Raw genomic sequence first — 57,671 nt, forward strand, 5'->3', positions numbered from 1 at the left:
CATTTTTCGTCTTGCGACGTTAAGAATCCGTATCTTCGAGTGCCCACACAGATTGTCTGATAAATTGTTAAAGAGCAGTTGCGACGCGCTTTAGCGCTCTGTCGCGAGGTGGCGTATATTACGCTTTCCTCTTTCAGAGTCAACCCTCATTTTCAGGTTTTTCTCTTCAACCGAACCGGCTGTTTGTGTGAAGTGATTCACATCCGCCGTGTCGATGGAGGCGCATTATAGGGAGTCGACTCAGGAAGACAAGCGGAAAAATGCATTTTTGTTTCAACCGCTCACCTTTTACCCACAACGCTTACTTTTGCTGCTTTTTTATCGCCATTGGCAGGTCTGCCAGACTATTTATGACTAAATCTGCCGCATTTTCTGCTTCCGGCGTGACGGGTTTGCCTGTGCGCACCAATACCTTCGTGCCAACATTCGCAGCTGCCGCCGCCTGCATATCTTCAATTTTGTCGCCTACCATATAAGAAGCGGCCATATCGATGTGCAAGAAGTCTCGGGCGGAGATAAACATGCCAGGATGCGGTTTACGACAGTCGCAGACCTGACGATACTCTTCCACGGTACCCTGTGGGTGATGCGGGCAGTAGTAGATGCCATCCAGCTCAACATCGCGATCGGCCAGCGACCAGTCCATCCATTCGGTCAACGTTTCAAACTGCGCCTCAGTAAATTTACCACGCGCGATACCAGACTGGTTCGTCACAATAATGAGCGCGTAACCCATCTTTTTAAGTTCACGCATGGCATCAATAACGCCGTCGATAAACTCAAACTCGTCGATCTCATGTACATAACCGTGGTCCACATTAATGGTACCGTCACGGTCGAGAAAAATTGCGGGTACAGACTTTGCCACCTTTTATAGCTCCTGAATAAGGCATGTGGCTCTAGTATCGCATGTTTCAGCGGGCAAGAAAGTGCTCATCGCGCAAAGCCTGATTGATTTAGACGTCTGGATGCCTTAACATCCATCTTGTTGACGGCTTCGACCGTACCTGACAGACGAAAATGCCACGGCTAACTTAATTACGATAATAAATAACCAATGATTAAACTTTCGAATATCACCAAAGTGTTCCAGCAGGGGACTCGCACCATTCAGGCGTTAAATAACGTCAGCCTGCATGTTCCTGCAGGGCAGATTTATGGCGTTATTGGCGCCTCCGGTGCCGGTAAAAGTACGCTCATCCGCTGCGTTAACTTACTTGAACGCCCAACCGAAGGCAGCGTTCAGGTCGGCGGTCAGGAACTCACGACGCTTTCTGAGTCAGAGCTGACCAAAGCTCGCCGTCAAATCGGCATGATTTTCCAACACTTTAACCTGCTCTCTTCCCGCACCGTGTTTGGCAACGTCGCGCTGCCGCTGGAACTGGATAACACGCCAAAAGAAGAGATCAAACGCCGTGTAACAGAACTGTTGGATTTGGTTGGTCTTGGTGACAAGCACGATAGCTACCCGGCCAATCTTTCCGGGGGACAAAAACAGCGTGTGGCGATCGCCCGTGCGCTGGCAAGCAATCCCAAAGTGTTGCTGTGCGATGAAGCCACCAGCGCACTCGATCCGGCAACGACCCGCTCGATTCTTGAATTATTGAAAGACATTAACCGTCGTCTGGGACTTACCATTCTGCTGATAACCCATGAGATGGACGTTGTAAAACGCATTTGTGACTGCGTGGCGGTCATCAGTGATGGTGAACTGATCGAACAGGACACCGTTAGCGAAGTGTTCTCACACCCGAAAACGCCGCTGGCACAGAAATTTATTCAGTCCACGCTGCACCTGGATATCCCGGAAGATTACCTGGAACGGTTAAAAGCCGAGCCAGAAGCAGACAGTGTGCCGATGTTGCGTATGGAATTCACCGGTCATTCGGTCGATGCACCGCTACTTTCTGAGACGGCCCGTCGCTTTAACGTTAATAACAACATTATTAGCGCGCAGATGGATTACGCCGGCGGTGTGAAATTCGGCATCATGCTGACTGAAATGCACGGCACACAGGAAGATACACAAGCAGCCATCAACTGGTTGCAGGAACACCATGTAAAAGTAGAGGTACTGGGTTATGTCTGAGCCGATGATGTGGCTGCTGGTTCGCGGCGTATGGGAAACGCTGGCAATGACCTTTGTGTCCGGTTTTTTTGGTTTTGTGATCGGTCTGCCGGTTGGCGTGTTGCTGTACGTAACGCGTCCGGGGCAAATCATTGAGAACGCGAAGCTCTACCGTACGCTCTCTGCGCTGGTGAACATTTTCCGTTCCATCCCGTTCATCATCTTATTAGTTTGGATGATTCCGTTCACCCGCATGATCGTAGGCACCTCTATCGGACTGCAGGCCGCTATCGTCCCGCTGACCGTCGGCGCCGCACCGTTTATCGCCCGCATGGTGGAAAACGCGCTGCTCGAAATCCCGACCGGGCTGATAGAAGCCTCTCGTGCGATGGGCGCCACGCCGCTGCAAATTGTACGTAAGGTATTACTGCCAGAAGCGCTGCCAGGACTGGTCAATGCGGCCACCATCACTCTTATCACGCTGGTTGGTTACTCCGCGATGGGCGGTGCCGTCGGTGCCGGTGGTCTTGGACAGATTGGTTATCAGTACGGCTATATTGGTTACAACGCTACAGTAATGAATACAGTACTGGTATTGCTCGTCGTTCTGGTTTATTTAATTCAGTTATCCGGCGATCGCATCGTCCGGGCTGTCACGCACAAATAACGTTGCACACAACACTAAAAACTCATTAAGAAAAGGAAATAAGCATGGCGTTCAAATTCAAAACCTTTGCGGCAGTTGGAGCCCTGATCGGTTCTCTGGCACTTGTGGGTTGCGGTCAGGATGAAAAAGATCCTAATCACATCAAAGTGGGCGTTATTGTTGGCGCAGAGCAGCAGGTTGCAGAAGTCGCGCAGAAAGTAGCTAAAGAAAAATACGGTCTGGACGTTGAGCTGGTCACGTTTAACGATTACGTTCTGCCTAACGAAGCGCTGAGCAAAGGCGATATCGATGCTAACGCCTTCCAGCACAAACCGTACCTGGATCAGCAGATCAAAGATCGCGGTTACAAGCTGGTTGCTGTAGGCAATACTTTTGTTTACCCGATTGCGGGCTATTCCAAAAAAATCAAATCACTGGATGAGCTGCAGGACGGTTCACAGGTCGCGATTCCAAACGACCCGACTAACCTTGGCCGTTCCTTGCTGCTGCTGCAAAAAGTGGGCTTAATCAAGCTGAAAGACGGTGTTGGCCTGCTGCCGACCGCGCTGGACGTGATTGAAAACCCGAAAAACCTGAAGCTGGTTGAACTGGAAGCGCCGCAGCTGCCGCGTTCTCTGGACGATGCTCAAATCGCACTGGCGGTCATCAACACCACCTACGCCAGCCAGATCGGCCTGACCCCGGCAAAAGACGGTATCTTTGTTGAAGATAAAGATTCTCCGTACGTAAACCTGATCGTGACTCGTGAAGACAACAAAGATGCTGAGAACGTGAAGAAATTCGTTCAGGCATACCAGTCTGATGAAGTGTACGAAGCAGCAAACAAAGTCTTCAACGGCGGTGCTGTTAAGGGCTGGTAATTTTAGGCTGTTTACAGAATATGTAATATCATCAGGACGGGCGCTTGCCCGTCTTGTCATTTATGCAAGCACCTGATTCAATATCTGACGTTTAGATCATTCATTGAGGAAATATTATGCGTGCTTTACCGATCTGTTTAGTAGCACTCTTGCTGAGCGGCTGTTCTATGTTAAGCAGATCCCCTGTTGAACCCGTTCAAAGCACCGCAACCCCGCCGAAAGCGGAGCCGGAAAAACCGAAAGCACCGCGCGCGACGCCGGTAAGAATCATTACTAACGCTGAAGATTTAGTAGGCAAGCCGTTCCGCGATCTTGGCGAAGTTAGCGGTGAATCCTGCCAGGCATCCAACCAGGATTCCCCTCCGAGCATTCCAACCGCGCGCAAACGCATGCAGATTAACGCATCAAAAATGAAAGCTAATGCGGTATTGCTGCACAGTTGCGAAGTGACCAGCGGAACACCGGGTTGCTATCGTCAGGCGGTTTGCATCGGTTCTGCACTGAACATTTCGGCGAAATGAGCCATTTTCAGTTCGAGCAAATAGGCGTTATCCGCTCACCATATAAAGAAAAGTTCGCCGTTCCACGCCAGCCAGGTCTGGTGAAGAGCGCCTGCGGTGAACTGCATTTGCTCGCACCTTATAACCAGGCCGATGCCGTTCGCGGCCTGGAAGCCTTCAGTCATTTGTGGGTGATTTTTGTTTTTCACCAGACAATCGAAGGTGGATGGCGTCCGACCGTGCGCCCTCCCCGTCTTGGTGGCAACGCCAGAATGGGTGTCTTTGCCACACGTTCAACGTTTCGTCCTAACCCTGTTGGCATGTCGTTGGTAGAGCTGCGGGGCATCCGCTGCCATAAAGAGCACGTAATCCTCGAACTCGGTGGACTGGACCTTGTTGACGGAACGCCAGTAGTGGATATTAAGCCGTATCTGCCGTTTGCCGAATCGCTGCCTGATGCTCGCGCCAGCTATGCCCAGGACGCACCTCAGGCCAGCGTCGAGGTGACGTTCAGTGAAGATCTCGCGGAGCAGCTACCAAAGCTCGAACAACGTTACCCGCGTCTTCGTCAGTTTATTACCGAAGTGCTGGCGCAGGATCCGCGTCCTGCCTACCGTAAAAATGAGGAAGAAGGCAAAACCTACGCCGTCTGGCTGCTGGACTTTAACGTCCGCTGGCGCGTCACACCGTCAGGATTTGAGGTCTTTGCTCTGGAAGCCCGCTAATTTGCGTCGCGTACTCTTTTGACATCCCTTTCTCGCTGGTAAACTAAACCACTTTTGTTTTGTGCCAGGCTCGTTTTGAGCCTGTTCGATCGTTCAACTGGAACCGTAACAACATGCGTACTAGCCAATATCTGCTCTCCACTCTGAAGGAGACACCTGCCGACGCCGAAGTCATCAGCCACCAGCTGATGCTGCGCGCCGGGATGATCCGCAAGCTGGCCTCCGGGTTATATACCTGGCTGCCGACCGGCGTGCGCGTCCTGAAAAAAGTCGAAAATATCGTGCGTGAAGAGATGAACAACGCCGGTGCGATCGAGGTGTTGATGCCGGTCGTTCAGCCTTCTGAACTGTGGGAAGAGAGCGGCCGTTGGGAACAATACGGCCCGGAACTGCTGCGTATTGCTGACCGTGGCGATCGTTCGTTCGTCCTCGGCCCAACGCATGAAGAAGTGATCACCGACCTGATCCGTAACGAGCTGAGCTCTTACAAACAGCTGCCGCTGAACTTCTATCAGATCCAGACCAAATTCCGTGACGAAGTCCGTCCGCGCTTCGGCGTGATGCGTTCCCGCGAATTCCTGATGAAAGATGCCTACTCTTTCCACACCTCTCAGGAATCCCTGCAGGAAACCTACGATGCGATGTACGCTGCGTACAGCAAAATTTTCAGCCGTATGGGGCTGGATTTCCGTGCAGTACAAGCGGATACCGGTTCTATTGGCGGCAGCGCCTCTCACGAATTCCAGGTGCTGGCACAGAGCGGCGAAGACGATGTGATCTTCTCCGACTCCTCCGATTATGCGGCGAACATCGAATTCGCCGAAGCCGTTGCGCCGAAAGAGCCGCGCGCAGCAGCAACTCAGGAAATGACGCTGGTTGATACTCCGAACGCCAAAACCATCGCCGAACTAGTTGAGCAGTTCAACCTGCCTATCGAAAAAACCGTGAAAACCCTGCTGGTGAAAGCGGTTGAAGGCAGCAGCTACCCGCTGGTCGCCCTGCTGGTTCGTGGCGATCACGAGCTGAACGAAGTCAAAGCGGAAAAACTGCCGCAGGTTGCCAGCCCGCTGACCTTTGCCACCGAAGAAGAAATTCGTGCGTTGGTAAAAGCAGGTCCAGGCTCGCTCGGTCCGGTGGATATGCCGATTCCGGTGGTTATCGACCGTACCGTTGCAGTAATGAGCGATTTCGCTGCCGGTGCCAACATCGACGGTAAACACTATTTCGGTATCAACTGGGATCGCGACGTAGTCACCCCGGAAGTTGCAGACATCCGTAACGTGGTCGCCGGCGACCCGAGCCCGGACGGCAAAGGTACGCTGATGATCAAACGCGGTATCGAAGTCGGCCACATCTTCCAGTTGGGTACCAAGTACTCTGAAGCGATGAAAGCCGCCGTACAGGGCGAAGATGGTCGTAACCAGATCCTGACCATGGGTTGCTACGGTATCGGGGTCACTCGCGTGGTTGCTGCTGCTATCGAACAGAACTATGACGATCGCGGCATCGTATGGCCAGACGCCATTGCCCCGTTCCAGGTCGCGATTTTGCCGATGAACATGCACAAGTCCTACCGCGTGCAGGAACTGGCTGAAAAACTGTACGCTGAGCTGCGCGCTCAGGGCATTGAAGTGCTGATGGACGACCGTAAAGAGCGTCCGGGCGTGATGTTTGCCGATATGGAACTGATCGGTATTCCGCACACTATCGTGCTGGGCGACCGTAACCTCGACAACGACGATATCGAATACAAATACCGTCGTAACGGCGAGAAAGAGCTGATTAAAACCGGCGACATCGTCGACTTCCTGGTCAAAGCCATTAAAGGCTAATACCAACAAAAAGGCCCTGATTATCAGGGCCTTTTTTCTATCGATTAATTACACGCTTTACCGGGGATAAATTTCGCGTCTTTATCCGCCATCAACGTTTTCACTTTCTCACCCGTATCCGGGTTTGACTCCAGCGTGAAATGCGCCTCAAGCGTCAGCAATACGGACTGTCCGTTTTCTGCACGCGCAGCTAAATAGTCACGTTCAAGCTGAGCATTATTCGCCACCGGCATCCGTTTACCCGTTGCGCAGTCGGTAAAGATTGCCGCGTCAGCCATATAGAAATACATGCCTCGCATCGGCATTGGCGTCACCGGTAAGCTGGCGGAAACTGGCTGGAGCGTGTAGTTAAACTGTGACTCAATCGGGTTACCTTCACGATCGAGCATTTCCAGCGCCTCGCCTTTAGCCCGGTAGTACGACTTTTCACCTTTGCTGTCGGTCAGCACCAGCTTGTCGGCAGTGCGCGCCCATGTGCCATAAGAGGCAAACGAAGACGGTTCATCCCGCACGCCCTGATAACGTTCGTTCATCACCCATGTACCGTCTTTTTCCAGAAACAGAGAGGTTTCAATCCCTTCACAGTCCGCGCAAGGTAAGATGCCACGCCAGCTTTGCTGCATCGGTTTTAATTCTGCCGCCCGCGTCGGCTGTAGTACTTCAACTTCAGTACGGTTATTACAGCCGATCAAGGAAAAAAGCGTGCATGCAGCGACTACGGACAATATTGCTGTTTTCACTATCAATTCCTTATAAATTTTTATTCCCGCTCGTCAGTCTTGCGTTCGACGAACTCTCCCACGCAGTGCTTTCACTGTGGATTTTTGCGCCTTCGATGACAACCTGCGCTCTTTCGAGGCGCGTGTAGGGCGAGTTGCCTGTCGGCTTTTTTGCACTGCGGTTAATTCTTTTATCACCGCTACCAGCCGGGAGATTGCCGCTTCCCGATTAAGTTCCTGGCTACGGTATTCCTGCGCCTTAATGATAATAACGCCATCACCGCTAATCAGATGATGGCTGGCGGCAAGCAAACGTTCCTTGTAATACTCTGGCAGGCCAGAGGCCCGAATGTCAAAGCGCAAATGGATAGCCGTCGAGGTCTTGTTAACGTGCTGACCGCCCGCGCCCTGCGCCCGAATCGCCGTGATTTCCAGCTCATTATCAGGGATAGAGACGTTTCGGGAGATAACAATCATGAACGCGGCTGCCACGCGGTCAGATGAATTTCCAGATTGTTCTGAGAGTCAGACAGCCAGATAGCACCGTCCTGGATAGTTGCCTGCAGCGCCATTGTACGACCTGCAAAATCACTCAGTTGCGCCAGTTGTTCATCATCCAGATACCACACGGTCAGATTTTTAAACTGCGCGCACTTGTTCTGATTTTGCTGCCACCAGATCTGAGCCGCACGGCTGTTGTAAGCAAACAGGGCAACCTCTCCAGACTGGGTACAGGCTTTTTTAATACGGCGCTCATCCGGCAGACCCAGCTCAATCCAGAGATCGATACCCAGATGGTCGTTACGCAGCCATGCTTCAGGCTCGTCTTCCGCACTCAGACCACGCGTGAACTGCAGCCGTTCATCGGCATATTTGATCCAGGCCAGCAGGCGCAACATCATGCGCTCCTGGGTTTCAGAGGGGTGACGCGCCAGCGTCAAGGCCGCGTCAAGGAACTGGTTGCGGTCAAGATCCGCTACGTTGACGACGGCTTTATAAATTGTCGCTTTAAGCGCCATGAGAGAACTCCTTTCGAATCAGGCGCACATTGTAGCGAAAACTGCGGCAAAAGGCTGCTAACTGCTCCACTATCAAGGCGCTGATATTGCTTGAATGAGTATGGTATAGTCACCTTGCTAAACAGAGTTTATCTTCGTAGGCTTAGACTTGCATCCACGGTTAAGTCAGAGTGCTGACAGGAGGGCATGTGGAAAAATATTGTGAGTTAATACGCAAGCGGTACGCGGAAATCGCCAGCGGAGACTTAGGGTATATCCCGGATGCGCTGGGTTGCGTATTGAAGGTGCTTAATGAAGTGGCGGCAGACAGCGCCCTTCCAGAGTCGGTCAGGGAAAAAGCGGCGTATGCTGCCGCGAACTTACTGGTGAGCGATTATGTCAATGAATGAAACGTATCAACCCATCAACTGCGATGATTACGACAATCTTGAACTCGCCTGCCAGCACCATTTGTTACTGACGCTGGCGCTAAAAGATGGCGAAGTTTTGCAGGCGAAAGCGAACGACCTGGTTTCACGTAAAAACGTGGAGTATCTGGTCGCAGATGTCGCAGGTGAAACCCGGGAGCTTCGTCTCGACAAAATTGCCAGCTTCAGCCACCCGCAGATCGGTACCGTGGTGGTCAGCGAATCTTAACTTTTTTCGCCTTATCCGGCCTACTTTCCATGTGAAACGTAGGCCTGATAAGCGCAGCGCCATCAGGCATGCCATACCAGACTTACGCCTTCTTCACCTTCTGCCGTCCCCTCACGCGTCACGAAAACACCCGCAGCCGAAATCAACGTTTCGCCGTAAAACAGCAGCGGTGTGGTATCTCGTCGCCAGGGCGGGATCCCCTGCTCCTGCCAGATTTTCTTTAATTTCCGTCCGCCGTTACGCCCGACAATATGCAATAACCCTGGCGCTTTAAAACGGATACTGACGACTTCGTCCGCTTGTGGCAAGCGCAAATCACCCGCAGAGATTAACTGAACCGAACCCAATCCGGCAGGCAGCGTCAACGGTGTTTTCCACTCTAACCACGGGATAATAGTTTCGCTTTGCCCATCGACTGACTTCACCCACCACAGCTGTGACTGATAACGACGGACCTCGTACTCCCCGAGGCGAAAACTTGGTGACGCATCTTCCCGCGCCAGCGCCACTTCCTGCCAGATACGTTCCAGCCCATCACGGGAAGGCATCGGCGCATTTAACCCCGCCAGCCAGCGACGAAGCAGCGCGGCACGACGCACGCCACTCATCATCATTAATGGCGTCAGTAACAGTGTTCCACGGGATGTGATGCAATCGGCTAAATCGCTGGCCAGCAGTTCATCCAGTAAACTCTCCTGCTCAGCGCACAGCGCAGCGCTGCGGGCAACGGCTTGCGCGAAGTGCGGCCAGCGCTGTTGGAGCAATGGGGTAACGCGCAATCTGAGGAAATTGCGATCGTAGGTATCATCCTGATTACTTTCATCTTCAATCCAGCATAATTCATGCTGCCGTGCCCATGCTTCAAGCGCCTCTCGCGTTTGAGCCAGCAGCGGTCGAATCAGTTGGGTTCCGGCAAACGGAGAGCTTTCCCCCATGGCGGAAAGTCCGGCAGGACCACTGCCGCGTTTAAGCGCCAGCAGAAAGGTTTCACACTGGTCATCGAGATGCTGTGCGGTCATCAGCACCTCGCCCGGTAGTAAGGTCTGCGCAAACGCCTGATAGCGCGCGCGTCGCGCCTGGGCTTCGATGCCCAGACCATCATCCTCAAGGTATACCCGCTCAACCACCAGCGGCACTTGCCACTGCGCGCATACCGACTCACAGTGCTGTACCCAACTGTCTGCGTGTGGGCTTAATCCGTGATGAATGTGGATTGCGCGTAAAGCAACATCAGGATGCAGCGCTCGCCACTGCACCAACTGATGCAGCAATACGGTGGAATCCAGCCCGCCGCTAAAGGCGACCAGAATCGATTGAGAATTCAGCAGCGAAGTGTTCAGCGTGAGTGTCGTCATGATGGTTACTTACAATGGCATTGCCCGGCACGTTACCGGGCTAACGCCACAATGACAAGCCCTACAGCTCGTACAGTTCGAGGGGTAATCCGTCCGGATCGTTAAAAAACGTAAAACGTTTGCCGGTAAACGGATCGATTCGTACCGGCTCGCATTTCACATCATGGCTTTCCAGATGAATTATCGCCTTTTCCACATCATCTACGCTGAACGCCAGATGACGCAAACCGCAGGCTTCCGGTCGGCTCGGACGGCAAGGTGGAAACGGGAAAGAAAAAAGCTCAATCACATACTGGCCGTTCAATGCCAGATCGCCTTTCCACGAGTCTCTCTCTTCCCGATAGGCTTCGCTCATCAGTGTAAAGCCAAGCACATCGCAGTAAAATGCCTTACTCGCCGCGTAGTCAGTCGCAATAATGGCAATATGGTGAACCTGTTTTAATCCCAGCATAGCGTCATCGCCTCTTTCATTTTTCTGTCAGAACGTTACTCGAACGTCTTGGGGTGAGGCAAGTCGTTATGCCATTTTTAAGACTCTCACGCGATACAGGCCATCCTCACCCAGTTTAGCGCCATGGATATCGGTTTCAAATCCAGGGTAACGCTGCCCTACCGAGCACAGCATCAGAAGAAAATCGAGGACAGCCCGGCTTTTGGCAGTGATCATTTCCCCGGGCATCAAAAGCGGCACGCCGGGGGGATAAGGCAGGATCATATTGGCAGAAACGCGCCCCACCAGTTGATCAAGTGCTACCGTTTCGACTTCACCTTTGATCTGCCGCTGCCAGGCCTGGTGCGGCGTCATTTTCATTTCCGGTAAGGTATCAAATGCCCGCAGCATCAACCCGGAGAGATCATGCTGGCGGATCAACTGATGGATCCCCTGCGCCAGATCCTGAATACGCATATTGCGATAGAAATCGGGATCTTCAGCATATAGATCCGGCAGCATATTTTTCACACGTAAATTCAGATCGTACGAGCGCTTAAATTCCGTCAGGCCACGTAGCAGCCCCATCGCCCGGGTTTTATCAATACCAATGCTGAACAGGAACAACAGGTTATACGGTCCCGTCTTCTCGACTACGACACCGCGTTCATCAAGGAATTTCGCCACCAGCGCCGCGGGGATCCCCTCTTCGCTCATATTTCCCTGTTCATCCATTCCCGGCGTCAAAATCGTGACCTTCACCGGGTCAAGGAACATGTGGTCGGCATCAGCATCAACAAATCCGTGCCAGTCTTCACCTGGCGCTACCGGCCAACATTCTGCTTCATCTACCTTTTCCGGCTGCCAGATATCAAAGAACCAGCCATCCGACTCTTCACGCAGACGTTGCACTTCTTTACGGAAATGCAGCGCCCGTTCCACCGAACGATTGATTAACCGCTTGCCTGAATTGCCACGCAGCATTGCCGCCGCCGTTTCTATCGACGCCACTATCGGATAGCTCGGAGACGTAGAGGTGTGCATCATAAAGGCTTCGTTGAACGTGTCTTCATCATAGTCGCCCTTAATGTGGATCAGCGAAGCCTGTGACAACGCCGCCAGCATCTTGTGGGTGGACTGGGTTTCAAAAATCACTTTTCCCGGTACCCGTTCGCCGCTCATCCCGCTTTTCCCCTGATAGATCGGATGAAAATGGGTATACGGCACCCAGGCTGAATCAAAATGGATGGAGGGCACATCCAGCGTTTGTTTGATCCAGTTGGTGTTATACAACAGGCCATCATAGGTGGAGTTGGTGATCACCGCGTGGACCGGCCATTGCGCCTGATTGGTTTCCTCAACTTTGCGTTCAATGCTTGCGTGGGTAAATTCCCGACGGGGTATACCGCCGAGGATCCCCAGCGCGTTACGCGTAGGCTTCAGCCAGATTGGCACCATATCACTCATCATCAGCAAATGCGCCAGTGACTTATGGCAGTTGCGGTCAATCAGGAGCGTACTGCCTGCAGGTGCAGCATACATACCGACAATCTTGTTCGATGTCGAGGTGCCGTTGGTCACCATATAGCTCTGCTCGGCACCAAAAGTACGCGCGATATACTCCTCCGCTTCCAGGTGCGGACCGGTATGATCAAGCAATGAGCCCAGTTCGGTTACGGAAATGGACACGTCGGCTTTCAGCGTATTACCGCCAAAGAAATCATAGAACAGGCAGCCGACCGGACTTTTCTGGTACGCCGTTCCCGCCATGTGCCCAGGCGTGCAGAAGGTATACTTCCCTTCCTTCACATAGGTAAACAGCGCTTTGGTGAAAGGAGGCGTGATGTTATCGAGGTATTCGCTGGTGTACTGGCGGATGCGGGTGGCAATGTCTTCAGACTGACCCAGCGCATACTCAAAAAACCACAGCGCCATGCGCAGGTCGTGCGCACTGACATCCATCGTCGAATGGGTATTAATAAAGGCGTAGAGCGGGAGATACTCGTTGAGCTGGTTGATGTCGCTGCACAGCTCCAGACTGTATTCATCCCAGTCAAAAATGACGCCGCAAATTCGCGGGTTATGTTCGATAAACTTCAGCAGGTCGACGCTATTCTGCGGCCAGATAATCTGAAACCCCTGCTGCTGCAGCGCACATTCAAGTTCCTTGATGGGCTCATCTTTATAAAAGACGCCATGCGGTCCCATGATGGCAATGATATTCATGCGTTCCTCCTGGAAAAACCTTAGTTAATCATAGCCTGGCCAAACCACAGGTAAAAAAAAGGGCCACAGCATTGTGGCCCTTTTCAGAATTAATGCAGTTTACGCGTAACCGTAGCTCATCAGACGCTGGTAACGACGGTTTTTCAGATCATCTTTGCTTAACACGTCGAGATCGGCGAGATCGGCCAGCAGCTGTGCCTTCAGGGACGCAGCCATTACTTCAGGGTTGCGGTGCGCGCCGCCCAGCGGTTCCGGGATGATAGAGTCAATCAGCTTCAGCTCTTTCAGACGCGGCGCGATAATTCCCATTGCTTCTGCGGCCAGCGGCGCTTTGTCGGCGCTTTTCCACAGAATGGAAGCACAACCTTCCGGGGAGATAACGGAATAGGTGCTGTACTGCAGCATATTCACTTTATCGCCCACACCGATAGCCAGCGCGCCGCCGGAACCACCTTCACCAATAACGGTGCAGATTACCGGCACGCTCAGACGTGACATTTCGCGCAGGTTGCGCGCAATCGCTTCTGACTGACCACGTTCTTCCGCCCCCACGCCCGGGTAAGCCCCTGGGGTGTCGATGAAGGTAATGATCGGCATGTTGAAGCGCTCGGCCATTTCCATCAGGCGCAGCGCTTTGCGATAGCCTTCCGGCGCTGGCATGCCGAAATTACGGCGAATCTTTTCTTTGGTCTCACGGCCTTTCTGATGACCAATGATCATCACCGGACGGCCATCCAGACGCGCGATACCGCCGACAATAGCTTTATCATCCGCATAGGCTCGATCGCCCGCCAGCTCATCAAATTCATCAAACGCCAGGCGGACATAATCCAGGGTGTACGGACGCTGTGGATGGCGCGCCAGTTGGGCTACCTGCCATGCGCCAAGATCGGCGAAGATTTTACGCGTCAGTTCTACGCTTTTTTCACGCAGACGATGCACTTCTTCATCGATGTTAATATCCAGTTTCTCATCCTGACGGCTAACCGCAGTCAAAGAATCGATTTTTGCTTCCAGCTCTGCAATCGGCTGTTCAAAATCAAGGAAATTCAGACTCATAGTATTCCTGTTTAGTCAAACTCCAGTTCCACCTGCTCCGAACCAATAAGGCCACGGAGATCGTTTAGCAAACGATCGCTCGGAGAGACACGCCACGTCGCGCCAAAACGCAACCGCGCACGTGCATCCGCCCTCTGATAGTAGAGATGTACTGGAATTGTCCCCGAGCGGTGGGGTTCCAGAGACTGACGGAGTCGGTTTAAAAGCTGGTCATCAATTTGCCTGTCCGTCAGCGAGATAGCAAGCCCGCGAGCATATTTTTCCCGGGCTTCGTCAATATCCATGACTTCACGGGCCATCATTTTAAGCCCGCCACTGAAGTCATCAAAGCTGACCTGTCCGCTGACGATAAGTATGCGGTCTTTTTCCAGCAATTGCTGGTATTTATCCAGAGCATCGGTAAACAACATAACCTCCAGACGTCCGGAACGGTCATCCAGTGTACAGATGCCGATACGATTGCCGCGCTTGGTGACCATTACCCGCGCAGCAATGACGAGCCCCGCAGCCGTGGTGACTTTACCACGTTCTGTCGGATGCATGTCTTTCAGCCTGTAGCCTCCGACATAGCGCTCAATTTCTTTTAAATACTGGTTGATGGGGTGTCCCGTCAGGTAAAGCCCCAACGTTTCACGCTCACCGTCTAATACCACCTGCTCCGGCCACGGTTGGCAGCTGGCATAGGATTGTTCAATTTGCTCCGGTTCTTCCGCCAGCACGCCAAACATATCGGCCTGACCAATAGCTTCGGCTTTTGCATGCTGATCGGCGGCTTTTAGTGCGTCGTTGAGCGAATTCATCAACGCCGCACGATGCGGGCCAAGGCGATCAAACGCCCCGGACATGATTAGCTTTTCCAGCACCCGGCGGTTAAGTTTTTTGATATCCGTGCGCGCGCAGAGATCAAACAGCTCACGGAAGTAGCCGCCTTCGTTACGCGCCTCAATAATAGCTTCAATTGGCCCTTCACCCACGCCTTTTATCGCGCCGATGCCATAAACAATCTCGCCATCATCATTCACGTGAAAATGGTAAAGCCCGGAGTTGATATCCGGCGGCAGGATTTTGAGCCCCATGCGCCAGCATTCATCCACCAGTCCGACGACTTTCTCGGTGTTATCCATATCGGCGGTCATTACCGCCGCCATAAACTCGGCAGGATAATGCGCCTTCAGCCACAGAGTCTGGTAAGAAACCAGCGCATAGGCAGCGGAGTGCGATTTGTTAAATCCGTAACCGGCGAATTTCTCCACCAGGTCAAAGATTTTCATCGCCAGTTCGCCGTCTACGCCGCGCTTTTTCGCCCCTTCTTCAAAGGTGCCGCGCTGCTTGGCCATCTCTTCCGGCTTTTTCTTACCCATCGCACGACGCAGCATATCCGCGCCGCCAAGGGTGTACCCGGACAACTCCTGGGCAATCTGCATAACCTGTTCCTGATACAGGATAATGCCGTAGGTCGGCTCCAGTACCGGTTTCAGACACTCATGCTGCCATTGTACATCCGGATAGGAAATCTCTTCGCGACCATGCTTACGGTCGATAAAGTTATCTACCATCCCCGACTGTAGCGGGCCAGGGCGGAACAGAGCCACCAGTGCGATCATATCTTCGAAGCAGTCAGGCTGCAGACGTTTGATCAGGTCTTTCATGCCGCGGGATTCAAGCTGGAATACCGCCGTGGTCTCCGAGCGTTGCAGCATATCGAAGCTTTTCTTGTCATCCAGCGGGATAGCCGCAATATCCAGCGGTGGCTCACCGTTCTTTTCACGGCGCGCGTTGATCATTTCCAGCGCCCAGTTGATGATGGTGAGCGTACGCAGACCGAGGAAGTCGAACTTCACAAGACCGGCATATTCCACATCGTTCTTATCAAACTGAGTAACCGGGTGCAGCCCCTGTTCATCGCAGTACAGCGGAGCAAAATCAGTAATTTTGGTCGGTGCGATAACCACACCACCGGCGTGCTTACCGGCGTTACGCGTGACGCCTTCCAGCTTACGCGCCATATCGATCAGCGCTTTAACCTCTTCATCTGCCTCATAGATTTCCGGCAGTTGGGGTTCGGCTTCAAAGGCTTTTGCCAGCGTCATGCCCGGATCGGGCGGCACCAGCTTCGAAATACGGTCAACGAAGCCGTACGGATGCCCCAGTACGCGGCCCACGTCGCGGATAACCGCTTTTGCTGCCATCGTACCGAAGGTAATAATCTGCGAAACCGCATCACGACCGTACATTTCCGCCACGTGCTCGATGACCTGGTCGCGTTTCTCCATACAGAAGTCAACGTCGAAGTCGGGCATTGAGACACGTTCCGGGTTAAGGAAACGTTCGAACAGCAGGTCAAATTCCAGCGGGTCGAGATCGGTAATTTTCAGCGCATAGGCAACAAGTGAGCCAGCACCTGAACCACGTCCCGGGCCTACCGGTACGCCGTTATCTTTCGACCACTGGATAAATTCCATAACGATCAGGAAGTAGCCCGGGAATCCCATCTGGTTGATAACTTTAAGTTCAACTTCCAGACGTTCATCGTAAGGTGGGCGCTTCTGCGCACGAACTTCAGGGTCAGGGAACAAAAATTCGAGACGTTCTTCCAGCCCTTCGCGTGATTTCGCCACAAGGAAATCTTCGGTGGTCATATCGCCGGTCGGGAACTGCGGCAGGAAATACTCGCCCAGACGCACCGTCACGTTGCAGCGTTTAGCTATCTCGACGGTGTTTTGCAGTGCTTCCGGAATATCGGAGAACAGCTCGCACATCTCATCTTCGCTGCGCATGTACTGCTGCGGCGAATAGTTACGCGGGCGTTTCGGATCATCAAGGGTAAAGCCGTCGTGGATCGCTACGCGGATTTCATGCGCATCGAAATCTCCGGTTTCAAGGAAGCGGACATCGTTAGTCGCCACCACCGGTAGACCACGCGTTTCGGCCAGTGCTACGGCTGCGTGCAGATAATTTTCTTCATCTTGCCTGCCGGTGCGAATCAGTTCGAGGAAATAGCAATTGGGAAAATGTTCTTCGTAAAACGCCACGCACTCGTCAACCAGTGCGTTATTGCCGCGCAGCAGACTTCGTCCGACATCACCCATGCGACCGCCGGAGAGCAAAATCAAACCTTCTTTTAACTCGACCAACCAGTCCCGGTCGATAACCGGTCCTTCTGCGCCATAGCCGCGCTGATAGGCTTTCGAAATCAACAACGTCAGGTTCTGATAGCCGGTATTATTTGCGGCCAGCACGGTAAGCTGCGTGAGTTCATCGCCCAACAGCTCACTGCGGACATGAAAATCTGCGCCAACTATCGGCTTGATACCCGCGCCATGGCCCGCTCCGTAAAACTTCACCAGACCACACAGGTTGGTAAAATCGGTGATCGCCAGCGCAGGCATGCCTAACGCGGCCGCCTTTTTTACCAGCGGTCCGGTTTTCGCCAGCCCATCGATCATGGAGTAGTCGCTGTGCACCCGTAGGTGGACGAAACGTGGTTCAGACATCTTCAGATTCCTTCGACACAAGAATCAGGACGAGAGTCCCAGTGCGCGTTTGACGGGGCCAAAGCTGCGGCGATGGTGCTCAGTCGCACCATGCAGTGCCAATTTTTCCAGATGAAATGCGGTTGGATAACCTTTGTGCTGTGCAAAACCATACTGTGGAAAAACCGTATCCAGCGCCGCCATTTCAGCGTCACGGGTCACTTTTGCCAGAATCGATGCGGCGCTAATCTCCGCCACGCGGCTATCACCTTTGACCACCGCCATCGACGGTACCGGTAATGCCGGGCAACGATTGCCGTCAATCAGCACGTATTCGGGCACAATATGCAGACCCGCAACCGCACGCTGCATGGCCAGCATGGTAGCATGCAAAATGTTCAGTTCGTCGATTTCATGCGGTTCTGCCCGACCCAGGCTCCAGCTTAACGCCTTTTCTTTAATTTCATCAAACAGCGCCAGGCGACGTTTTTCTGACAGTTTTTTTGAGTCGTTAAGACCGATAATAGGGCGAGCCGGATCCAGAATGACGGCAGCAGTGACGACCGCGCCGACCAAAGGGCCGCGTCCGACTTCATCCACACCCGCCACTAAATGCGTATGCGGATACACAAATTCAATCATTGCGCTAACTCCAGGACCGCATCCGCTGCCTGCTCATCAGCATTGCAACGGATCTGCTGGTGCAGTTCACGGAATGTGTCGTGCATCGCATGGCTGGTTTTACCCTTCGCCAGCAACGGCAACAGCGCTTGCGACAGCGCCTGCGGTTCACACTCTTCCTGCAACAGCTCTTTAACCAGTTCTCTTCCCGCCAACAGGTTAGGTAGCGAAACGTAATCAGTCTTCACCAGACGCTTCGCCAGCCAGAAGGTGAAGGGTTTCATACGGTAGCCAACCACCATCGGGCATTTTGCCAGCATACATTCCAGCGCGGCGGTACCTGAAGCCAGCAGTGCGGCGTCGCTGGCCACCATTGCTTCACGTCCCATACCATTGAGCAGATGTACGGAAAGCTCCGGTGCAACTTCCGCTTTAATGCGTTCAAACTGCTCGCGACGTTTGGCATTCACCAACGGCACCACCACTTCGAGATCCGGATAATGCTGGCGTAATAGCTGCGCCGTTTTCAGAAAATCGGCGCTGAGCATCTCCACTTCTGCACCACGGCTTCCTGGCAGTAGCGCCAGGCAGTGAGCGTCATGAGGAATGCCCAGAATATCACGTGCCGCGTTTTTATCCGGGTCCAACGGCATGGCATCCGCCATGGTATGACCTATAAAGCGGCACGGGACGTTAAATTTGTCATAAAACGCTTTTTCGAAAGGCAGAAAGGCCAGCACCATGTTGGTGGATCTGCCTATTTTGAAAACGCGTTTCTGTCGCCACGCCCAGACGGACGGACTGACATAATGAATGGTTTTAATGCCCTGTTTTTTCAAGTTCCCTTCGAGGGTAATGTTGAAATCAGGTGCATCAATGCCAACGAAAACATCCGGCTTTAAGTCGGTGAATCGGCGAGTGAGGTCGGCACGAATATGCAGTAAACGGCGCAGACGTCCGAGCACTTCAACAATGCCCATGACCGCCAGCTCTTCCATTTCGTACCAGGCTTCACAGCCTTCGGCCTGCATCAGCGGACCCGCCACACCAACAAAACGCGCATTGGGAACGCGAGCCTTGAGTGCACGGATTAACCCTGCACCAAGAATATCGCCGGAGGTTTCTCCGGCGACGAGGGCAATCGTTAAAGGACGCTGTTCAGTCATTAACGAATCAAGCCACGCGTTGAGCGCTCAAAGAAGTCGCTGAAAGCCTGAACTTCGGGGTACTGTTTCGCCAGTTCCGCGATTTCTGGTTTCACTTCTTCCAGCGTTTTACCACTACGGTACAACGCTTTGTAGGCGTTACGAATCGCGGTAATCGCTTCGCGGGTGAATCCACGACGCTTCAGACCTTCGATATTGACGCCAAACGGCGTCGCGTGGTTGCCCTGGGCGATAACGTACGGAGGCACGTCCTGGGCTACACCAGAACAGCCACCAACCATCACATGAGCACCGATGATGCAGAACTGATGCACCGCAGTCATGCCGCCGATGATAACAAAATCATCCAGCGAAACATGTCCGGCAAGCGTGGCGTTATTCGCCAGAATACAGCGGTTTCCTACCGTACAATCATGCGCGACGTGCGCATTAATCATCAGTAAGTTATCGCTGCCCACCTTCGTCACTCCACCGCCCTGCACTGTGCCACGATGAATGGTGACGCTTTCGCGGATGCGGTTGCGATCGCCAATTTCCACACGGGTCGGTTCGCCAGCATATTTAAGATCCTGGTTAACTTCACCGATGGAGGCAAACTGATAGATCTCGTTATCGCGACCAATTTTTGTATGGCCATTCACGACAACGTGAGACTTCAGTACGGTACCCTCACCAATTTCAACATGGGGTCCAACAATACAAAATGGGCCAATGTGAGCATTGGCACCAATGCTGGCGCCCTCTTCTACAATGGCGGTCGGGTGAATAAAGGCGGATTTATCAATCACGTATCAGGCCTCCCGGCTACGGGCACACATCATCGTTGCTTCGCACACAACTTTACCGTCGACCAGCGCAACCCCTTTAAAACGGGTCAGGCCACGGCGCGTTTTCTCGAAAGTCACTTCCATGATCATCTGATCGCCAGGCACGACAGGACGCTTAAAGCGTGCTTCGTCAATACCCGCGAAATAATACAGTTCGCCTGGTTCCAGTTTTCCTACGCTTTTAAACGCAAGGATACCGGTAGCCTGTGCCATCGCTTCCAGAATCAATACGCCAGGGAAAATAGGTTTACCCGGGAAGTGGCCCTGAAAGAAAGGCTCGTTAACGGATACATTTTTCACTGCGCGCAGAAAACGACCTTCTTCAAAATCCAGCACGCGATCAACCAGCAGAAACGGAAAACGGTGCGGCAGAAGTTCTAAAATCTCTTCAATATGCAGAGTATGAGTGTTAGTAGTCAAAATACTCTTCCTGTCAAAATATACTAAAAGGCAATAATAACACGGCCTGTCGCAATCGTATGAATGGGACAGGCCGAAAAGTCAGACATGCAAAAACGGTGCTTTAGTCTTGTTGATTAACCTTGCGCTCAATCGCTTTGAGGCGCTTGCTCATATCATCAATATTCATCACCAGTGCAGCTGTTTTACGCCATACCTTATTGGGTTGTAGCGGAATGCCTGAGGAATAGACGCCAGGTTCGGTGATAGGACGCATCACCATACCCATGCCAGTCACCGTGACTTTGTCGCATATTTCCATATGCCCATTGATCACGCTGGCGCCGCCAATCATGCAGTAACGGCCAATCTTCAGGCTACCCGCCATAATGACGCCACCGGCTACTGCCGTATTGTCGCCAATCACAACGTTATGCGCAATCTGGCACTGGTTATCAATGATAACACCATTACCGATCACAGTATCGTCCAGAGCACCACGGTCAATGGTGGTACAAGCGCCGATCTCGACGCGATCGCCGATAATCACGCGACCAAGCTGCGGGATCTTTACCCAGTTACCGCGATCGTTCGCGTAACCAAATCCATCAGATCCAACGACAGTGCTTGACTGGATCAGGCAATTCTCACCGATCTGAATGTCGTGGTAAATCGTCACATTCGCCCACAAGCGTGAACCTGCACCGATTTTAGTATTTTTTCCGACGAAGCAGCCTGCGCCGATAACGACGTTATCACCCAGTTCTACGCCAGACTCAATGACCGCATTTGCGCCCACAGAGACATTATTACCCAGCTTCGCCGTTGCATCGATCACTGCACTCGGTGCAATGTTCTGTGCAGGCTGAGGCGTGGTATCTAAAATTTGCGCCATACGTGCATAGGTCAGGTAGGGATTCTTCACTACCAACGCGGCACTTTTAGCAAAAGGAAGATCGTCCTGCGTCATTACTACGGCAGAAGCCTGGCATACGCCTAAGTGTTCACGGTACTTAGGATTCACCATGAACGTGATATTGCCAGTTTGCGCAGATTGCATGGACGCTACGCCGGTGATGACGATATCGCCATCACCGTGTAATTCTGCATCCAACTGCTCTGCTAAATCAGCCAGTCGAATTGAAGGCATTACTTATTTAACCTGTTTCAGTACGTCAGCGGTGATGTCTTTTACATCGCTGCTGTTGTATGCAACGGTGTTTGCGTCAACGACCAGATCGATGCTCTGGCTGCTGGCAACAGATTTCACAGCAGTCTGGATACGAGTAACCAGTTTGCCACGTTCTTCGTTGGAGCGACGCGCACGATCCTGCTCAAAAGCCTGAGCTTTCTGAGAGAAAGTCTGGCGCTGAGCCATAACGTCTTTTTCCAGCTTGGTACGATCGCTACCTGCTTTCATTGATTGCAGACGCTGCATCTTAGATTGCAGATCGGATTCCATACGCTGCAGTTCGCTGGCACGGCCTTTGAACTCGTTTTCCAGCGTAGCAGAAACACCTGTCTTCTGTGCAACCTGTTGGAACAGGCTACCCATGTTGACGATTGCAATTTTGTCAGCCGCTTGTGCGGACGTTGCCATCGCTAAACCGAGACCTGCAGCTAATAACCACTTTTTCACAATTAACTCCTTACCATCCCATTTGCACCCGAAGGTGCAGTTCTTTGCGTGGCCAGGCGATCCCATGCAAGATCGCCTAAAGTCATCGCTACACTACCACTACATTCCTTTGCGAAGAACAATTACCAGGTTTTACCAATGTTAAACTGGAACTGTTCCGCTTTGTCTCCATCGTACTTCTTGAACGGCTGGGCGTAGGAGAAAACCAACGGCCCCAATGGGGACATCCATTGTAAAGCGATACCCGCTGACATACGGATATTACTTGGATCACTGTAGTCCGGCACACCTATAGCACGTGTTTGAGCGCTATCCTGCCAGTTAGTATCCCAAACAGTACCCATATCCCAGAAGAACGAGGTACGAACCGAGTTGGCATACTTGTCGCTAATGAACGGCGTTGGGGTAATAAACTCCAGGCTGGCGACAGCCATGGCGTTACCGCCCACTGCGTCATCCGATTTACAGTCCTTACCGTCCGCGTTGGAACACTCTTCGTAGTCACTATTATCAGAACCACTGGCGTAAGCACCGTTTTTGTAGACTGCTTTTGGACCGATAGTATTCGACTGGAAGCCACGCACGGTGCTGGAACCACCTGCATAGAAGTTCTCATAGAACGGCATTTCTTTGCTGCCAATGCCGTCGCCATAGCCTACCTTCGTACGTCCTAAAACCACCCACTTGTGATCGTCATCGATCGGCACATAGGTCGCGGTATCCATCGACACTTTGTAGTATTCGTTATCAGAACCCGGAATGGTCACTTTACCGTTCAGGTTGACGCGTGTACCGTCCGTTGGGAAATACCCACGGTCCAGTTTGTTGTACGTCCAACCGTAGTTAAAGGTGAAGTCATCTGCGGCAAAGCTGTTGGTATTGGTCTCGCCCATTGACTCAAGATAACGATCCATCGCAACCTGCGGCTGCATGTTGGACAGTTTGTTATGTACATAACCCAGGCCGGCACGCAACGTGTTGTATTCGTTTACCGGGAAGCCAAGCGTTACGTCTGTACCATAACTTTTGTTGGTATAGTCGGACAGATCCGCATCATTCGCTTCAAAGTCGTTATAGAAGACACGGCCACCCAGGCTCACACCATCAACGGTGAAGTACGGGTTAGTCACAGACAACTCAGTATAGGTCTGGTAGTCGTTTTTGGTGCCGTTGATGCCAACAGAATAACCGGTACCTAACCAGTTATCTTGCTGAACGCCAGCCTGGAAGCTCACGCCGCTCTCGGTACCGTAACCGACGCCGAAGTTAAAGCTACCGGTGTTACGCTCTTTGACCTTGTAGACTACATCAACCTGATCCGGTCTGCCCGGAACACGCTGAGTATCGGTATCAACTGTTTCAAAGTAACCCAGACGGTTCAGACGCTCTTTACCCTGGTCGACCAGATCGCTGCCCAACCATGCACCTTCCATCTGACGCATTTCGCGACGCAGAACGGAATCTTTAGAGGTGTCGTTACCTTCAAAGCGAATCTTACGCACATAGAAACGGTTACCCGCATCCACGTTTACGCGTAATTTAACGGTTTTGTCAGCGTCGTTGATTTCAGGCTGCGACTGTACGCGCGGATAGGCATAGCCATAGCGACCCAGGAGCTTCTTGATATCATCTTCCATTTTGGTCACTTTGGTGCCGTTATAGAGTTCACCTGGCTCGATCTTCGTTAGGGTCTCAATTTCGGCGGAGTGCCCGGCCAGGTTACCGCTCACCTGAACACCAGAAAGCTTGTACTGCTCGCCTTCTGTGATGTTAACGGTGATGTAGATACCTTTTTTATCCGGCGTCAGGCTGACCTGAGTGGAATCGATATTGAAGCGGGCATAACCGCGATCCAGATAGTAACTGCGCAGGGTTTCAAGGTCGCCCGCCAGTTTCTGTTTCTGGTATTTGCGATCGCCCACCACGTTCCACCACGGTACTTCATCACGCAACTGGAAGTGAGAGATAAGTTCGTCAGTCGTGAAGGCATGGTTGCCGACGATATTGATCTGTTGGATCTTCGCCGAAACACCTTCCTGGAAGACCAGCTTGAGGTCAACGCGGTTACGCGGCAACGGCGTCACCACCGCTTTCACACTGGCGCTGTACTTACCGACGCTATAGTAGAAATCTTCCAGGCCTTTTTCGATATCGGCAAGCGTGGTGCGATCCAGAGACTCGCCAACACGCACACCAGACGCCTCGAGGTTTTGCTTGAGCATGTCATCTTTCACCGATTTATTACCGGAGAAAGTGATGCTGGCAATCGTCGGACGCTCTTTTACCTGAACCAGAAGGGTATCACCATCGCGCAGGACGCGGACATCCTCAAAGTTACCGGTGGCGAACAGAGCACGAATGGTATTACTGATGTCTTCATCATTAACCGTGTCGCCTGTGCGCACCGGCATACTGAGGAGAGCCGCACCAACGGCGACTCGCTGTAGGCCTTCGAAATGAATGTCCTTCACTACGAACCCTTCAGCACCGTATACGGTGGCGCTGCTAAACAGCAGCGACGCTATGAGCAACTTTTTCATCGCCATCGTTATTATGCGTTCTTCCTAACACTCTCTTACAACCGAGAGAAATCATTGAAAAGTGCAAGCCCCATTAACAACACCAGCAAGATAGAGCCAATGCGATAACTAAAGTCTTGAACCCGCTCGGATACCGGACCGCCCTTCAGCTTTTCTATCGCCAGGAACAGCAGATGCCCCCCGTCTAGAACGGGCAACGGAAACAGGTTAATTATCCCTAAGTTCACGCTGATAAGCGCAAGGAACATCAGGTAATAAATAATCCCGAATTCCGCTGACATCCCAGCCCCCTGGGCAATAGAAATCGGCCCACTGAGGTTGTTCAGTTTTACATCACCGGTAATCAATTTTCCCAGCATACTGACCGTCAGCTTCATCAACTGCCACGTTTTACCCGAGGCTTCGAGGATGGCGCTGAATGGCCCATACTGGCGTACAGTCTTATACTCATCAGGCAGAGGAATAACTTTAGGCACCACGCCCGCAAAACCTTCTGCCTTCCCGTTAACCTGTTTTGAATCTGGGGTTAACGTTAAAGACAAGGAACTTCCTTGTCTTTCAATATCTAGCGCTAACGGCTTATCCGGATTATCGCGCACCAGCGTCACAAACGTCATCCATTGCGTCAGCGGCTGACCATTGACTTTAACGATCCTGTCGCCTGCTTGCAAACCTGCCTTACTTGCAGCGGAGTTAACCTGCACTTCTGACAGCACCGGTTCAATCTGCGGACCGCGCGGACGAATCCCTAAACTGGAGACGGGATCCTCTTTGTCTGGCTCAAATGCCCACTGGCGTAAATCCAGCGTTTTGTCCTGACGCTGGTTACTGCCAAACTGCGCTACGCTGAGAGTCGTATGCTCATCGCCAATTTTGGCTACCAGTTGCAATCTCACGGCATCCCAATCAGGGGTTTCGATACCATCAACCGCTTTTAGTTCCGTACCCGGCTGAATTTGCGCCTGCGCGGCAATCGAGTTGGGTGTTATTTCACCAACAACCGGACGAACGCCAGGGACACCGATGATAAACACCAGCCAGTAAGCGAAAATAGCAAAAAGGAAGTTTGCAATCGGACCTGCGGCGATGATGGCTGCGCGTTGTCCAACCGTTTTATTGTTGAAAGCGTAATGGCGCAGCTCCGGTGCGACTGGTTCAGCGCGCTCATCCAGCATTTTGACGTAACCGCCGAGGGGAATCAGGGCGATAACGTATTCCGTACCTAATTTATCGGTACGCCGCCAAAGCGCTTTTCCAAAACCAATGGAAAAGCGTTCGACGCGGACTCCGCAGCGCCGCGCAACCCAGAAATGACCAAATTCATGCACGGTGATAAGCACACCAAGTGCGACAATGAATGCAGCCAGATTCCAGAGAATACTCAGCATAAGACCATCCGTTAGAGCGTCCTGAATACCAGTAACAACAGGCAGGCAAAGACCGGTACCGCAGCCGTCAGGCTATCAATACGGTCCAGAATACCACCGTGTCCTGGAATTAAGTGACCACTATCCTTAATACCTGCTTCACGCTTAAACATACTCTCGGTCAGGTCACCCAGCACGGAGGCCAGGGCTGCAACGATGGAGCAAATGAGCAAGGTGACAGGCGCAACTTCAAGATTCGCCCACATGCCATAACCCCATGAGATCACGGCCGCAGTGGCGAGTCCGCCAATAAAACCCTGCCAGGTTTTACCAGGAGAAACCTTCGGTGCCAGCTTATGTTTGCCAAACAGCTTACCAAACATATACGCACCAGAGTCCGCTCCCCAAACGAGGATCATGACATACAGCAGCCATAGCGCGCCACTATAATGATTCTCATCATAGTGCCATGCACGTAGCGCCAGCATTCCCCAAAAAAACGGAACAATGGTTAACACGCCGAAAATTATGCGTAATGTTTTGGAATTACGCCAGACCGACGCAGAGCCGGGATAAAACAATACCAGCAACAGCGCCACGACCCACCAGCCCAGCGACGCCCACAGCGATACTTCAACCAGCGGCTGATGAATATTGCGATGGTATTCCGGCAGTAAGAACAGCATTAGCGCCAGCAATAGCCCGCACAAAACCGCCAGCCAGACTCGCTGTGTACGCGTGGTAAAACCGCTTAACTGTCCCCATTCCCAGGCGGCCAGCATACAAACGACCAGCGTGACAATGGCGAACCCCACCGGCGGCAGCAAAAACAGCGCCGCGATGACAACGGGTATTAAAACAAAAGCAGAAATCAGGCGATACTTCAGCAAAAGCGACCCCCATCAGGCTTTTTCATCACCGGGCTCGGTGCCGCCGAAACGACGCTCACGATTAGCAAAGGCATGCAGCGCACCTTCAAAGTCTTGTTCATCGAAATCGGGCCAGAGAACATCCGTAAAGTAAAGTTCGGCATAGGCAATTTGCCACAACAGAAAATTACTAATTCGATGCTCTCCCCCAGTCCTTATCACTAAATCCACAGGAGCCAGTTCATGCATACAAATTTGCTGCCCAAGCATCTCTTCATCGATTTGCTCTGGACGCAGCAGACCATCCTGCACCTGTTGTGCCAGTTGCCTGACCCCCTGGACTATATCCCACCGTCCACCGTAATTCGCTGCAATATTCAGCGTCAACCCGGTATTCTGGGCAGTAATCGCTTCTGATTTGCGAATCCGTTCTTGCAAACGAGAGTTAAATCGACTGATATCCCCGATAATACGCAGACGTACGTTATGGCGGTGCAGGTTTTTCACTTCACTATCAAGTGCCCACACAAACAGTTCCATTAACGCGCTCACTTCCTGCGCAGGTCGGTTCCAGTTCTCACTGCTAAAGGCATACAGCGTTAACGCATCAATACCGTTATTGGCAGCAAAAGAGACAGCCCGGCGGACGGATTTTGCTCCGGCCTTATGCCCAAAGGCGCGAATCTTCCCTTGCTTTTTCGCCCAGCGGCCATTGCCATCCATGATAATTGCGACATGGCGACAACCATGTGCTGGCAAATTTTCGCTTAATGGTTTAGTTGCAGACAACATAACGCGTTATTAGTCCCTGAAAGGATTTACGGTACTCAGGAATACTGAAGCCCATCCACAAAAAAGCCGTGTCAAACCACGGCTTACCCGACCGAAAAAAAGCAAATACCCGCGATCGGGTGGCGCAGACTATATCACTGAAGCCCAACGCTAACAAATAGCACGATTCTCCGTAGAGGGATTATCATCAGCTTGAGAGTCGCATCACTTCTTTTCTGGCGACGTCCCGCGCGATGGCATCAACCTTCAGCACGTCATCAACGCTCTGCGGCTCCTGCAAATCCATCTTATCCAGCACGGATAAATTCAGGTCAGCAATATCGGTAAATCGGATCTGCTGCGCCAGAAACGCGGCAACGGTAATTTCATTCGCGGCATTAAGTGCAGTCGTCGCCGCCTGCCCTTGCTCAAACGCGTCCATCGCCAGCTTCAGGCACGGATAACGCTGGTAATCAGGTGCTGAAAACGTCAGCGCACTGAGTTTGCAAAAATCGACAGGCTTAACACCGGACGTCACTCGTTCTGGCCATGCCATGGTATGGGCAATAGGTGTACGCATGTCCGGTTCACCCAACTGCGCCAGAACACTACCATCCTGATAACGGACCATCGAATGAATAACCGACTGCGGGTGAATCAGCACTTCCATCTGGCTTGCACTGGCATTAAATAACCAACGCGCTTCAATGTATTCCAGACCTTTGTTCATCATGGTGGCGGAATCGACAGAGATTTTTCGTCCCATCGACCAATTCGGATGACGACATGCCTGATCGGGGGTCATAGAGACCAGATCGCGCAATGGCGTTTCACGGAATGGGCCACCAGACCCGGTAAGCAGAACTGACATGACGCCGTTTTGCTCAAGGTCAGCGTATCCCAGATTGTGTTGGATAGGTTGCGGTAAACTCTGAAAAATCGCGTTATGCTCGCTATCTACCGGCAAAAGCTGCGCTTTGTGACGTTTCACGTCGTCCATAAACAGACGACCGCAGGTCACCAGAGACTCTTTGTTCGCCAGTAAAATACTTTTGCTCGCACGAATTGCCGCCAGCGTTGGCAATAAGCCCGCTGCGCCGACAATTGCAGCCATGACCTGATCAACATCATCCAGCGCAGCCATATCACAGGCAGCCTGCTGACCGCTCATGACCTCTGTGCGACTGCCCTGCTCCAGCAGAGCTGCTTTTACCAACGCAGCGCTTTTTTCATCGTCCATTACCGCATAGCGAGGAGAAAACTCCAGGCATTGCTCTACCATGCGGGCGACATTTTTACCCGCCACCAACGCAGTAACACGAAATTTTTCCGGGTTATGGCGTACTACATCCAGCGTACTGCAACCAATGGAACCGGTTGATCCCAGGATGGTTAATTGCTTCATGAGACATCCAGAAGAATTTTACCCTTTAAGGTATATAGACAGAAAAAAGCAAAACGCCGCCATCCAGCCTTCTCAGGCCTTCTAAGCGGCGTTTTTAGCGTACAGGCGAATCAGAACTGCATCAGTTCCGCTTCTTTCTCTGCCAGCGCCGCATCAACTTTCTTGATTGCAGCGTCAGTCAGTTTCTGTACGTCGTCCTGAGAACGGCGATCGTCATCTTCGCTGATCTCTTTTTCTTTCAACAACGCTTTCACTTTGTCGTTTGCATCGCGGCGTACATTACGTACCGCAACACGCGCGCCTTCAGCTTCGCCACGCACGATCTTGGTCAGATCTTTACGACGTTCTTCAGTCAGCGGCGGCAGCGGAACGCGGATGTCGGAACCCGCAGAGCTTGGATTCAGACCGAGGTCGGAAGCCATGATGGCTTTCTCAACGGCTGGCCCCATAGAACGGTCAAACACGTTGATTTTCAGGGTACGGGAATCTTCAACCGTTACGCTTGCCAGTTGGCGCAGCGGAGTCGGTGTGCCGTAATATTCCACGACAATACCATCCAGCAGGCTAGGAGAAGCACGACCCGTGCGAATTTTGCTGATTTGGTTTTTGAACGCTTCGACGCATTTGTCCATGCGTACTTCAGCATCTTTTCTGATATCGTTGATCACGTTACGAATCCTTGAAAGCTTGTTTCAGTCAGACCATACCCGCCGCGCAAGATGTGACAAGTATAGTCTTGATTAATTTTGAGGGACGTATCCCGCGACATTAAAGCGGAATATTACCTGCATTTAGCCGCAACGGGAATTATTCCGTGATTAACGTGCCTTCTTTTTCACCCATAACAACACGGCGCAGTGCACCTGGTTTGTTCATGTTAAAGACACGAATCGGTAATTTGTGGTCACGAGCCAGCGTGAACGCAGCCAGATCCATGACTTTCAGCTCTTTATCCAGTACTTCAGTGTAGGTCAACTGTTCGTACATGGTCGCCGTTGGATCTTTAGCCGGGTCGGCAGTAAATACGCCATCGACTTTAGTGGCTTTCAGTACCACATCCGCTTCAATTTCAATACCACGCAGGCAGGCTGCTGAATCGGTGGTGAAGAACGGATTGCCGGTACCTGCAGACAAAATAACAACGCGGTTGTTACGCAGCAGGCTAATAGCTTCAGCCCAACTGTAGTTATCACACACGCCGTTCAGAGGAATTGCGGACATCAAGCGAGCGTTCACATAGGCGCGGTGAAGCGCATCGCGCATCGCCAGACCGTTCATTACGGTGGCTAACATGCCCATGTGGTCGCCCACAACGCGGTTCATCCCTGCTTTCGCCAGACCAGCGCCACGGAACAGGTTACCACCACCAATCACTACGCCAACCTGAATACCCAGCTCAACCAGCTCTTTGATTTCCTGAGCCATACGGTCAAGGATGCTTGCATCAATACCGAAGCCTTCTGAACCTTGCAGAGCTTCGCCACTTAACTTAAGCAGAATACGTTTGTAGACGGGTTTTGCATTGGTAGCCATGTTTCTTTCCTGAGACTGTCAACGAATGAGATGAGTTAATTCCGGCGACATTGTATGTCGCTTTTCAGCAGGACCACTATAGCGGTTCGCTGAATTTACAAGCCAGACACAAAAAGAAGCCGCCCTCAGGCGGCTCCTTTCAAAATTAAGACTGCTTGGACATCGCAGCAACTTCTGCTGCAAAGTCAGTCTCAACTTTCTCGATGCCTTCACCCACTTCAAAGCGGATGAAGCCTGTTACGTCAGCGTTATGCTCTTTCAGCAGCTGACCAACAGATTTGCTCGGTTCCATGACGAAAGGCTGACCGGTCAGAGAAACTTCGCCGGTGAATTTCTTCATGCGGCCTTCAACCATTTTCTCTGCGATTTCTTTCGGCTTGCCAGACTGCATAGCGATGTCCAGCTGAACCTGGTATTCTTTTTCTACCACTTCAGCGGAAACGTCTTCCGGCTTAACGAATTCTGGTTTGCTTGCAGCAACGTGCATTGCCAGCTGTTTAACCAGTTCTTCGTCAGCGCCAGTTGCAGCAACCAGAACACCGATACGAGCACCATGCTGGTAGTTACCCAGAACTTCGCCTTCCAGGGAAGCAACGCGACGGATGTTGATGTTCTCACCGATTTTAGCAACCAGAGCAACACGTTCTTCTTCGAACTGTGCTTTCAGAACTTCAACGTCAGTGATTTTGCCAGCAACGGCAGCGTCCAGTACTTTGTCAGCAAATGCCTGGAAACCAGCATCTTTAGCAACGAAGTCAGTCTGGCAGTTAACTTCCAGAATGAAAGCGATGTTGCCGTCGATTTTGGTTTTGATTACGCCGTCAGCAGCAACGTTGCCTGCTTTTTTCGCCGCTTTGATTGCACCGGACTTACGCATGTTTTCGATTGCCAGCTCGATGTCGCCATTAGCTTCAGTCAGTGCTTTTTTGCAATCCATCATGCCTGCGCCAGTACGCTCACGCAGCTCTTTTACCAGGGATGCGGTAATTTCAGCCATTCTAAAATCCTCGGAAGATTTGATCTGCCCGGCATGAAACCGCACAGATTTAAAAGTGAAAAAGGGGGCCATATACAGGCCCCCTAACCAAACGTGATACTACCTGGTCTATAAGGGCTCTAACGAGCGTGCCTTATTATTCAGCTTCTACGAAGCTTTCTTCCGCCTGGGAAGCCAGATCCTGAGAACGGCCTTCACGAACGGTAGTAGCTACAGCGCCCAGGTACAGGGTCACAGCACGGATTGCGTCGTCGTTACCCGGGATAACGAAGTCAACACCGTCCGGATCAGAGTTGGTATCAACGATTGCAAATACTGGGATACCCAGGTTGTTTGCTTCTTTGATAGCAATGTGCTCGTGGTCAGCATCGATTACGAACAGAGCGTCCGGCAGACCGCCCATGTCTTTGATACCGCCCAGGCTGTTTTCCAGTTTCTCAAGCTCACGAGTACGCATCAGCGCTTCTTTCTTGGTCAGCTTTTCGAAAGTACCGTCCTGAGACTGAGTTTCCAGATCTTTCAGACGTTTGATGGACTGACGAACGGTTTTCCAGTTAGTCAGCATACCGCCCAGCCAGCGATGGTTCACGAAGAACTGGTCGCAGCTGTTAGCAGCTTCTTTCACCGCTTCGCTTGCAGCGCGTTTAGTACCAACGAAAAGGATTTTACCTTTACGAGCAGAGATCTTGTTCAGTTCAGCCAGAGCTTCGTTGAACATCGGTACAGTTTTCTCAAGGTTGATGATGTGAACTTTGTTACGCGCACCGAAGATGAACGGCTTCATTTTCGGGTTCCAGTAACGGGTCTGGTGACCGAAGTGAACACCAGCCTTGAGCATGTCGCGCATGGAAACAGTTGCCATGATTAAAACCTCTATATATAAAAGTTGGGGTTAAGCCTCCACGCATCCCATATTACCGACCCCAAAGGGCACCCCGGAATATGTGCCGATACGTGTGTGTTGTTACACAAAGTGAGATTTGTCGCTCCCGTCCATCGTGTGTAGTCTTCGAATGGATCGGAAGTCCGGCGCGCTTTATACCACAAATACGCCATAGACACCAATAATTGTTGGCACTGTGTGCTGTTAATGATTCTCAATTTGGCAGCACGTATGCGGGACTGATACCATTGGCAGCACTTAAACAATTATTGCCGATATCATCGGCACTGATGGACAGAATTCATGGCTATCTCAATCAAGACCCCTGAAGAAATCGAAAAAATGCGCGTCGCTGGCCGCCTGGCCGCTGATGTACTGGAAATGATCGAACCGTTTGTTAAACCGGGCGTCAGCACCGGCGAGCTGGATCGTATCTGTAATGACTATATCGTGAATGAGCAGCAGGCCATTTCCGCCTGCCTGGGTTACCACGGCTATCCGAAGTCCGTGTGTATCTCTATTAATGAAGTGGTGTGCCACGGGATCCCGGACGACGCCAAACTTCTGAAAGACGGCGATATCGTCAACATCGATGTGACTGTGATTAAAGACGAGTACCACGGCGACACCTCGAAAATGTTTATCGTCGGCAAACCTACTATTCTGGGCGAGCGTCTGTGCCGCGTCACGCAGGAAAGCCTGTATCTGGCGCTGCGGATGGTGAAACCGGGCATTCGCCTGCGCACGCTGGGCGCTGCAATTCAGAAATACGCGGAAGGTGAAGGTTTCTCTGTCGTTCGTGAATACTGCGGTCACGGTATCGGTCGCGGCTTCCATGAAGAGCCGCAGGTTCTGCACTACGATGCAGACGACGGCGGTGTGGTACTGCAGCCGGGCATGACGTTCACCGTAGAACCGATGCTGAATGCCGGTGATTACCGCATCCGCACCATGAAAGACGGCTGGACGGTGAAAACCAAAGACCGGAGCTTGTCTGCACAGTACGAGCATACTATTGTAGTGACGGAAAACGGCTGTGAGATTCTGACGTTACGCAAGGATGACACCATCCCGGCGATCATCACACACGGCGAATAATGTTTTGCCTGATGGCGATGCATTCGCATCTTATCAGGCCTACAAATTGTACTACTTAGTAGGCCGGGTAAGGCGTTCACGCCATCATCCGGCTTTTTAATGGGTGGCGCATAATGAATACTCTTCCTGAACAGCACGCAAATACTGCCCTCCCCACCCTGCCTGGCCAGCCACAAAACCCAGGGACATGGCCACAACACGACCTCAACTGCACCGGTATTAAAGCGCATATCGACACCTTCCAGAGCTGGTTAGGCGAAGCGTTTGACAGTGGAATTTCCGCAGAACAGCTCATTGAGGCCCGCACCGAATTTATTGATCAGTTGCTTCAGCGCCTGTGGATTGAAGCCGGTTTCGGTCAAATTGCCGACCTGGCGCTGGTTGCCGTTGGCGGCTACGGGCGCGGCGAACTGCATCCGCTCTCCGATATTGACCTGCTAATCCTCAGTCGTAAAAAGCTACCTGATTCGCAGGCAGAAAAAGTCGGTGAGCTGTTAACGCTGCTATGGGACGTGAGGCTGGAGGTTGGGCACAGCGTGCGTACGCTGGAAGAGTGTCTGCTGGAAGGATTATCAGATTTAACCGTCGCCACTAACCTGATTGAAACACGCCTGCTTATCGGCGATGTGGCGTTATTTCTTGAGCTGCAAAAGCATATTTTTAGCGAAGGTTTCTGGCCGTCCGATAAATTTTACGCCGCCAAAGTGGAAGAGCAAAATCAGCGCCACCAGCGTTATCACGGCACCAGCTACAACCTGGAGCCGGATATCAAAAGCAGTCCCGGCGGCCTGCGCGATATCCATACTCTGCAATGGGTGGCCCGTCGCCATTTTGGCGCCACCTCGCTGGACGAAATGGTCGGCTTCGGCTTTTTGACGCTAGCAGAACGCGCCGAACTGAATGAATGTTTGCATATCCTGTGGCGGATTCGCTTCGCCCTGCATCTGGTCGTTAGTCGTTACGACAACCGCCTGCTGTTTGACCGCCAACTCAGCGTGGCGCAACGGCTAAACTACGGCGGCGAAGGCAACGAGCCGATCGAGCGGATGATGAAAGACTATTTCCGGGTCACGCGACGGGTCAGCGAACTGAACCATATGCTGTTGCAACTGTTCGACGAAGCGATCCTCGCCCTGCCAGCCGATGAAAAACCGCGCCCGATTGATGACGACTTTCAACTGCGCGGCACATTGATCGATCTGCGCAACGACGACCTGTTTATCCGTAAACCCGAAGCGATATTGCGGATGTTCTACATCATGGTACGTAACAGCGCGATCAGCGGGATTTACTCCACCACGCTGCGCCATTTGCGTCATGCCCGCCGTCATTTAACCCAGCCACTCTGCTACATTCCGGAAGCGCGTTCGCTGTTTCTCAGTATGTTGCGCCATCCGGGCGCGGTGAGTCGCGGCCTGCTGCCGATGCATCGGCACAGCGTTTTGTGGGCCTATATGCCGCAATGGTCGCACATTGTCGGCCAAATGCAGTTTGACCTGTTTCATGCCTATACGGTGGATGAGCACACTATCCGTGTGATGCTCAAGCTGGAGAGTTTTGCTAACGAAGAGACCCGTCCGCGCCATCCGCTGTGCGTGGATCTGTGGCCGCGCTTGCGACAGCCGGAGCTAATTCTGATTGCCGCGCTGTTCCACGATATCGCCAAAGGTCGCGGCGGCGATCACTCGGTTCTCGGCGCCCAGGACGTGCTCAAATTCGCCGAACTGCACGGTCTGAACTCACGTGAAACGCAGCTGATCGTCTGGCTGGTGCGTCAGCATTTGCTGATGTCGGTGACCGCTCAGCGCCGTGATATTCAGGATCCGGAAGTGATCAAGCAATTCGCTGAAGAAGTACAAACGGAACATCGTCTGCGCTTTTTAGTGTGCCTGACCGTCGCGGATATTTGCGCTACTAACGAAACGCTGTGGAATAGCTGGAAGCAAAGTCTGCTGCGCGAGCTGTACTTTGCGACGGAAAAACAACTACGTCGTGGGATGCAAAACACGCCAGATATGCGCGAACGCGTTCGCCATCATCAGCTTCAGGCACTGGCGCTACTGCGTATGGACAACATTGATGAAGAAGCGCTGCACCACATCTGGTCGCGCTGTCGCGCCAACTATTTCGTGCGCCACAGCCCAAATCAACTGGCCTGGCATGCGCGTCATCTGCTGCAGCACGATCTCAGTAAGCCGCTAATCCTGCTCAGCCCGCAGGCCACGCGCGGCGGAACGGAAATTTTTATCTGGAGCCCCGATCGCCCTTACCTGTTTGCCGCCGTCTGCGCCGAACTGGACAGGCGCAATCTAAGCGTCCACGATGCGCAGATTTTCACTACCCGCGATGGGATGGCGATGGATACGTTCATCGTGCTGGAACCGGACGGCAGCCCGCTGTCTTCAGACCGACACGAAGCGATCCGTTTTGGACTGGAACAGGCGATCACGCAGCGCAGCTGGCAGCCACCGCAACCACGTCGTCAGCCGGCAAAATTACGCCACTTTACCGTCGATACCGAGGTTACTTTCCTGCCGACCCACACCGACCGAAAATCATTCCTTGAGCTTATCGCTCTCGACCAGCCTGGACTGCTGGCGCGGGTCGGGCAGATTTTTGCCGATCTGGGAATTTCGCTGCATGGCGCCCGAATTACAACCATTGGCGAGCGAGTAGAAGATTTATTCATAATCGCCACCGCCGACCGGCGCGCCCTTAATAATGAGCTGCAGCAGGAAGTGCATCAACGGTTGACAGAGGCCCTCAATCCAAACGATAAAGGGTGATGTTTTTATTTATTATGGAAAGAGTTTAACAATGCAGCAGTTACAGAACGTTATTGAGTCCGCTTTCGAGCGCCGTGCCGACATTACTCCGGCAAATGTAGATACCGTAACCCGCGAAGCGGTGAATCAGGTTATTGCTTTACTGGATTCCGGTGCACTGCGCGTCGCAGAAAAGATTGAGGGTCAGTGGGTCACGCATCAGTGGCTGAAAAAGGCGGTCCTGCTCTCTTTCCGTATTAACGATAATCAGGTTATCGAGGGTGCGGAAAGTCGTTACTTCGATAAAGTGCCGATGAAATTCGCCAACTACGACGAAGCACGCTTCCAGAAAGAAGGTTTCCGCGTGGTTCCGCCAGCGGCCGTACGCCAGGGTGCGTTTATCGCCCGTAACACCGTGCTGATGCCGTCTTACGTGAACATCGGCGCTTATGTGGATGAAGGTACGATGGTTGATACCTGGGCGACCGTGGGTTCCTGCGCGCAAATTGGTAAAAACGTTCACCTGTCCGGCGGCGTTGGCATCGGTGGCGTACTGGAGCCGTTACAGGCTAACCCGACCATCATCGAAGACAACTGCTTCATCGGCGCACGTTCTGAGGTGGTTGAAGGCGTGATCGTCGAAGAAGGCTCTGTTATCTCTATGGGCGTGTACATTGGTCAGAGCACCCGTATTTACGATCGTGAAACCGGCGAAGTGCATTATGGTCGCGTTCCGGCGGGCTCTGTGGTTGTCTCCGGCAACCTGCCGTCGAAAGATGGCAAATACAGCCTGTACTGCGCGGTGATTGTGAAGAAAGTCGATGCCAAAACGCGTGGCAAAGTAGGAATCAACGAACTGTTACGCACCATCGACTAACAGTGATTTGAAAAAGCGGGCTTAGCCCGCTTTTTTTACATCTGCGAGTGGCATAAACAAGGCTTTTCGTTAATTATTCAATGGTTATGGTGAGCTTAAGGGTACCGCTATGTATGACAATCTGAAAAGTCTGGGCATTACTAATCCTGAAGAAATCGATCGTTACAGCCTGCGGCAAGAAGCCAACAACGATATCCTGAAAATCTATTTCCAGAAGGATAAAGGCGAGTTTTTTGCCAAGAGCGTGAAGTTCAAATATCCCCGTCAGCGTAAAACGGTTGTCGCCGATGGCGTCGGCCAGGGTTACAAAGAAGTGCAGGAGATCAGTCCCAACCTGCGCTATGTGATCGACGAACTGGATCAGATCTGCCAGCGCGATCGCAGCGAAGTCGATCTTAAACGCAAGATCCTTGATGATTTACGTCATCTGGAAAGCGTCGTGACCAACAAGATCAGCGAAATTGAAGCCGATCTGGAAAAACTAACGCGTAAATAACCGCGAGTGAATGTGTTCGTAGGCCGGGTAAGGCGAAGTCGCCCCCCGGCATTTTACCTGATAAGCGTAGCGCCAACAGACAAGGAATTAATGCTGCTCATCCAGTTGTAGCGCGACATACAGCAGCAGTCGGTCGTCAAAATTCCCTAAATCCAGCCCGGTCAGCTCTGAAATTCGGTTCAGGCGATATTCCAGCGTATTACGGTGGATAAATAACGCTTTTGAGGTCGCCAGCGGCTGAACGTTATGCCGAAACCACGCCGCTAATGTTCGACGCAGTAAGCCGTTGTTATCCATTGCTTTCAGCCGTACCAGCGGACGCGCCAGCTCGTTGGCCTGCCAGCCGCCGCGCAGGCTGTCCAGCAGAACTGGCAGCATCAAATCCTGGTAGAAATAGCTACGGCTTTCCGGCATCCGTTGCTTGCCGACCATCATGGTCGTGCGCGCCGTACGATACGAACGGGCAATACTGCCTGGCCCGGTAAAATAGTTGCCCAGCGACACGCGAAAACGCAGCTGTCCGTTCTCTTTCATGCGAGCAATGAGCTGCTCAACACGCTTGCGGTGATCTTCCGCGTCCCAGCGACCAAACTGATTGAGCGCCGGTTTCAGCACCACCATCTCGGTCAGGGAAACAATCGCAATCAGATTATTACGTTCAGGCGTAGTCAACGCGTTCTGCAATTGCTGTAGCTCCGCCATCGCGCTGTCAACGCCAAGCTGGCCACTATCAACCTCTACCACTGCCACCACGCGCGGCTGGTTCAAATCAATGCCTAAACGTTGCGCCCACTCCATCAGCGCCGGGGTATTCTCTTCCGCCTGAATCAGATTCATCACCAGCTCTTCACGCAGGCGGCTATCCTGCGCTAACAGATGCATCAGGCGCGACTGCTCCAGCATCATTTCGGCTGTCATGCACACCAGCTCGCCGTATTTACGTAGATGTTCCGGTTCACCGGTAAGCCCGATAACGCCAACGATTTCGCCTTCCAGACGCAACGGCAGGTTTATCCCCTGACGCACGCCGTGCAAATGCCTCGCCACTGCATCGTCAATGTCCACCACCCGGCCCTGCGAAAGCACCAGCAGCGCACCTTCGTGCAATTCACCAATGCGTTCGCGATCGCCACTGCCAATGATCCGCCCACGGGCATCCATTACGTTGATATTGGTATCAATGATGCGCATGGTTCGCGCCACGATATCCTGCGCCATTTTGGTATCAAGATGCCAGCCAGCCATAAACCCCTCCTGTGAGCAGAGCTCAAGCATAGGGAAGATAATAAGCGGCGACATTGTGCAAATGCACAAAGCGGAAGGGAGAAATATGGAGTTGTGGGAGGTATCACAAAAAGAACCCCTTCCTGTACAGGAAGGGGTTGAGGGAGATTACTGCATCAACAGATAGATGGAGCTGTCGCCACGCTGAATGTTCAGCGCCAGCACAGCGGGTTTGCTGTCGAGGATTTTGCGCAATTCGGCGATGTTTTTCACCGGCTGCTGATTCGCACCGATAATCACATCCCCTTTCTTCAGGCCGATCTGTGCAGCCGGAGAATTCGGTTTCACGTCGCTTACCACGACACCTTTATCCTGGCCTTTGTTGCTCATATCGGCACCTTCAATGCCTTTGAAGATAGAGCTGGAATCAACCTGAGTCTGGCTGCTCTGCTGCAATTCCAGGTTCACGGTGACCGGCTTACCGTCACGCAGCAGACCCAGGGTGATTTTGCTGCCGACCGGCATCGTCCCCACCTGCGCACGCAGAGCGGCGAAGCTGCTGATTGGTTTGCCGTTCAGGGAGGTAATCACATCCCCGGCTTTAATACCGGCTTTCGCTGCGGAAGAGTTCGGCATTACCTGGCTGACGAATGCGCCACGCTGAGCGTCAACTTTCATCGCTTTCGCCAGCTCAGAGCTCAGTTCGGTCCCCATAATACCCAGCTCACCACGTTTAACCTGACCAAACTCAACCATCTGCGAAGTCAGGTTTTTCACCATGTTGCTTGGGATTGCAAAACCGATACCGATGTTACCGCCGTCCGGCGCGAGGATCGCGGTGTTAATGCCGATCAGCTCACCGTTCAGATTGACCAGCGCGCCACCGGAGTTACCCCGGTTGATCGCAGCATCCGTCTGAATAAAGTTTTCATAGTTCTCCGCATTCAGGCCGCTACGGCCCAGAGCAGAAACGATGCCGGAGGTCACGGTCTCACCGAGGCCAAACGGGTTACCGATTGCTACGGTGTAATCCCCCACGCGCAGCGCGTCGGAGTCTGCCAGCTTAATCGCCGTCAGGTTTTTCGGATCCTGAATTTGGATCAGCGCGATATCGGAGCGTGGATCTTTGCCCACGATCTTCGCGTCAAATTTACGGCCATCGCTCAACTGAACCTTAATTACCGTAGCGTTATCCACCACGTGGTTGTTGGTCACGACATACCCTTTCGCAGCATCAATAATTACGCCGGAACCCAGCGCCATAAATTTCTGCTGCTGGCCGCCGCCGTTACCAGCGCCCGGTGCGCCGCCCTGGCAGAACGGTGAACTCTGGAACGGAGATCCGTCCTGGCAGAACGGTGAATTATCACCAAAGAACTGCTGGAAATTACGCGGCATACGCGGCGTATTCACCGTCGTGCTCCCCTCGACGTTAATACTTACCACCGATGGCATCACTTTTTCGAGCATCGGGGCCAGGCTTGGCATCTGTTGGGCGGTCATTGCTGAAGACGACGTCTCAGCCGCAGTTGCAGACAGGGGGGACAACGCCAAACCTAAACTCAGAGCCAGTGCACTCATTGCTAATGTGGTTTTTTTCATGTGTTTCGTTCTCGATTAACAGGTAACGCAAAATTGCTGTATACGTCAGAGTCGTTTTATAACGCTAAGTTCCAGAATTGAGTTTAAGGAAAAAGTAAAATTTTATTGGCCGTCTTTACAAATGAGTATTTATTGTTCTACGGCCATCAAGCGACGATATTCATCCCAGGCATACAAATCTGTCATCCCGCTGATATAATCCTGGATCAACCGGCAGCGATAATAATATTCCAGAACCGAATACTCAGCGCACTCCGTCGATATTTTACTAACCGCCTCAACATACGCAAGACGATGGCGGGTAGACAACTTCTGAAATAAACGCGACTCGATAGGAAAACGTTTTACTCTTTCATTGTCGACCAGTTCAGTAAAATCTGACTGAGACATTTTCAATAACGGTTGATAGATCTCCAGCAACCCGCTGATCACCCGATAGCCCTGTAATTCCAGTTGCTCAACATCCGGATGGCTAAACACATGTTTTACCGCCACATTCTTATAAACGCCCAGTAACTGGCTGAAGCTACTGGCATCTTCTAACAGCGCATGATTAAAGCTGCCTTCATAAATCTGCGGCAAATTATCAATAAACCGCTGGGCCGCATACGGAACCAGTTTATTCAGCGTATTGACGCGTAAATACATAAAGAACTGATCTTCGGTGCTGCGGCTTAATGTATTTGAACGTGATTTTTCCCAGGCGTTCTCAACAACCTGACTAAACAGAGAGCCTTTTTCGTGATGCCCCCACGCTTCATGCAGATGATGGTAAAGTTGCTCGACGCTAAAGATTCTTTTCTCAACGGCATCTTCCAGGTCGGCCACGCAATATGAGATATCATCGGCAGCTTCCATAATCCAGGTTAATGGAAAACGACTGTAAGGTGCTAATGATAATTCTTTACGTAACCGCTCAATATACGGTTCCTCGGAAAGGTAATAACCAGGCTTCTTCATTAAATAGTTGTGCGTCTCGGGTGCACTGCCGCGCCACCATGCCGGACGGGTATATTTTAAAATACCGCCAACCTGCGCCCAGGTAAGGTTCATACGCATCAAAGTATGCACCAGACGAATACCCTGCGCATTGCCTTCAAAATGACACAAGTCCTGGCGTACCTTGCGGCGAATATCATTCAGCGACTCTTCACCTTCACGCAAACGTAATGCCGTCACCTGGCAGCGGTCATCACTCAGAGGCTGACTTTCCGCGTCGGCGGGATACAACCGCTGGCGAAACCAGTCATTAATCGCCGCTTCGCCAAAATGACCAAACGGCGGATTACCGATGTCATGCATCAGGCACGACATTTCGACAATACTCTCAAACGGTCCCGTCAGTTCATCCAGACCATACTGCTCCAGCAGCTTTAGCTCTTTCAGTCGGCTGAGGATCTCTTTCGCGATATAGCGCCCAACCTGCTGCACTTCCATCGAGTGCGTCAGACGCGTACGCACCGCTGCATTACGCTCCAGCGGAAAGACCTGGGTTTTTTGTTGCAGCCGGCGAATAGCCGGAGAATTGATAATACGTCCACGATCGCTTTCAAAAATTCGCAGGATCTCATGCTCCGTCTTCACGCCCTGCGGCGAACGGTAACGGCGATGCCAGTTTATTTTTTTTCGGAAATCGATCTGTACCATATCCTCTCCCGCCTGAGAAATGCGCTACCCCTTAAGCGCATGATAGACTATGCCCTCAAATCTGGCTTATCGCGAGTAAATCTATGAAAATCGGCATCATTGGTGCAATGGAAGAAGAAGTTACGCTGCTGCGTGACAAAATCGAAAACCGTCAGACCATCACGCTCGGCGGTTGTGAAATTTACACCGGCCAACTGAACGGTACTGAGGTTGCGCTTCTGAAATCAGGTATCGGTAAAGTGGCTGCGGCGCTCGGCGCTACGCTGCTGCTTGAACGCTGCAAGCCGGACGCCATCATTAATACCGGTTCCGCGGGCGGCCTGGCCTCTACGCTGAAAGTCGGCGATATCGTAGTTTCTGATGAAGCGCGCTATCACGACGCCGACGTCACTGCCTTTGGTTATGAATTTGGTCAGCTACCGGGTTGCCCGGCTGGTTTTAAAGCCGATCCTGCGTTGATTGCAGCCGCAGAATCTTGCATCGCCGAACTCAATCTGAACGCTGTTCGCGGACTTATCGTCAGCGGCGATGCATTCATTAATGGTTCCGTGGGGCTGGCTAAAATTAAGCATAACTTCCCGCAGGCGATTGCCGTTGAGATGGAAGCGACCGCAATTGCGCACGTTTGCCACAACTTTAAGGTGCCATTTGTCGTGGTTCGCGCTATCTCTGACGTTGCCGATCAGCAGTCCCATCTCAGCTTTGACGAATTCCTGGTGGTTGCCGCGAAGCAGTCAAGCCTGATGGTTGAAACGCTGGTGCAGAAACTGGCGCATGGCTAAATTATTCTCCAGGGCGCTGGTCGCCCTGCTTTTCACTCTCCCGGCGTTCCTTTACGCCGCACCGCGTGTTGTAACGCTTTCTCCTGCCAATACCGAACTCGCTTTTGCCGCAGGCATTACCCCAGTTGGCGTCAGCAGCTACTCAAACTACCCGCCAGAAGCCAAAAATATTGAAGAGGTCTCAACATGGCAAGGTATGAATCTTGAGCGTATTGTGGCGCTGAAGCCTGATTTGGTCATCGCCTGGCGCGGGGGAAATGCTGAGCGGCAGGTGAATCAACTGACCTCCCTGGGAATTAAGGTCATCTGGGTGGACGCCGTTACCATTGAGCAGGTTGCCGATGCGCTACGCCAGTTGGCTGCGTGGAGCCCCAAGCCTGAACAAGCTAAACAGGCGGCGCAAACCATGCTTGATGACTATGCTTTACTTAAATCTCAGTATGCCAACAAACCGAAAAAACGCGTGTTTCTCCAGTTTGGTGCCAATCCTCTGTTTACCAGTGGAAAAGGTTCTATTCAGCACGAAGTTCTTGAGGTATGCGGCGGAGAAAACATCTTTGCCGGTAGCCGGGTTCCCTGGCCGCAGGTTAGCCGTGAGCAGGTCCTGGCACGAGCCCCCCAGGCTATTGTTGCAACCGGCGGTCCGGGCGAAACTCTGAAAATTGAGCAATACTGGGGAAACCAGCTAAAAATACCCGTTATTACACTTAATAGTGACTGGTTCGAACGCGCGAGCCCGCGTATTATCCTCGCCGCAAAACAACTCTGTAATGCGCTTTCACAGATAAATTAGCGCCTGCCCCCACCAGGTCTGTTGTGAGGATTTAAAAATGCTCGTCTATTGGCTTGATATTGTCGGCACCGCGGTATTTGCAATCTCTGGCGTATTACTGGCCGGAAAATTACGTATGGATCCGTTTGGCGTCCTGGTCCTCGGCGTGGTTACCGCCGTCGGTGGTGGTACGATCCGCGATATGGCGCTGGATAATGGACCGGTTTTTTGGGTTAAAGATCCAACAGATCTGGTCGTGGCGATGATCACCAGCATGCTGACGATCCTGTTGGTACGGCAGCCAAGACGCCTGCCGAAATGGATCCTTCCGGTGCTTGATGCCGTTGGCCTGGCGGTGTTCGTGGGTATTGGCGTCAACAAGGCCTTTCTCGCAGGAACAGGCCCCTTGGTGGCGATTTGTATGGGGGTGATTACCGGCGTCGGCGGTGGGATCATTCGCGATGTATTAGCACGTGAAGTCCCGATGATTTTGCGTACCGAGATCTACGCCACAGCCTGTATTATCGGCGGGATCGTGCATGCGACGGCGTTTTATACCTTTGATGTTTCATTGGAAAACGCCAGTATGATGGGGATGATTGTCACCCTGCTGATTCGGCTTGCCGCCATTCGCTGGCATTTGAAATTGCCGACGTTTGCGCTGGATGATAACGGACGTTAACATGATGATGCAGAATATGTAGGCCGGATAAGGCGTTTACGCCGCCATCCGGCACATTGCCCGGTGGCGCTACGCTTACCGGGCCTACACCATCAGACCACTGGTATTACAGACAGCAATCAGATGCTGAAAGAAGAACCACACCCGCAGGTGCTTTTCGCATTCGGGTTAGTCACAACGAAGCGGGAACCTTCCAGACCTTCGGTATAGTCAACCGCGCCGCCCACCAGATATTGCAGGCTCATCGGGTCAACCACCAGACCAACACCTTGTTTCTCAATGGTCATATCACCATCGTTCACCTGATCGTCAAAGGTGAAACCGTACTGGAAACCGCTGCAACCACCGCCGGTGATATACACACGTAATTTCAGATTCGGGTTATCTTCGTCAGCGATCAGGCTTTTTACTTTATTGGCTGCTGCTTCAGTAAATTGCAGTGGCAGCGCTACGTCATCACTCATATTTTGCTCCAAACGACATTGGCAATTGGGCAAATTATAACCCAATGGTTAAGGCCATTATCTAATACCCTGGTATTTCGTTCAAGTATTCTCGCCAGCGGCTGTACCCTGGCTTTTAGCCGCCTGCTCCGCTTCCTGTTTTGCCAGCGTACGGGCAAGGATAGTCGAGTATAGCGGCTTTCCGCCCATAAATTGGGCTAATAGTGTTGCGCCAAGACAGGTAATAATCATTGGCAAAATGAGCTGATAGTTATCGGTCATCTCCAGCACCAGCACAATACCGGTGAGCGGCGCTCTTACCGACGCCGCCAACAATGCTCCCATTCCGGCGATGGCGAAGGTCCCGGCCTCCAGATGATAATGCGGAAAAGAGGCCGCTGCCGCCATACCGAACGCGGTGCCAAGCAACGTGCCTAATGCCAGCATCGGGGCAAATATCCCGCCGGGCGCGCCGGACGAGAAGCACAGCAGCGTGGTAATGACGCGGGCAATAAAGATAAACAGCAGTAAACCAACGCTGAAATTCCCTGCCGCAGCGATAGGTATCAGGTTAAACCCGCCTCCAGCCGCTTCAGGTGTAATTAAGCCAAGGATCCCGCACAGACCGCCGATCGCACCGCCCATCAGCACCCATTTTTTGAGATCGCCTCCGTGGAAACGCTGGAACATATCCTGAGTCCGCAACACCATGGTGTTGAACAACGGTCCGACACAGCCAAAAATAACCCCCAGGACCAGATACAACCACAGCGTGTTCACCGGCGCATTGGAGAGCTTCCCAACTTCAATAAGCGGTGCCTCGCCGTTGAAAACACGAAACACAATGCTCGACATGATGACGCCGGTAAACACGGCTTTGATCGAGACAAGGTTATAGCGAAACTGCGGGCGCATCTCTTCAATAATGAACAGGATCCCCGCCAGAGGGGCGTTAAACGCCGCCGAAAGGCCCGCTGCCGCACCGGTCGCCAATAAGGTATGTCGCGCTTCTGCGCTACGCATGCGGAAAATATCCAGCACCATGCGCCCGAGGTTACCACCGATCTGCACGGTCGGTCCTTCTCGCCCGAGCACCATACCGGCACCCAGCGTGCCCATACCGCCGAAAAATTTCACCGGCAGTACGCGCCACCAGCGCACAGGCCGCAGCTCTTCCAGCGCGCCTTCAATCTCTGGGATCCCCGAACCACCGGCTTCCGGCGCAAATTTACGCACCAGAAAGTAGCCAACCATCGCCAGCAACGCAGAGAGAATAAATGCCAGCGGCCACAGCAGAATGGCATGGTCCGCAACCTGAGCCAGCGCGCCAATGCGCTGATTCTGCACCCAGGTCACCGCTTTCTCAAATGCCACGCCAACAAGCCCTGTCACTGTACCCACTACGGCAGCCATCAACAGGATCGCCAACGGCGTTTTGTCTCGTTCCAGGAGTCGACGGATTTGATCCCTGCGGCGTAAACGCACAATTTGTTGTGCTTCAAAAGAGGGAGTGTCTGTCTTCATCAGATGATCATTAATTGGTAATACAAATACGGAATCGGCATTCTACTCGCACATTTCACGAAAATCCCCTGCAAATCGTATTGTTTCAAATGCGTAAAACTTTCATAACCTTCTCTGAATAACTAGAATAGCGGGCATTTACTTTTTCTACGAACCAGGACCCCATCCATGAGTAAGTCTGAAAATCTCTACAGCGCAGCACGCGAACTTATCCCAGGCGGCGTTAACTCCCCCGTTCGCGCCTTTACTGGCGTGGGTGGTACTCCGCTGTTTATCGAAAAAGCCGACGGCGCGTATCTGTACGATGTCGATGGTAAAGCCTATGTTGACTACGTCGGTTCCTGGGGACCGATGGTGCTGGGCCATAATCACCCGGCAATCCGTAATGCGGTGATTGAAGCTGCGGAGCGCGGTTTAAGCTTTGGCGCACCGACCGAAATGGAAGTGAAAATGGCGGAGCTGGTCACTGAACTCGTGCCGACCATGGACATGGTGCGCATGGTGAACTCCGGCACGGAAGCGACGATGAGCGCAATCCGTCTGGCGCGCGGTTTCACCGGTCGCGATAAGATCATCAAATTTGAAGGCTGCTACCACGGTCATGCTGACTGTCTGCTGGTCAAAGCGGGTTCCGGCGCGTTAACGCTGGGTCAGCCGAACTCCCCGGGCGTTCCGGCTGATTTCGCGAAACACACCCTGACCTGCACCTATAACGATCTCGCTTCAGTACGTGCGGCATTTGAACAATATCCGCAGGAGATCGCCTGCATCATTGTTGAGCCGGTCGCAGGCAACATGAACTGCATCCCACCGCTGCCGGAATTCCTGCCGGGCCTGCGTGCGCTATGCGATGAGTTTGGCGCGCTGTTGATCATCGATGAAGTGATGACCGGCTTCCGCGTGGCGCTGGCCGGTGCACAGGATTATTACGGCGTCGTGCCGGATCTGACTTGTCTTGGCAAAATCATCGGTGGCGGAATGCCCGTTGGCGCATTCGGTGGGCGTCGCGATGTGATGGACGCACTGGCGCCGACTGGACCGGTTTACCAGGCGGGGACGCTTTCCGGTAACCCAATCGCGATGGCGGCAGGTTATGCCTGTCTGACCGAAGTCGCCCAGCCGGGTATTCATGAAACGCTGAACGAACTGACGACGCGTCTGGCGGAAGGTCTGCTGGAAGCTGCTGAAGAAGCGAATATTCCGCTGGTAGTTAATCATGTAGGCGGGATGTTCGGGATTTTCTTCACCGATGCAGAAACCGTAACCTGCTATCAGGATGTGATGGCATGCGACGTTGAACGCTTCAAGCGTTTCTTCCACATGATGCTGGATGAAGGAATTTATCTGGCGCCGTCCGCGTTCGAAGCAGGCTTTATGTCCGTGGCGCACAGTGAAGAAGATATCAATAACACCATCGACGCCGCGCGCCGGGTGTTTGCGAAACTGTAAAGGAGAACGTCCAGAAGCAACGTAGGCCGGGTAAGGCGAAGCCGCCACCCGGCTTTTTTATTGCCGGATGGCGACGCAAAGCGTCTTATCCGGCCTACATGAAAAGAATCAGCCTCAGCGGCTCTGCTTTCTCAACAAATAGATAAAGTACGGCGCGCCAATAAACGTCGACAGTAATCCCGCCGGGATCTGATACGGAAACAACACCATCCTGCCGCACCAGTCAGCAAAAACCAGCAACACGCCACCCGCCAGCGCCGAAATCAGCATATGCGGCATCGCCCGACGAAAACCCATCATCCGGGCAATATGCGGCGCCATCAGCCCGACAAAGCTCAACGGCCCAATGGTCATGGTGGCTGTCGCCGTCAGCCCTGCCGCCAGCAGCAGTAACCCCACGCGTGATGGCGTAATAGCCATACCGACAGCCCGCGCCGTATCGCCGCCAAGCGGTAAAATTGTCAGCCAACGGCGGCACAGCGGCGTCATCGCCAGCAGGATGACCATTACAATCCCGGTGCGCAGGACCTGTTCGCCACTCGCGTTATAAGTTGAGCCGGAGATCCAGGTTAGCACCCCCGCCATACGCGGATCGCCGCTGGCCTGCAGCATCATCAGCAGCATTGTAAACGCCGTGCTGAGCGCCATCCCTGCCAGCAACATGCGGTGCGGTGAAAAGCCCCCGCGCCCGGCGGCAATCATAATGATAAGCAAGGTGGCTGCCGCACCGAGGCTCCCGGCCGGCAGCAGCCAGCCAAAGGCATTGCCGGGGACCAGAAATAACATTAGCACCACGCCAAATGCCGCCCCGGAGCTAATTCCTAATACTTCCGGACTGGCCATTGGATTTCCGGTCAGACGCTGAATAATACAGCCAGCTACCGCTAACATTACCCCGGCAATCAGCGCTGCCAGAACACGCGGCCAGCGCCAGGGCATGAGCTCATCCAGCATCGCGCCGCTGGCCCATGTCCAGCCGTGCGCATCGCGGCCAAACGCGAGCGCCACAGTAACGGTAAGCAGCAATATCGCCCCGCCCGCCAGGGCAAACATCAGTACATTCTGCCGCTCAGCAGCGATGCGGTTACTGGCATTCATATCCGGCGCGCTCATACTTCTAAGGCGCGGCAACAGCCACAGCAGCAATGGCGCGCCAATCAGCGCCGTCACCGAACCAGTGGAAACTTCCATCCATACGCGGGTCAGCCACAGAATGATTTGGTCGGAGAGCCAGAGGATCAACGCACCAATCAGCGGGGCCAGCATCAGACGCGCCAGCAGACGACGCGCGCCGAGCATTTTCGCCAGCAGCGGTGCAAACAGGCCAATAAAGCCGATAATCCCAACCGCGTTAACCAGTAAGGCGCTGATAACAATGGCCAGCGATAACGCCGTCAGACGTGCCAGCGACAGCGCCAGACCGAGGTTACGCGCCACGCCGTCATCCAGTCCCATCAGCGTCATTGGGCGTAATAACAACAGCGTCAGCATCACACCGCCCAGCAGTTGCGGCCACAGACGCTGTACGCCGCTCCAGTCGGTCTGCGTCAGCGTACCGCTGCTCCATAAAAACATGCTTTGCAGTTGATCGTGATGGAAGATAACCATCAACTGGTTAATTGCCCCGCAGTACAGGCTGACCACCAGCCCGGCAAGGATTAACGTCACCGGAGAAAGACGTTTGCCCCAGGCAACGCCAAACACCAGAGCCCCAACAACACATGCTCCCGCCAGCGCCGCAAATTGCGTGGTCAGCGCACCGGGAATAGCCCACAGCGTGGTAACCGTAATGCCCAACTGCGCCCCGGTTGCGACACCTAACGTAGTGGGTTCTGCCAGTGGGTTACGCAGCACCTGCTGAAACAAGACACCGACCAGCCCCAGCCCGGCACCGACCAACAGCGAAATCGCCAGCCTCGGCAGCAGACTGTAGTGGAAAACCATCTGCTCAATAGCATTGATATCCGGTGACCAGATAGCCTGTTGCCACTGACTGCGCGGTAGTGCAACAGAGAAGTTTACCCAGGTCAGCCAACAGGCAGCGACAAACAGAACCGCCAGAAGAAGGGTCGGGAATAGCGCAATTCGTTTACTCACGCTTTGCCTCCCAGCGCATTATCCAGAATGCGGGCAAAATGCATCGCCGAGAGCGTGGCGCCATAGAACCAGACGGCAGGCACACGCTGAAAACGTCCGCTGCGGACAAACGGCATCGCCTGCCACAACGGCGTAGACATCAGCGCAGCCATCTCTTTATCGTTGCCGTGGTCAAAACACAGCACATCGACATCCTTATAAGCAGCCAGACGGTCAATACTCACGGCAGTGCTGCCCCAAAAGTTTGTCTCGCCCTGCCAGGCGTTGGGGATCCCATAATCATCCAGCACGTCCTGAAACAGGCTGTTTGGGCCAAACACCAACATATGTCGCGAATCAAGCAGGGAAGTGAGAAGTACAGGGCGCGCGCCGCGTTGAATGAAGCGCGGTTTCAGGCTGGCGATAAAACGATCGTACTCGGTCAGATGGCGTTCAGCAGAGGCTTGCAGATTGAACAATTGCGCCATTTCCTGCAGCGATTGTCGCGCAACGGCCAGCGGCTTTTTACCGTCACTGAAGTTAAATCCCCGGCCAGGCGCAATCCGCGCCAGCTTTTCAGGGGAAGGACCATAGCCTGCCGACCACAGCAAAAACGAGGGTTTCATTTCGGTCAACAGTTCGAGATTGGGCTCCGTACGTAGCCCGACATCAATCACAGAATCCGGCAACGGGGGCTCACTGACCCACAGCTTGTAGTTAGGGATATCGGCAATGCCATACGGCGTAATACCCAGCGCCAGCAATAGCTCTACCGGTAGCCATTCCAGCGCCACAATGCGCTGCGTATCAACCGCCGCAGCGTGTGCCGTATTCATCCGCCACAGCAGCGGCGACAGCGCCATCGCCGCAAGCAGCCGCCGACGGGTAATATGATGTAATTCAATCATTAATAGACAAAACTCACGGGTGCGGCACCGGCCGGATGCGGCAAAATGCCCATCGGGATACCGTAAATCTGTTCCAGAGTTTCACTGCGCATCAGTTCAGCAGGCGTCCCTTGTGCAATCATTTCACCACCGCGCAGCGCAACTAAGTAATCACAGTAGCGGGCCGCCATGTTGATATCATGCAGCACCGCAATCACCGTCAGCCCGCGCTGCTGACTTAAGCGATGCACCAGTGCCAGTACGTCAACCTGATGAGCGATATCCAGCGCGGAAGTCGGTTCATCAAGCAGCAGACAGCGGCTGTCCTGCGCTACCAGCATGGCAATCCACGCGCGCTGGCGTTCTCCGCCGGACAGACTATCAACCAAACGGTGCGCCAGCGGTTTTAAGCCAACCAGCGAAATCGCCTCTTCTACTTTCTCTCTGTCGGCAACGCCAAAACGTCCCAGCGCTCCGTGCCACGGATAGCGGCCAATCGCCACCAGTTCGCGCACAGTCATCCCTTCGGCCTGCGGCAACTGCTGCGGCAGATAGGCGACCTTGCGGGCAAACGCTTTACTGCTCCAGTTCTCCAGCGGCTGTTCGTCGAGCAGGATTTCACCTTCTGACGGCGGCTGATGACGTCCCAGCATTTTCAATAACGTCGATTTTCCGGAACCGTTGTGGCCGATAAGGCCGGTCACTTTACCCACAGGAAAAGTTAATGAGAGAGGATGCAAAAGCGTGCGGCCAGGCACACGAAAGGAGACATTACGCAACGCAAAAGTAGTGTCGGGATGGGATCTGTTTTCCTGCATAGCAGCCAACTTGTAAAACGGGCACGCAAAGCGTGCCCAATAGAAATTAGAAACGGAAGGTTGCGGTTGCAACGACCTGACGTTCTGCGCCCCAGAAGCAGCCATAGGTATTGAAGCAGCTGGCGACGTATTCACGGTCAAACAGGTTGTTCACATGCAGCGCCACGTTGGAGCCCGCCATGCCGACGCGCGCCAGATCGTAACGTACTAACGCATCCACCAGCGTATAGCTCCCCACTTTAAAGGAGTTTGCCGGATCGCCATAACTGGAACCCGTATAACGAACGCCAGTACCCAACGTCAGCCCAGAAAGCGCGCCGTCATAAAGGGTGTAATCGCCCCACAATGATGCCATGTGTTTTGGCACCTGCGCAGGCGTATTGCCCTTGTAGTTGGTGTCGGTGGTGTATTCCGCGTCGGTGTAGGTATAAGAACCCACTACGTTGACGCTGGCAGACAGCGCCGCTTTCGCTTCAATTTCCACTCCGCGAGAACGAATTTCACCGCCTTCAACTGACCAGAACGATCCGTTCGGATCGGCCATCAGATTGTTGGTTTTGGTCAACTGATAGACAGCACCGGTGATCACGATTGGACGATCGTTCGGCACGTACTTCACGCCAGCTTCGTACTGCTTACCTTTAGATGGCGCAAAGATATTACCGCTTGCCCCCGTCTGGGAAGCCGGTTCAAACGACTCGCTGTAGCTGAAATATGGGGTTACGCCGTTGTCGAACAGATAGTTAACCCCACCGCGCCAGGTGAATTGCTTATCATCGCGGGAATCCGTTACGCCAGAAACACGGTTCAGAGAGTCCTGTTTAGCCCAGTCGTAACGACCGCCCAGAGTAACCAGCACCTTATCCCATTGCGCCTGATCCTGAACATACAAGCCAGTCTGCTTCTGTTTGTTCAGCACTTTGTAAGGACCTGAAGGGCCTGGGTGTGAGCCAAAATCGAAGTCGCTGCGGTCGAGGTTATAGATATCGGACGGCGCAACAGAACCCGCATAGCCAAACCAGGAGTTGATATCGTTCCGCATACGCATAAAGTCAACACCAGTCAGCAGCGTGTGATCTACGTCGGCTGTCGCGAACTTGCTTTGCAGCTGAGTATCGACGGAGAAGTTCTGCAATTTCTCATTATCGATAACATACTGACGCGTCAGCGTATGATCCCAGTCGGCCTGAGGAACGCTGGCACAAGGGCTGTTAGCCGGATCCTTGGTATAGAGCGGATCGGAGCACATACCGTAGCCATACACGCTGTTCTGCGAGACTTTATTTTGCGCGTAACGCAGGTTCTGACGCACGGTAAAGGTGTCGTTAAATTCGTGATCGAAGCTGTAGCCCACCATCTTCTCGTTACGAGAATAGGTATTGTTGTTCGCCCCTTCGTTGAAATCGGTAGGCAGACGCTTGCCATTCGGCAACTCAGTCACCGTCCCTTCTTTCGGCAACCAGCCGTAATAACCGGTTTCCGGCTCGTTCTGGAAGTAGGAGAGGAAGGTGAAGTTTGTCTTATCGTCCGGACGCCATGAGAAAGATGGCGCAATGGCATAGCGTTGTTCTTCTGCGCCCTGCTGCTGCGCATTCGCGGAACGCGCCAGGCCAGTTAAGCGGTAAGAGTATACACCGTCATCATCCAGCGCATCGCTGAAATCAAAACCTGTCTGGAACAGGCTGTCAGTGCCCATCTTGAACTGAATTTCTTTTAACGGCTCTGTGGTCGGGCGTTTGCTGACCATATTCAACAACCCACCCGGGTTGCTCTTTCCGTACAGAACGGAAACCGGACCGCGCATCACTTCGGCACGCTCCAGCATATAAGGGTCTATGACCGCATCATTGTAGAAGTTGCCCTGCATCTTCAGGCCATTCAGATAGTTATTCTGACTTTGGCCGTCGGCGGCAAATCCGCGAATAATCAAGTAGTCATAGGTATTGGACGCACCACGCGTACCCACGGCAACGCCCGGGGTGTAGCTAAGCGCCTCTTTGACCGATTTTGGCTGATGCAACGCCATCTCTTCGGCGGTGACCACAGAAATAGACTGAGGAACTTTTTGAATTGGAGTGTCGGTTTTGGTCGCCGTAGCAGACTGTCGTGCGGCGATGGTTGCCGCAGGCCCCCATGCGCTTTCCTGCGGAGCAGGAGCTGCAGTTACGGTGATGGTTTCTTCTTTCGGGTCAACCGCCGCCTGTGCATAGACAGACATGCCGCTAACCGCTGTGGCTACCACTACTGCGATTTTACGCAGTGATGAACTTGGCTGAGCAGTTTTAAGACGCGCCATTGGTATTTCTCTGATGAAAGTGAATGATAACGTAAACGAGAATTATTATTATAACGGCAGCATAATATTCGAAACTCTGGCGAGATAGCAAGCAATACGCGCCCCTACTAAAACTGAGGGGTTAAGAAATAACCAGATGAAAAGAAAGGGTTAATAAATTAGGCTGGAATGTTAGAGCGCTGACAACCCGCCGCAGCGGGTCGCAAGGCGTTAGCGGTAAAAGACCTCAAAAGTCGCGACGGCGTCCACTTTCCCGGCTTTGACATTGCCGGTTTTGGCATAGCGTGCCTTCAGCGGAATTTCTGCCACTTCGTTAGCGCTGGTGCTGCTCACAGCGGTATAGGTTTGATCAAAACTCAGCACATTATTGTTCGTGTCCAGAATCTGGATACCGACACCGCTGGCAGAGCTGTCTCCACTGGCGATAGCCAAAATATTGCCATCCGTAACACCTGTCGAACCAGCACTGTTGAACTTATAATCGATTTGGGTACCTGCCCGACAATCAGAAATCTCGATTTTGAAACTGTTATCGGTGAGTACTTCTGAAAATTGACTGTCAAAGTTATCGACATTAATCGTCTTCAGCGGCACGTAGATATTTTTATCCTCCAGGTTACAGGTATTAGTCTGGATATGAATGCTGGTGGGAGATACCAATATCTGAGCTATCACATCATTACCCCACTTCTCTTGCGCTGTCAGCCGGGAGGTATCAAGATAACCATCCTCGACGTCGCCCGTCACAACCAACTGCATTGACGCATGGTACTTTGTATGAATACTGTTCCATCCGCTTGCTCCATAGCTATAAAAATGCATGGGTGTGACGATATCCTCAGAGGTAAAGGTAGGTGTTCGTTCTTCCGCTTCAGCCATGCGGATACCTATACCTGGAACGCTAGTCTGATAAACGCCTTCCAGCACTCCATTGCGGGCATCGGCATCCGTTAACACTGCGTAACCTTTGTATTTGTTGCCAGTATCCTGGCAATCCATATCGATTTGGCCGCTCTCAATGCTTCCCTCATAAATAACCGTACCAACTGATACGTCAGGCTCCACAGTGATGCTTGCCGGTAGCTGAAAGGTCATTGCGCCATTTTCCGGGTAATTTCCGGTACATGTGGCGGCATAAACAGGTGCCGCAGATCCAGCTAAAATCAATATGATCAACATAGCCCTGAAAATGTTTATGTTCCTTTTACTCATATCTGACAATTTCCGTATTCATAAGCCATCTTCCATTATTGGCAATTAACCGTAGCTGAGAGAATTCCCGTACCCATGTTCTCAGGCACGCTTACGCTACCCGTACATTTCGTCTGTGCGGTATTTCCCCATTGCACCTCAATGCGCTGTGTTCCTTTTAGCCCAGTGACATACACTTCACCGTCGTCACCCACGATCGATGTCGTACCGTCCATACTTAACAGAGCACCAAAAGGAACCACGCTCTGATCATGTTTTAAGGTAAGTAATGCACGCTTACCTGAACGCGCCGTGAAGTCAGCCTTCAGGACGGCCCCTTTTGTCGGAACCACATCCAGAGAAGCATCCTGAATATCAATATCATCACGTCCCTGAGTATTCACAGTAATAGTATTACGGCGATAATTGGTTAAAGTTGGCACAATGGCATTGCCCCAATAATCGGTGTAAACCCCCCGGGAATTTTGTATTTTTACATTATCGCCATCGGTAATGTGCACAATGGCAAAAGCATCCTGAATGGATTGTCCAAGCGTTATTCCCTGCGAATGCGCAACAACGGAACCCTGGGCGCCATAGCCCCACTGTTTACTGTCTTTTTGATAACTGTAATTGGCGTTGAACTCGCCAACCGATGTCCGATACCGGGAAGAGAGATAGGCACCATAACCGACATCGTTATCGGTGTAGGTTTGCTGAAGGTTATAATTTAAATTGTTATCTTCCAGTAGCGTTCCACTGACGCCAACCTGATGTGCACTATTACCATTTTTTGAACTTGTCAGAGTATATGTTCCCCAGGCATTCGCCAGCCAACGCGAAAGAGGGACATTCATTGAGATAGAAAACTGCTGATCGTTAGTGGTTGATGGCGTTTTTGTCATGCTGTAATTCAGCGACCAGTTAACGCCCTGCCAACTGCTGCTGTAACCGAGACTCACGCTTCGTTCATGGCCTTCCATTCCCCAGTAATCTTGCTGATAAGCGTTGGCGTATACAGATCCCCAGCTCTGTAACGACTGAGAAAGATTAAGTTGCAGGCGGCTGCGACGGTTATAGCTATCGCGATAGCTATAGATGCTGTCATCGTCGTAGCTGTTATTACGCTGATCGAGAGCCTCCTGAAAGGTATAAAACCCGGAGGTGGAATAACGATAGCTGGCCAGCGTGACCGTGGTATTGGTTAACGGAAAATCTTTTGCGTACTGCGCGCGCCACGACTGGCCATTCGCATCCGCGCGTTCGTCGTCAAACGCGGTTCTCGCCGCCGTCAGATCCATCGACAGCGAACCAAAATCGCGTAAATCAGCTCCGATGCCGACCAGTCCGGCGCGATACATCGACGCGCCCTGCAGACCGCCGTAAGCGGTAATTCCGAAAGGTAAGCCATAAATTGCCGTAGCCTGGCTGAATTCCGGCTCCTCACCGTTATCAACATCGCGATATTTCCCGGCTGCCAGGCTGTACTTCAGCGCGCCTTCACGTTGCATAATCGGCACCGAGGAGCTGGCCTGAATAAAGCTGCGCTCTGTACCGTCGGCCTCCGTCACGGTGACTTCCAGATCCGCTCCTGCCGTCACCTGCGTTAAATCACGAATTTCAAACGGGCCAGGCGAGACGTTGGTCTGGTAGATGGTGTAACCGTTTTGCTTAATGGTGACTTTGGCATCGCTATTAGCAATCCCACGAACGACCGGGGCAAAGCCCTGTAATCCACTGGGCTGCATACTGGTATCTGTCTCCAGCTTAACGCCCGTCATCTGCACGCTATCGAACAGTTCGCCGTTAGTGTAGGTTTGCCCTATCTGAAGCTGGCTACGCAATGCTTTGACATCGCGTCCAAGCGTCGTATTAATAGATTGCCAACCATTATCACTCCCCCAATTGCTGGTGTTACGCAAACGCCAGGGGCCGATATTCATCCCTGAATTCAAACTTGCCCAGTTCGAAGCATTATTTTGACCTCCGGATTGTTGGTGCGATCCCGAAATATAGTAACTGGTCCACAGAGCCGGAATGCCGTCATCCCAGAAAGTGGGATTGCTTTCGCCCGAAATTTTGCGGTCGCGGTAGATCTGCGGAATACGTAATTGCAGCACCTGTGTTTCCGGATTGAAGTCATAGCGTCCATCCGCGATATATTCGCTAATATCACCCAGCAACGTATCTTCGTTAACATTATTTAATGCCGGAACCGTATCAACTTTAACGCCCAGTTCGCGCAGCTCCGCTTTGGTAAATTGCGGAATCAGTTTGCTGTTATCTTTTGAAAGGAGGTAATTTAAATTTCGTTTATCAATGCGATCCTGATCCCAAACAATCGACGTTAAATAACGTCCGGGGGATAAACCATTATGCTGTAAAAAAGCTTCAAGCGCCCCGGTATTCTCAAGTGGGGTTCCCGTTTCAAGTACACTGAGATTGAAATAATCATC

The 57,671-nt window shown here is 52.6% G+C and carries 51 protein-coding genes and 1 pseudogene (1 of these 52 running past the window's edge); 16 read left to right on the forward strand and 36 right to left on the reverse strand.

Features of this window, described 5'->3' with window-relative positions; translation table 11 throughout:
• Window positions 1-301: 301 nt before the first annotated feature.
• Window positions 302-868: a D-glycero-beta-D-manno-heptose 1,7-bisphosphate 7-phosphatase gene (gmhB, locus tag SK34_RS18435; RefSeq protein ID WP_003829138.1), complete on the reverse strand. Its 567-nt coding sequence runs from the start codon at window positions 866-868 to the stop codon at window positions 302-304.
• A gap of 189 nt (window positions 869-1,057) precedes the next feature.
• Between gmhB and metN the strand changes: the two genes are divergently transcribed.
• The 6 genes from metN (at window position 1,058) to proS (ending at window position 6,652) form a co-directional block, all read left to right on the forward strand.
• A complete protein-coding gene (gene metN, locus SK34_RS18440) occupies window positions 1,058-2,089 on the forward strand; it encodes a methionine ABC transporter ATP-binding protein MetN (RefSeq protein ID WP_048233857.1) in 1,032 nt (343 codons plus the stop codon).
• Window positions 2,082-2,735: a methionine ABC transporter permease MetI gene (locus tag SK34_RS18445; RefSeq protein ID WP_003018471.1), complete on the forward strand. Its 654-nt coding sequence runs from the start codon at window positions 2,082-2,084 to the stop codon at window positions 2,733-2,735. The genes metN and SK34_RS18445 overlap by 8 nt, the downstream gene beginning before the upstream one ends.
• A gap of 44 nt (window positions 2,736-2,779) precedes the next feature.
• Window positions 2,780-3,595 (forward strand): methionine ABC transporter substrate-binding lipoprotein MetQ, encoded by an 816-nt coding sequence (metQ, locus tag SK34_RS18450; RefSeq protein ID WP_003018474.1) that lies wholly within the window; start codon window positions 2,780-2,782, stop codon window positions 3,593-3,595.
• Window positions 3,596-3,711: 116 nt separating this feature from the next.
• Complete coding sequence (gene rcsF, locus SK34_RS18455) at window positions 3,712-4,116, forward strand: Rcs stress response system protein RcsF (protein ID WP_003018477.1); 405 nt, start codon at window positions 3,712-3,714, stop codon at window positions 4,114-4,116.
• The gene (gene tsaA, locus SK34_RS18460; protein WP_048233859.1) at window positions 4,113-4,820 is read left to right on the forward strand and encodes a tRNA (N6-threonylcarbamoyladenosine(37)-N6)-methyltransferase TrmO; all 708 of its coding nucleotides are present in this window, start codon (window positions 4,113-4,115) and stop codon (window positions 4,818-4,820) included. Before rcsF ends, tsaA begins: the two co-directional genes overlap by 4 nt.
• 113 nt (window positions 4,821-4,933) lie before the next feature.
• Window positions 4,934-6,652, forward strand: a complete 1,719-nt coding sequence (gene proS / locus SK34_RS18465; protein ID WP_048233862.1) for a proline--tRNA ligase — start codon at window positions 4,934-4,936, stop codon at window positions 6,650-6,652.
• Window positions 6,653-6,696: 44 nt separating this feature from the next.
• On the opposite strand, the gene nlpE is transcribed toward proS, so the two are convergent.
• The 3 genes from nlpE to SK34_RS18480 are packed head-to-tail and all read right to left on the reverse strand — an operon-like array spanning window position 6,697 to window position 8,390.
• Complete coding sequence (gene nlpE / locus SK34_RS18470) at window positions 6,697-7,395, reverse strand: envelope stress response activation lipoprotein NlpE (protein ID WP_085951559.1); 699 nt, start codon at window positions 7,393-7,395, stop codon at window positions 6,697-6,699.
• A 30-nt stretch (window positions 7,396-7,425) separates the two neighbouring features.
• On the reverse strand, window positions 7,426-7,848 hold the full coding sequence (arfB, locus tag SK34_RS18475; RefSeq protein ID WP_003018489.1) for an alternative ribosome rescue aminoacyl-tRNA hydrolase ArfB: 423 nt from the start codon (window positions 7,846-7,848) through the stop codon (window positions 7,426-7,428).
• Window positions 7,845-8,390, reverse strand: a complete 546-nt coding sequence (locus SK34_RS18480; protein ID WP_003018497.1) for a YaeQ family protein — start codon at window positions 8,388-8,390, stop codon at window positions 7,845-7,847. Before SK34_RS18480 ends, arfB begins: the two co-directional genes overlap by 4 nt.
• A gap of 188 nt (window positions 8,391-8,578) precedes the next feature.
• On the opposite strand from SK34_RS18480, the gene SK34_RS18485 reads away from it, so the two are divergent.
• Together SK34_RS18485 and rof are read left to right on the forward strand one after the other, a co-directional pair.
• The gene (locus SK34_RS18485) at window positions 8,579-8,779 is read left to right on the forward strand and encodes a YaeP family protein (RefSeq protein WP_003018499.1); all 201 of its coding nucleotides are present in this window, start codon (window positions 8,579-8,581) and stop codon (window positions 8,777-8,779) included.
• Window positions 8,766-9,026 carry a Rho-binding antiterminator gene (rof, locus tag SK34_RS18490; protein WP_003018503.1) on the forward strand — a complete coding sequence of 87 codons (261 nt, stop codon included), beginning with the start codon at window positions 8,766-8,768 and terminating at the stop codon, window positions 9,024-9,026. The genes SK34_RS18485 and rof overlap by 14 nt, the downstream gene beginning before the upstream one ends.
• Before the next feature lie 62 nt (window positions 9,027-9,088).
• Here the strand turns inward: rof and tilS are convergent, their stop codons facing one another.
• The 20 genes from tilS to rpsB form a co-directional block, all read right to left on the reverse strand.
• Window positions 9,089-10,381 carry a tRNA lysidine(34) synthetase TilS gene (tilS, locus tag SK34_RS18495; RefSeq protein ID WP_048233864.1) on the reverse strand — a complete coding sequence of 431 codons (1,293 nt, stop codon included), beginning with the start codon at window positions 10,379-10,381 and terminating at the stop codon, window positions 9,089-9,091.
• Window positions 10,382-10,442: 61 nt separating this feature from the next.
• Window positions 10,443-10,832, reverse strand: a complete 390-nt coding sequence (locus tag SK34_RS18500) for a VOC family protein (RefSeq protein ID WP_003018507.1) — start codon at window positions 10,830-10,832, stop codon at window positions 10,443-10,445.
• A 66-nt stretch (window positions 10,833-10,898) separates the two neighbouring features.
• The gene (ldcC, locus tag SK34_RS18505; RefSeq protein WP_048233865.1) at window positions 10,899-13,037 is read right to left on the reverse strand and encodes a lysine decarboxylase LdcC; all 2,139 of its coding nucleotides are present in this window, start codon (window positions 13,035-13,037) and stop codon (window positions 10,899-10,901) included.
• Between the two features lie 99 nt (window positions 13,038-13,136).
• Complete coding sequence (gene accA, locus SK34_RS18510) at window positions 13,137-14,096, reverse strand: acetyl-CoA carboxylase carboxyl transferase subunit alpha (RefSeq protein WP_003018513.1); 960 nt, start codon at window positions 14,094-14,096, stop codon at window positions 13,137-13,139.
• Window positions 14,097-14,107: 11 nt separating this feature from the next.
• A complete protein-coding gene (dnaE, locus tag SK34_RS18515; protein WP_003018516.1) occupies window positions 14,108-17,590 on the reverse strand; it encodes a DNA polymerase III subunit alpha in 3,483 nt (1,160 codons plus the stop codon).
• Between the two features lie 24 nt (window positions 17,591-17,614).
• Complete coding sequence (rnhB, locus tag SK34_RS18520; protein ID WP_003845817.1) at window positions 17,615-18,211, reverse strand: ribonuclease HII; 597 nt, start codon at window positions 18,209-18,211, stop codon at window positions 17,615-17,617.
• On the reverse strand, window positions 18,208-19,356 hold the full coding sequence (gene lpxB / locus SK34_RS18525) for a lipid-A-disaccharide synthase (RefSeq protein ID WP_003018522.1): 1,149 nt from the start codon (window positions 19,354-19,356) through the stop codon (window positions 18,208-18,210). Before lpxB ends, rnhB begins: the two co-directional genes overlap by 4 nt.
• Window positions 19,356-20,144 carry an acyl-ACP--UDP-N-acetylglucosamine O-acyltransferase gene (gene lpxA, locus SK34_RS18530; RefSeq protein ID WP_003018525.1) on the reverse strand — a complete coding sequence of 263 codons (789 nt, stop codon included), beginning with the start codon at window positions 20,142-20,144 and terminating at the stop codon, window positions 19,356-19,358. Before lpxA ends, lpxB begins: the two co-directional genes overlap by 1 nt.
• 3 nt (window positions 20,145-20,147) lie before the next feature.
• Window positions 20,148-20,603, reverse strand: a complete 456-nt coding sequence (gene fabZ, locus SK34_RS18535) for a 3-hydroxyacyl-ACP dehydratase FabZ (RefSeq protein WP_003018528.1) — start codon at window positions 20,601-20,603, stop codon at window positions 20,148-20,150.
• Window positions 20,604-20,706: 103 nt separating this feature from the next.
• Complete coding sequence (lpxD, locus tag SK34_RS18540; protein WP_003018531.1) at window positions 20,707-21,732, reverse strand: UDP-3-O-(3-hydroxymyristoyl)glucosamine N-acyltransferase; 1,026 nt, start codon at window positions 21,730-21,732, stop codon at window positions 20,707-20,709.
• 3 nt (window positions 21,733-21,735) lie between these two features.
• Window positions 21,736-22,221: a molecular chaperone Skp gene (skp, locus tag SK34_RS18545; protein ID WP_003018533.1), complete on the reverse strand. Its 486-nt coding sequence runs from the start codon at window positions 22,219-22,221 to the stop codon at window positions 21,736-21,738.
• Between the two features lie 122 nt (window positions 22,222-22,343).
• Window positions 22,344-24,767, reverse strand: a complete 2,424-nt coding sequence (gene bamA, locus SK34_RS18550; RefSeq protein ID WP_003018536.1) for an outer membrane protein assembly factor BamA — start codon at window positions 24,765-24,767, stop codon at window positions 22,344-22,346.
• A 29-nt stretch (window positions 24,768-24,796) separates the two neighbouring features.
• The gene (rseP, locus tag SK34_RS18555; RefSeq protein ID WP_048233867.1) at window positions 24,797-26,149 is read right to left on the reverse strand and encodes a sigma E protease regulator RseP; all 1,353 of its coding nucleotides are present in this window, start codon (window positions 26,147-26,149) and stop codon (window positions 24,797-24,799) included.
• 11 nt (window positions 26,150-26,160) lie between these two features.
• Window positions 26,161-27,018: a phosphatidate cytidylyltransferase gene (gene cdsA, locus SK34_RS18560; protein ID WP_003018541.1), complete on the reverse strand. Its 858-nt coding sequence runs from the start codon at window positions 27,016-27,018 to the stop codon at window positions 26,161-26,163.
• Window positions 27,019-27,030: 12 nt separating this feature from the next.
• Complete coding sequence (gene ispU / locus SK34_RS18565; protein WP_003018543.1) at window positions 27,031-27,789, reverse strand: (2E,6E)-farnesyl-diphosphate-specific ditrans,polycis-undecaprenyl-diphosphate synthase; 759 nt, start codon at window positions 27,787-27,789, stop codon at window positions 27,031-27,033.
• Between the two features lie 187 nt (window positions 27,790-27,976).
• Window positions 27,977-29,173, reverse strand: coding sequence for a 1-deoxy-D-xylulose-5-phosphate reductoisomerase (ispC, locus tag SK34_RS18570; protein WP_048233869.1), 1,197 nt, complete (start codon window positions 29,171-29,173; stop codon window positions 27,977-27,979).
• Between the two features lie 110 nt (window positions 29,174-29,283).
• Window positions 29,284-29,841 (reverse strand): ribosome recycling factor, encoded by a 558-nt coding sequence (gene frr, locus SK34_RS18575; protein ID WP_003018547.1) that lies wholly within the window; start codon window positions 29,839-29,841, stop codon window positions 29,284-29,286.
• A gap of 139 nt (window positions 29,842-29,980) precedes the next feature.
• On the reverse strand, window positions 29,981-30,706 hold the full coding sequence (gene pyrH / locus SK34_RS18580) for a UMP kinase (protein ID WP_003018549.1): 726 nt from the start codon (window positions 30,704-30,706) through the stop codon (window positions 29,981-29,983).
• Window positions 30,707-30,851: 145 nt separating this feature from the next.
• Window positions 30,852-31,703 carry a translation elongation factor Ts gene (tsf, locus tag SK34_RS18585; RefSeq protein WP_003018551.1) on the reverse strand — a complete coding sequence of 284 codons (852 nt, stop codon included), beginning with the start codon at window positions 31,701-31,703 and terminating at the stop codon, window positions 30,852-30,854.
• A gap of 136 nt (window positions 31,704-31,839) precedes the next feature.
• The gene (gene rpsB, locus SK34_RS18590; protein WP_003018553.1) at window positions 31,840-32,565 is read right to left on the reverse strand and encodes a 30S ribosomal protein S2; all 726 of its coding nucleotides are present in this window, start codon (window positions 32,563-32,565) and stop codon (window positions 31,840-31,842) included.
• Between the two features lie 324 nt (window positions 32,566-32,889).
• Between rpsB and map the strand changes: the two genes are divergently transcribed.
• From map to SK34_RS18610, 4 genes are all read left to right on the forward strand, one after another.
• On the forward strand, window positions 32,890-33,684 hold the full coding sequence (gene map, locus SK34_RS18595) for a type I methionyl aminopeptidase (protein WP_003018555.1): 795 nt from the start codon (window positions 32,890-32,892) through the stop codon (window positions 33,682-33,684).
• Between the two features lie 113 nt (window positions 33,685-33,797).
• Window positions 33,798-36,470, forward strand: coding sequence for a bifunctional uridylyltransferase/uridylyl-removing protein GlnD (gene glnD, locus SK34_RS18600; RefSeq protein ID WP_003837534.1), 2,673 nt, complete (start codon window positions 33,798-33,800; stop codon window positions 36,468-36,470).
• A 31-nt stretch (window positions 36,471-36,501) separates the two neighbouring features.
• On the forward strand, window positions 36,502-37,326 hold the full coding sequence (dapD, locus tag SK34_RS18605) for a 2,3,4,5-tetrahydropyridine-2,6-dicarboxylate N-succinyltransferase (protein ID WP_003837532.1): 825 nt from the start codon (window positions 36,502-36,504) through the stop codon (window positions 37,324-37,326).
• 109 nt (window positions 37,327-37,435) lie between these two features.
• Window positions 37,436-37,822, forward strand: a complete 387-nt coding sequence (locus SK34_RS18610) for a DUF3461 family protein (RefSeq protein WP_003018562.1) — start codon at window positions 37,436-37,438, stop codon at window positions 37,820-37,822.
• Between the two features lie 87 nt (window positions 37,823-37,909).
• Here the strand turns inward: SK34_RS18610 and cdaR are convergent, their stop codons facing one another.
• The 3 genes from cdaR to dgt all read right to left on the reverse strand — a co-directional run bounded on the left by cdaR (window position 37,910) and on the right by dgt (window position 42,295).
• The gene (gene cdaR, locus SK34_RS18615; protein WP_003018564.1) at window positions 37,910-39,067 is read right to left on the reverse strand and encodes a DNA-binding transcriptional regulator CdaR; all 1,158 of its coding nucleotides are present in this window, start codon (window positions 39,065-39,067) and stop codon (window positions 37,910-37,912) included.
• Window positions 39,068-39,214: 147 nt separating this feature from the next.
• Window positions 39,215-40,648: a serine endoprotease DegP gene (degP, locus tag SK34_RS18620; RefSeq protein ID WP_003018567.1), complete on the reverse strand. Its 1,434-nt coding sequence runs from the start codon at window positions 40,646-40,648 to the stop codon at window positions 39,215-39,217.
• A 129-nt stretch (window positions 40,649-40,777) separates the two neighbouring features.
• Window positions 40,778-42,295: a dGTPase gene (dgt, locus tag SK34_RS18625; RefSeq protein WP_003845805.1), complete on the reverse strand. Its 1,518-nt coding sequence runs from the start codon at window positions 42,293-42,295 to the stop codon at window positions 40,778-40,780.
• 83 nt (window positions 42,296-42,378) lie between these two features.
• Between dgt and mtnN the strand changes: the two genes are divergently transcribed.
• Genes mtnN through SK34_RS18640 form a run of 3 tightly spaced genes read left to right on the forward strand, consistent with a single transcriptional unit; the run spans window position 42,379 to window position 44,531 of the window.
• Entirely contained in the window at window positions 42,379-43,077 is a 699-nt protein-coding gene (gene mtnN, locus SK34_RS18630) for a 5'-methylthioadenosine/S-adenosylhomocysteine nucleosidase (protein ID WP_003018572.1), read from the forward strand.
• Window positions 43,070-43,870 carry a vitamin B12 ABC transporter substrate-binding protein BtuF gene (gene btuF, locus SK34_RS18635; RefSeq protein WP_003845800.1) on the forward strand — a complete coding sequence of 267 codons (801 nt, stop codon included), beginning with the start codon at window positions 43,070-43,072 and terminating at the stop codon, window positions 43,868-43,870. Before mtnN ends, btuF begins: the two co-directional genes overlap by 8 nt.
• Window positions 43,871-43,907: 37 nt before the next feature.
• Window positions 43,908-44,531, forward strand: a complete 624-nt coding sequence (locus tag SK34_RS18640) for a TRIC cation channel family protein (protein WP_003018578.1) — start codon at window positions 43,908-43,910, stop codon at window positions 44,529-44,531.
• A 119-nt stretch (window positions 44,532-44,650) separates the two neighbouring features.
• Here SK34_RS18640 and erpA read toward each other — a convergent pair whose 3' ends face one another.
• The 3 genes and pseudogenes from erpA to clcA form a co-directional block, all read right to left on the reverse strand.
• A complete protein-coding gene (erpA, locus tag SK34_RS18645; RefSeq protein WP_003018581.1) occupies window positions 44,651-44,995 on the reverse strand; it encodes an iron-sulfur cluster insertion protein ErpA in 345 nt (114 codons plus the stop codon).
• Window positions 44,988-45,053 (reverse strand): annotated as a pseudogene (yadW, locus tag SK34_RS24875) (small protein YadW). Before yadW ends, erpA begins: the two are co-directional and overlap by 8 nt.
• 23 nt (window positions 45,054-45,076) lie before the next feature.
• A complete protein-coding gene (gene clcA / locus SK34_RS18650; RefSeq protein ID WP_048233871.1) occupies window positions 45,077-46,498 on the reverse strand; it encodes a H(+)/Cl(-) exchange transporter ClcA in 1,422 nt (473 codons plus the stop codon).
• Between the two features lie 168 nt (window positions 46,499-46,666).
• On the opposite strand from clcA, the gene hemL reads away from it, so the two are divergent.
• Window positions 46,667-47,947: a glutamate-1-semialdehyde 2,1-aminomutase gene (hemL, locus tag SK34_RS18655; protein WP_003837523.1), complete on the forward strand. Its 1,281-nt coding sequence runs from the start codon at window positions 46,667-46,669 to the stop codon at window positions 47,945-47,947.
• A 114-nt stretch (window positions 47,948-48,061) separates the two neighbouring features.
• On the opposite strand, the gene fhuB is transcribed toward hemL, so the two are convergent.
• The 6 genes from fhuB to SK34_RS18685 form a co-directional block, all read right to left on the reverse strand.
• Window positions 48,062-50,044, reverse strand: a complete 1,983-nt coding sequence (fhuB, locus tag SK34_RS18660; RefSeq protein WP_048233872.1) for a Fe(3+)-hydroxamate ABC transporter permease FhuB — start codon at window positions 50,042-50,044, stop codon at window positions 48,062-48,064.
• Window positions 50,041-50,931 (reverse strand): Fe(3+)-hydroxamate ABC transporter substrate-binding protein FhuD, encoded by an 891-nt coding sequence (gene fhuD / locus SK34_RS18665; RefSeq protein WP_003837517.1) that lies wholly within the window; start codon window positions 50,929-50,931, stop codon window positions 50,041-50,043. Before fhuD ends, fhuB begins: the two co-directional genes overlap by 4 nt.
• On the reverse strand, window positions 50,931-51,728 hold the full coding sequence (fhuC, locus tag SK34_RS18670) for a Fe3+-hydroxamate ABC transporter ATP-binding protein FhuC (protein WP_003845793.1): 798 nt from the start codon (window positions 51,726-51,728) through the stop codon (window positions 50,931-50,933). The genes fhuD and fhuC overlap by 1 nt, the downstream gene beginning before the upstream one ends.
• A 46-nt stretch (window positions 51,729-51,774) precedes the next feature.
• Window positions 51,775-54,024, reverse strand: coding sequence for a ferrichrome porin FhuA (gene fhuA / locus SK34_RS18675; protein ID WP_044714923.1), 2,250 nt, complete (start codon window positions 54,022-54,024; stop codon window positions 51,775-51,777).
• 210 nt (window positions 54,025-54,234) lie between these two features.
• Window positions 54,235-55,236, reverse strand: coding sequence for a fimbrial protein (locus tag SK34_RS18680; RefSeq protein ID WP_224769938.1), 1,002 nt, complete (start codon window positions 55,234-55,236; stop codon window positions 54,235-54,237).
• A gap of 35 nt (window positions 55,237-55,271) precedes the next feature.
• Window positions 55,272-57,671, reverse strand: partial view of a fimbria/pilus outer membrane usher protein gene (locus tag SK34_RS18685; protein ID WP_048233874.1) — the 3' portion only. The gene runs 84 nt beyond the window's last position; 2,400 of the gene's 2,484 nt are visible here — the last part of the coding sequence; the start codon falls outside the window, past its right edge; its stop codon occupies window positions 55,272-55,274.

The sequence above is a fragment of the Citrobacter sp. MGH104 genome (genome assembly GCF_001034485.1).
GTDB lineage: Bacteria > Pseudomonadota > Gammaproteobacteria > Enterobacterales > Enterobacteriaceae > Citrobacter > Citrobacter freundii.

What these genes read in the sequence shown, in the direction of transcription:
- metN (WP_048233857.1), top strand. Translation starts at nt 1,058, where the DNA reads ATGATTAAACTTTCGAATATCACCAAAGTGTTCCAGCAGGGGACTCGC.
- SK34_RS18445 (WP_003018471.1), top strand. Translation starts at nt 2,082, where the DNA reads ATGTCTGAGCCGATGATGTGGCTGCTGGTTCGCGGCGTATGGGAAACG.
- metQ (WP_003018474.1), top strand. Translation starts at nt 2,780, where the DNA reads ATGGCGTTCAAATTCAAAACCTTTGCGGCAGTTGGAGCCCTGATCGGT.
- rcsF (WP_003018477.1), top strand. Translation starts at nt 3,712, where the DNA reads ATGCGTGCTTTACCGATCTGTTTAGTAGCACTCTTGCTGAGCGGCTGT.
- tsaA (WP_048233859.1), top strand. Translation starts at nt 4,113, where the DNA reads ATGAGCCATTTTCAGTTCGAGCAAATAGGCGTTATCCGCTCACCATAT.
- proS (WP_048233862.1), top strand. Translation starts at nt 4,934, where the DNA reads ATGCGTACTAGCCAATATCTGCTCTCCACTCTGAAGGAGACACCTGCC.
- arfB (WP_003018489.1), bottom strand. Translation starts at nt 7,848, where the DNA reads ATGATTGTTATCTCCCGAAACGTCTCTATCCCTGATAATGAGCTGGAA.
- SK34_RS18480 (WP_003018497.1), bottom strand. Translation starts at nt 8,390, where the DNA reads ATGGCGCTTAAAGCGACAATTTATAAAGCCGTCGTCAACGTAGCGGAT.
- rof (WP_003018503.1), top strand. Translation starts at nt 8,766, where the DNA reads ATGTCAATGAATGAAACGTATCAACCCATCAACTGCGATGATTACGAC.
- tilS (WP_048233864.1), bottom strand. Translation starts at nt 10,381, where the DNA reads ATGACGACACTCACGCTGAACACTTCGCTGCTGAATTCTCAATCGATT.
- SK34_RS18500 (WP_003018507.1), bottom strand. Translation starts at nt 10,832, where the DNA reads ATGCTGGGATTAAAACAGGTTCACCATATTGCCATTATTGCGACTGAC.
- ldcC (WP_048233865.1), bottom strand. Translation starts at nt 13,037, where the DNA reads ATGAATATCATTGCCATCATGGGACCGCATGGCGTCTTTTATAAAGAT.
- accA (WP_003018513.1), bottom strand. Translation starts at nt 14,096, where the DNA reads ATGAGTCTGAATTTCCTTGATTTTGAACAGCCGATTGCAGAGCTGGAA.
- dnaE (WP_003018516.1), bottom strand. Translation starts at nt 17,590, where the DNA reads ATGTCTGAACCACGTTTCGTCCACCTACGGGTGCACAGCGACTACTCC.
- rnhB (WP_003845817.1), bottom strand. Translation starts at nt 18,211, where the DNA reads ATGATTGAATTTGTGTATCCGCATACGCATTTAGTGGCGGGTGTGGAT.
- lpxB (WP_003018522.1), bottom strand. Translation starts at nt 19,356, where the DNA reads ATGACTGAACAGCGTCCTTTAACGATTGCCCTCGTCGCCGGAGAAACC.
- lpxD (WP_003018531.1), bottom strand. Translation starts at nt 21,732, where the DNA reads ATGCCTTCAATTCGACTGGCTGATTTAGCAGAGCAGTTGGATGCAGAA.
- bamA (WP_003018536.1), bottom strand. Translation starts at nt 24,767, where the DNA reads ATGGCGATGAAAAAGTTGCTCATAGCGTCGCTGCTGTTTAGCAGCGCC.
- rseP (WP_048233867.1), bottom strand. Translation starts at nt 26,149, where the DNA reads ATGCTGAGTATTCTCTGGAATCTGGCTGCATTCATTGTCGCACTTGGT.
- ispU (WP_003018543.1), bottom strand. Translation starts at nt 27,789, where the DNA reads ATGTTGTCTGCAACTAAACCATTAAGCGAAAATTTGCCAGCACATGGT.
- ispC (WP_048233869.1), bottom strand. Translation starts at nt 29,173, where the DNA reads ATGAAGCAATTAACCATCCTGGGATCAACCGGTTCCATTGGTTGCAGT.
- pyrH (WP_003018549.1), bottom strand. Translation starts at nt 30,706, where the DNA reads ATGGCTACCAATGCAAAACCCGTCTACAAACGTATTCTGCTTAAGTTA.
- tsf (WP_003018551.1), bottom strand. Translation starts at nt 31,703, where the DNA reads ATGGCTGAAATTACCGCATCCCTGGTAAAAGAGCTGCGTGAGCGTACT.
- rpsB (WP_003018553.1), bottom strand. Translation starts at nt 32,565, where the DNA reads ATGGCAACTGTTTCCATGCGCGACATGCTCAAGGCTGGTGTTCACTTC.
- map (WP_003018555.1), top strand. Translation starts at nt 32,890, where the DNA reads ATGGCTATCTCAATCAAGACCCCTGAAGAAATCGAAAAAATGCGCGTC.
- glnD (WP_003837534.1), top strand. Translation starts at nt 33,798, where the DNA reads ATGAATACTCTTCCTGAACAGCACGCAAATACTGCCCTCCCCACCCTG.
- dapD (WP_003837532.1), top strand. Translation starts at nt 36,502, where the DNA reads ATGCAGCAGTTACAGAACGTTATTGAGTCCGCTTTCGAGCGCCGTGCC.
- SK34_RS18610 (WP_003018562.1), top strand. Translation starts at nt 37,436, where the DNA reads ATGTATGACAATCTGAAAAGTCTGGGCATTACTAATCCTGAAGAAATC.
- cdaR (WP_003018564.1), bottom strand. Translation starts at nt 39,067, where the DNA reads ATGGCTGGCTGGCATCTTGATACCAAAATGGCGCAGGATATCGTGGCG.
- degP (WP_003018567.1), bottom strand. Translation starts at nt 40,648, where the DNA reads ATGAAAAAAACCACATTAGCAATGAGTGCACTGGCTCTGAGTTTAGGT.
- dgt (WP_003845805.1), bottom strand. Translation starts at nt 42,295, where the DNA reads ATGGTACAGATCGATTTCCGAAAAAAAATAAACTGGCATCGCCGTTAC.
- mtnN (WP_003018572.1), top strand. Translation starts at nt 42,379, where the DNA reads ATGAAAATCGGCATCATTGGTGCAATGGAAGAAGAAGTTACGCTGCTG.
- btuF (WP_003845800.1), top strand. Translation starts at nt 43,070, where the DNA reads ATGGCTAAATTATTCTCCAGGGCGCTGGTCGCCCTGCTTTTCACTCTC.
- SK34_RS18640 (WP_003018578.1), top strand. Translation starts at nt 43,908, where the DNA reads ATGCTCGTCTATTGGCTTGATATTGTCGGCACCGCGGTATTTGCAATC.
- erpA (WP_003018581.1), bottom strand. Translation starts at nt 44,995, where the DNA reads ATGAGTGATGACGTAGCGCTGCCACTGCAATTTACTGAAGCAGCAGCC.
- clcA (WP_048233871.1), bottom strand. Translation starts at nt 46,498, where the DNA reads ATGAAGACAGACACTCCCTCTTTTGAAGCACAACAAATTGTGCGTTTA.
- hemL (WP_003837523.1), top strand. Translation starts at nt 46,667, where the DNA reads ATGAGTAAGTCTGAAAATCTCTACAGCGCAGCACGCGAACTTATCCCA.
- fhuD (WP_003837517.1), bottom strand. Translation starts at nt 50,931, where the DNA reads ATGATTGAATTACATCATATTACCCGTCGGCGGCTGCTTGCGGCGATG.
- fhuC (WP_003845793.1), bottom strand. Translation starts at nt 51,728, where the DNA reads ATGCAGGAAAACAGATCCCATCCCGACACTACTTTTGCGTTGCGTAAT.
- fhuA (WP_044714923.1), bottom strand. Translation starts at nt 54,024, where the DNA reads ATGGCGCGTCTTAAAACTGCTCAGCCAAGTTCATCACTGCGTAAAATC.
- SK34_RS18680 (WP_224769938.1), bottom strand. Translation starts at nt 55,236, where the DNA reads ATGAGTAAAAGGAACATAAACATTTTCAGGGCTATGTTGATCATATTG.